Origin of the sequence: Streptomyces apocyni, from assembly GCF_009739465.1 — a bacterium.
In the GTDB taxonomy this organism is placed as follows: Bacteria; Actinomycetota; Actinomycetes; order Streptomycetales; family Streptomycetaceae; genus Streptomyces; species Streptomyces apocyni.
Window position 1 is genome coordinate 101639 of the sequence record NZ_WHOM01000046.1, and the last position, 55508, is coordinate 157146.

The following is a 55508-nucleotide window of genomic DNA, read 5'->3' on the forward strand; positions in this document are numbered from 1 at the left end:
CCCGCGCCGCTGTCCGTCGCCAGGGACCGATGGGTCTCTTTGGTCTCGTTGTTCTCGCTACTGGGCGGGCGCGCCCGTCGGCTGCGGGGCGATGCCCAGCGCCGTCATGTACTGCGACAGCGCCAGCCTGCCGATCGCCGGGTAGGCGCCCAGGGCCTCGGCGGAGGCGCAGCCCGCGTCCTTCGCGGCCACTTCGAGCAGGCCTTCGTCGACCTCAGGGCCGATCACATGCGGCGCGAGTGCGAGCTGGGTCGAGCCCGAGCCGCGCAGCTGCTCCGCGGTCGCCGCGACCGCTCCCTCCTGGTCGAGGGCGGCGGCCATCACCGGCACCGCGAGGCGCGCGGCCAGCAGCATGCCGGAGATCCCGGCCGCCTGTACGGCCTCCTCGCCACCGACCGTGGCGAGGATGATGCCATCGGCCGCCGTCGCGACGGTGAACAGCCTGGCGCGGTCGGCGCGGGCCAGACCGGCCTCGGACAGCCGTACGTGCAGCGCCTCGGCGAGCAGCGGGTGCGGGCCCAGGACATCGGTCAGCTCGGCGGGGGCGCCACTGTCCACCACGGCCTGCCGGATCTGGCCCATCAGGGCGGCGTCCGGACCGGCCAGCAGCGGCACCACGACCGCGGCCGGGCCCTCGGGCTCGGCCACCTCGCGGCCAGCGGCAAGGGCCAGCTCGTAGCGGGCGGTGCGCTGCTCGGCGGTCTGCGCGAGCACCGACCGCAGACTGGGAAACTCCTCGTCGTCACCGTCGAGGTAGCCGATCCTGGCGTTCATGCCGGGCAGCTCGGAGCGGGCGATGCTCACGACCTCCTCGGCGAGACTCCGGGTGGCCGTGCTGGGTACGCCCGGCACGGCGAGGACGAGAGCGGGTGCTCCCTCGGGAGCCACCGCGGGTTCCGGACGGCGGTGCCGACCGGGCTGTCGGGGTCGCGGCATTCGTACAGGCAGGCCGGAAGCGGGCCCAGTGGGGGAGCTCATGGCGCCGCATGCTACTGGCTTCGTGGGTTCCCCCGTTTGGGGAGGGTCCAGGTGCGAGGTTTCCGTCCGGAAATTTCCGTTGTGTGTTGTAAGGGTCAACTGTCGGTTTCCTTTGGGATGTACAAGAGGTGTGGATCGGGCGGCAGCGCCGTTCCGCCGCCCGCGAGGTCGAGCGCGATGCGTACGGCTCCATCCAGCGGATCGCCCGCGGCGGGCACCAGCCGGGCGTGCGGCAGTTGCTCGGCGAGCTCGGCGCGCAGGGGTACGAGCAGGGGTTCGCCCAGGCGGAACAGGCCTCCGGTGAAGGCCACTTCAGGGGGCTCGTCGCTGCCGTCCGGAGCGGGATCCGGAGCGGGATCCGGAGCGAGGACGGGAGCGGGGGCGGGACATACGGCCGCTGCCGCCTCGGCGATGTGCCGGGCGGCGGCGGCCAGAATCCCGGCGGCGACCCGGTCGTGTGCCGCGCACTCGGCGACGCTGGGCGCGAAGGAGGCCAGTACGGCGGGCCGGTCGCCGCGCGGGTAGAGCTGCCCGGGCAGCTCGGACACCGGACCGAACGTCTCGCGGGCGCGGGCCAGCAGCGCCCGCGAACCCCCGCGCCGCCCGTCGTATGCCCGCAGCGCCGCCTCGAGTCCCGCCCGGCCGATCCAGGCACCGCTGCCGCAGTCGCCGAGCAGATGACCCCAGCCGTCGGCTCGCCGCCACCGGGTGAGATCGGTCCCCAGCGCGACCATGCCGGTGCCCGCGGCGACGACCGCGCCGGGGCGCTGCCCGAGCGCCCCCGCGTACGCGGTCACGGCGTCGGCGGCCAGCGCGAGGCGACGTACGCCAAGCGTGGCCGTCAGCGCCGACGGCAGTTTGGCGCGCAGCTCCCCGCCGAGCGTGGCCATCCCCGCGGCTCCGATGACGACGGCCTCAACCACCGTGCCTCCGCCGCCCCCGGCACTTTCGATCAGCCCGGCGGCCATCGGCGTCAGCTGCTCCAGCAGATGATCCGCGTCGATGCCACCGGAACCCGTGCGCACCGGCTCACGCGACATGACCGGCTCCACCTGCCGCAACCCGCCCCCGGTGACACCCAGCGCGACCCGCAGCCCCGAGCCCCCCGAATCCACCCCCAGCACGCAGGACGGTCCACCGTCGCCCTCGGGCGTGTGCCTGCGCGACCTCATGGAGCGGCTCCAGGGAGAGGAACGGAAAGCGGAGGTGTGACGACGGCGGGCAGCCTACCGACAGGCTCCCAGGTCCGCATGATTGTCGGAGCGGGTTCCTGGGCCGGTAGGGTGATGTGCCGTGGCAGCACGACCGTTGAATGAACTTGTAGAGCCCGGCTGGGCCCAGGCGTTGGGCCCGGTGGCGGGGCGGGTCGCCGCGATGGGCGACTTCCTGCGTGCGGAGATCGCGGCTGGACGCACCTACCTTCCTGCCGGGGCGCACGTTCTGCGCGCCTTCCAGCAACCTTTTGACGAGGTACGCGTCCTGATCGTGGGTCAGGACCCCTACCCCACCCCGGGAATGGCCATCGGGCTCAGCTTTGCGGTCGCGCCTGAGGTGCGGTCCCTGCCGGGGAGCCTGGAGAACATCTTCCGGGAGATGCACACCGACCTGGGCCACCCACGCCCCTCCAACGGCGACTTGACGCCCTGGACCCAGCAGGGCGTGCTCCTGCTGAACAGGGCCCTGACCACGGCGCCTCGCAAGCCCGCCGCACACCGAGGCAAGGGCTGGGAGGAAGTGACCGAGCAGGCCATCCGCGCTCTGGCCACCCGGGGCAAGCCGCTGGTGTCGGTGCTGTGGGGACGGGACGCCCGCAACCTGAGGCCTCTTCTGGGTGACTTGCCGGCGATCGAGTCGGCCCATCCCTCCCCGATGTCGGCAGACCGCGGTTTCTTCGGCTCGCGGCCCTTCAGCCGCGCCAATGAGCTCCTGGTCAGCCAGGGAGCCCAGCCGGTGAACTGGCAGCTGCCCTAAGCGCCTGTCCAAGCCACTTCAGGCCAGCACCGCCGCCCGTACGCACAGCACATCCGGCAGATGGGAGGCGAGCTGCTGCCAGCTGTCGCCGTCGTCCGCGCTGGCGTACAGCTCGCCGTTGCGGTTGCCGAAGTAGACGCCCGCCGGGTCCGCGTCGTCGGTGCACAGGGCGTCGCGCAGCACGGTGCCGTAGTGGTCGCCGTCGGGCAGGCCCGTGGAGAGCGGCTCCCAGCTCTTGCCCGCGTCCGCTGTGCGGTACACCCGGCAGCGCCGCCCCGCGGGGACCCGGTCCGCGTCCGCGTTGATGGGGAAGACGTAGGCGGTGTCCGCACGGTGCGGATGGGCGGCCGCGGCGAAGCCGAAGTCGGAGGGGAGCCCCTGGCCGATGTCGGTCCAGCGCGCGCCCGCGTCGTCGCTGCGGTAGACACCCCAGTGGTTCTGCAGATAGAGGCGGTCCGGGTCGACCGCGTCACGCGTGACCTTGTGTACGCACTGACCGAACTCGGGGTGCGGGTCGGGCAGGAAGACCGCCGAGACACCGGAGTTGGACGGAGCCCAGCTCGCTCCGCCGTCCAGCGTGCGGAACACCCCGGCCGTGGAGACGGCCACCGTCACCGCGGCGGGGTCACGCGCGTCGGTGAGGATGGTGTGCAGGCCCTCCCCGCCGCCGCCCGGCTCCCAGCGGGAACGGGTCGGATGCTCCCACAGCGGGCGCACCAGCTCGAAGCTCTCGCCCCGGTCCTCGGAGCGGTACAGCGCGGCGGGCTCGGTGCCCGCGTACACCACATCGGGCTCGGCCGCCGATGGGTGGAGCTGCCACACCCGCTCTAGTGAGGCGTTCGTGTCCGGGGGAAACTTGACCGCGGCCTTGGCCGGCTCCTTCCAACTCGCCCCCAGGTCGTCGGAGTGGAACACGGACGGACCCCAGTGCGCGCTGTCCCCGCCGACCAGCAGCCGGGGTGCCGAATTCCGGGTGTCGATCGCGATCGAGTAAATGGCCTGCGCGTTGAAGTGCGGTCCTTCGAGCTCCCAGGATCCGCCTCCCCGCCGCCGCCCCAGGAAGAGTCCCTTGCGGGTGCCCACGGTCAGTAGTACGTCGGTCATGCCGACCACCTCCGAGATGTCAGTCGACCTCGCTGTCCACGACACGACTCAGTCTGCACCCCACCACTGACAATCGCCGTGAAAGCCTCTCGGACCTGCGGTTTTCCAGCAAAGACAGGCTAAGGCAGGATCTGTTCCGCCAGCCGCGCGATGGTGTCCGGCCCCACCCGGCAGCACCCGCCGACCAGCCGGGCCCCGTCCCGTACCCACCCCTCGACCCGCTGCTCCGCGAACGTCGGCCGACCGCGCCAGGCGCGAGCGGTCGCGTCCCATGTCTCCCCGCTGTTGGGGTACACCACGACCGGCTTTCCGGTTCTGTGCGCGGCGAGCGCCACCGCGGCGTCCGCGTCGTCAGGCGTACAGCAGTTCACCCCGACCGCGAACACTTCCTCGCTCTCCGCGGCCAGCCCGAACGCCTCGTCCAGCGGCTGCCCGGCCCGCGTCCGGCCCCCGGCCACGCTGTACGACAGCCACACCGGAACGCCCAGGCCGCGCACCGCCCGCAGCAGTGCTCGGGCTTCGACGACATCGGGGACCGTCTCCAGCGCCAGGGCGTCGGGACTCGCCGCGGCGAGCGCCTCAAGGCGCGGCCGGTGGAACCGCTCCAGCGCGTCCACGCTCAGCCCGTACCGCCCGCGGTACTCCGACCCGTCGGCGAGCATCGCCCCGTAGGGACCGGCCGACGCCGCGACCCAGAGCGGCCGCCGCACGCCCCGGGCGCGCGCCTGCCGGGCCGCCTCGCGGGCCAGCCGGACGCTCAGGCCGAGCAGTTCGGTGGCGTGCCCGGCGTCGATGCCGCGCTGGGCGAAGCCCTCGTACGTCGCCTGATAGCTCGCAGTGATCGCGACGCTGGCGCCCGCCTCGAAGTAGGCGCGGTGGGCCGCCGTGATCGCCTCGGGCTGGTCGCTGAGCAGGCGCGCCGACCACAGGGCGTCGCTCAGGTCATGTCCCGCGGACTCCAGCTGGTTGGACATCCCGCCGTCGAGTACGACCGGCCCCGCCGCGACCGTCTCGGGCAGGCTCGGCTCGGTGGCGGGACGCGTCGGCTGGGGCGTGCGGCTGCGGCTCATAGCTCGACGCTAACCGCCGCGGCCGACGCGCTCCGTCGCCGTAGGCTGTGACCATGGCATCCGTACTGATCCTCAACGGCCCCAATCTCAACCTCCTGGGCACCCGCGAGCCCGGCATCTACGGGGCGCAGACCCTGAAGGACGTCGAGGCGCTGTGTCACGAGACGGCGGCGGGACTGGGGCTGACCGCGGACTGCCGGCAGTCCAACCACGAGGGGGAACTGCTCGACTGGATTCACCAGGCGGGCGCCGACCAGGCCGCGGGTCACCTGATCGGCGCGGTCCTGAACGCGGGGGCGTACACCCATACCTCCATCGCGCTGCATGACGCGATCAAGGGCTCCGGCCTGCGCGTCATCGAGGTGCATATTTCCAACGTCCACGCGCGCGAGCCGTTCCGGCACCACTCCTACCTGTCCCCGGCCGCTGCCGGGATCGTCGTCGGCTTCGGTACCGAGGGCTACCCGCTGGCCATCCAGGGGCTGCACCGCCTCGCGTCCGCCGCCCAGAGCTGATCCGGCCGGTGGAACCGGACGGTGCGGGCGGGGCGTTGTAGTCCCGTAGGGGGATGTCACCAGCATGTCCTGGCGGACGCCACGAGCAGGGAGCGGGCCAGTGATCAACGACAGCGTACGGATCGATGGGGACAGCCTGGTGCTGCCGGGCGGGGTGCGCGTGCAGTTCGTACGGACCCTGCGGCTGCCGGAGCGAGGGACGCACGCTCTGCCGCCGGGGCTCGGGAACTTCCCGCTGCGCAGGGTCGAGGACTATCCGGACACGGTGCCGGGCCCCTGGCGGGAGCGCGGCGGGGTGATGCTCCCCGTGTACTTGCGGGAGGCGATGTGGCTGAGCTTCCTCGGCACATCGGAGCCCGCCGCCCTCCAGGTGGGCGTGGGCAAGGTGTGCGCGGTGTCTGGTAAGCCCTGGAGCAGCCGACTGCGCCGCGAGCCGCAGAACTACCTGGTGCTGCCGCGCCAGCCGTGGCTGGACGGCATCAACTCCGGCAAGGGCACGGTGCGGCAGTTCGTCGCGGTGCCGTTGGGGCTGGGCGCCACGGTCGAGGGGCAGGTCACCGGCGAGGAGACCTGGGGCGGACTGCAGTTGCAGGCCTTCCCGCTGACCGATGAGGCCCGCGACCGGTGGCGCGAGGAGCGGAGGCGCGCCGCCGAGCGTACGGCCGCGCCTCCCGGCGCCTACGGTGACGCGTTCGGTACGGGCGTCGCGCTGGCGGCCTCGGCGGGACCGCCACCGGCACCGGGCGCCGCGGCACCCCGGGGGCGCCCCGGTGCACCCCGGTCTCAGGCGCCTGCGGCGATGGGTCTTGGCGCGGGCGGCTCGATGCGGCAGGAGGTGTACCGCGACGACCGGCCCGCGTCGGACTGGGCGGCCGAACCCGCCGGGCGGGTGTTCGTCCATCTGGTCACACCGCCGGACTGGCGGCGTATCACCGGCGAGGCACCCCCGCCGTCCCCCGTGGACCGCGCCGCCTACACCCGGGCCGGACTGCCGTGGTTCGACTACTACGACCAGGACGGCGAGGACCTGGCCCCCACGGACACCCTGGAGGGGGTGCGACCGGTGGGGGAGTGGCTGGGTGACGACCACGAGCCGTGGCAGGAGCCGTCACCTGGCCAGGTCAAGCCGCTCAAGGACACCCCGCGGCCGGGAAAGGAAGTGACGGACGGCGACTGGTGACCGGCCGGTCATGGCCATGTCCGGCTGCGACCGGCCGCCCGGTGCGTCATCGATCCGTCACCGCTCCGTCCCTCGCCGCCCGGCTCAGACGGAGCGGTGGTACGGGTCGGGGACATGGACCTCGCCGCCGAGCTCGCGGGCGGCGCGGCGGGCGAACGAGGGGTCGCGGAGTAGTTCGCGGCCCAGCAGTACGGCGTCCGCCTCGCCGTTGGCGACGATCTTCTCGGCCTGCGCGGCTTCGGTGATCAGTCCGACAGCGGCGACCGCCAGGTCGCTCTCCTTCCTGACGCGGGCGGCGAAGGGAACCTGATAGCCGGGTCCGGTGGGGATACGGACCTTGGGGGCGTTCCCGCCCGTGGACACGTCCAGCAGGTCGACGCCGTGCTCCTTGAGCAGAGTCGCGAAGCGGACGGTGTCGTCCACCGTCCAGCCCGCGTCGTCCAGCCAGTCCGTCGCCGAGATCCGGAAGAACAGCGGCTTGTCCTCGGGCCACACCGCCCGTACGGCGTCCACGACGCGCAGGGCGAAGCGGGTGCGGCCCGCGAAGGAGCCGCCGTACGCGTCGGTGCGGTGGTTGCTGTGCGGGGAGAGGAACTCACCGATCAGATAGCCGTGCGCGCCATGGATCTCGACGACCTCGAACCCGGCGTCCAGGGCCCGGCGGGTCGCGTCGGCGAACTGCTCCACGATCCCGTCTATCTGGTCGGTCGTCAGCTCGGTGGGCACCGGGTGGTCCTCGTCGAACGGCAGAGCGCTGGGTGCCAGCGGCTGCCAGCCGTGCGCCTCGGGGCCGACCGGGGCGCCGCCCTTCCACGGGCGGTCGGTCGAGGCCTTGCGCCCAGCGTGCGCTATCTGGATGCCGGGGACAGTGCCCTGGCTCTTCAGGAACCCGGTGATCCGTCGCAGCGCCGCCACCTGGGTGTCGTTCCAGATACCCAGGTCGGCCGGGCTGATCCGGCCTTCGGGGCTGACCGCGGTCGCCTCCTGGAGGATCAGACCCGTACCACCGGCGGCGCGTGCGGCGTAGTGCGCGAAGTGCCAGTCGGTCGCCACGCCCGCGTTCGGCCCGAAGACCTCCGCCGAGTACTGGCACATCGGTGCCATCCACACGCGGTTGGGGACGGTCAAGGACCGCAGGGTGACAGGCTCGAACAGTGCGCTCACAGCGGACTCCAGGTCTCGGCGGGGCCGGTTGATGCTCGTACGATACCCATCGTAGTACGGGGGATGTCAAACTACGATGAGTCTCGTACGATGGAACCCCAGACGATGTGGAGCCCTCATGACGACCCCCGTGAACACCGCGCGCGGCAGCGGCCGTCAGCTCGACCACCCCACGCCCGCGGAGATACGCCTGGAAGGCGTGCTGCACGCGCTGTCCGACCCGATGCGCCTGCGCATCGTGCGGGAGCTGGCGGAGGCCGACGCCGAGCTGCCGTGCTCGTCGTTCGACCTGCCCGTCACCAAGTCCACGCTGACCCACCACTTCCGGGTCCTGCGGGAGAGCGGGGTGGTCCAGCAGACGTACCGAGGCACCGCCAAGCTCAACGGGCTGCGCCGCGAGGAGCTGGCCGTGCTGTACCCCGGCGTCCTCGACAGCGTGCTCGCCGCGGCGGGCGACCGTACGACCGACAGCGCGGCGGGCAGCGCGACGGACAGGTCTTAGGGCCTGTCGTCGGTGCCTCGCGCGGCCTGAAGTAGTCCGTCCCAGTCGGGGATCTTCACTGATCCGCGCCCCTGTCCGGCGCCAAGCTCCGCCTCGGCGCGCTCGATCGCCTGCCATCCGGACCACTCGACAGGCCGCAGACCCGCGGCCCGCAGCACGCGCAGTGGGTCTTCGCCCCGCTCCTGCCGTACGAGGCCGGGGGCGTCCTCGAGAAGGGAGTTCACCGTCTCCTTGGCGCAGGGGCGGTTGGTGCCGATGACGCCGGTCGGCCCGCGCTTGATCCACCCCGCTACGTACTCGCCCGGCGACACCACGCCGTCCCGCAGCACCCGTCCCGCCTGGTGCGGCACCGTGCCGCGTGCCGCGTCGAACGGCAGCCCCTCAAGCGGCAGGCCGCGATAGCCCACCGACCGCAGCACCAGCTGCGCGTCGAGGTCTTCGTACTGCCCGGTGCCGCGCACCTGGCCCTGGTCGTCCGGCGCGGTGCGCTCGAAGCGCACGGCGGTCACCCGCCCCGCCGCCCCGACGATCTCCACGGGGCGCAGGAAGAACCGCAGGTGAATCCGCCGCGTCCGCCCCGTCCGGCGAGTCGGGCCCCGCGCCGCGCCGGGTTCCTGCGGCGCAGGGTCGGCCCAGCCCCGGAGCACCTCCAGATTGCGCCGGTTCGCCCCGGGCAGCGACGCGGGGTCGGCCCAGGCCGGGTCGAGTGCCAGCTCGGCGAGGTCCACCACCACCTCGGCGTCCGGCAGGGACCCCAGTTCGCGCAGCTCCTTGGTGCTGAACTTCGCCTGTGACGGGCCGCGCCGCCCCACCATGTGGATGTCCCGCACCTGACTGCGGGCCAGCACATCGAGCGCGGACTGCGGCATGTCGGTCACGCGGAGTTCATCGGCGCCGCGGGCCAGTATCCGGGCCACGTCCACCGCGACATTGCCCACGCCGATCACCACGGCGGAGCGGGCGCCGCTCAGGAAGCCGTTCTCCGAGGTGTCCGGGTGCGCGCTGTACCAGGAGACGAACTCGGTCGCGGAGTAGCTCCCGGCCAGCTCCTCGCCCGGGATGCCGAGCCTGCGGTCGGTGGCGGCCCCGACGCAGTACACGACGGCGTCGTAGAGCTCGCGGAGCCGCTCGGTGGCGAGGGGGCCCGACCCCACGTCGAGGCCGCCGAGGAACCGTACGCGGTCATCCGCCAGGACCGTGCGCAGGTTGTTCTGCAGTGACTTGATCTTCTCGTGGTCCGGTGCGACGCCGTAGCGGACCAGACCGTACGGGCACGGCAGGCGGTCGAGCACGTCGATCCGCACCTCCGGCACCCGGTCCTGCTGGAGGAGCGACTGGGCGGTGTAGACCCCACTCGGGCCAGATCCGACGATGGCGACCTGAAGCACGGTACGGCTCCTTCCGCGGGAAGCTTTGAAACCCTGCGGGTGATGTCCAGCATCGCACCGCTGCGCCGCGAGGGGGAGGTGCGCTCAGAGTGCGTGTCCGGGTGGGTCCGGTGGTTCCGTGTGGGTCTCCTACCCCTGAGTGGGGCCGCTCAGCGGCCCCGGCGCTCACTGCATGCCGCGCATCCGCCCGATCTCGGTCGTCTGCTGGGCGATGACGTCGTTCGCCATCTGCTCGATCCGGATGTTGTTGCCCTGGCCGAGTACGTCTGTCGCCATGGCCACGGCGCCGTCATGGTGGGTGATCATCAGCTTCAGGAACAGTGCGTCGAAGGCGTCGCCCTTCGCCGCGCGCAGCGCCTTGAGCTGGGCCTCGGTCGCCATGCCCCGCATGGGGACGTCCCCGTGGTCGTGACCGCCGCCGTCGCCGCCCTTGCCGTCCTTGCCGTCCTTGTCGCCCTGACCGCCCATCGGGCGCTCGCCGTGCTCCTTCAGCCAGCCCCGCATCGTACCGATCTCCGGGCCCTGACCGGCGGCGATGCGGGCGGCCAGCCGCTTCACCTTCGTGGACTCGGCCTGCTTCGGGGCCAGTTCGGTCATCACCAGCGCCTGCTGATGGTGCTCGATCATCATCCTGACGTAGTCGAAGTCCGCCGAGTTCGGTGGGGAGACATCGGATTTCTGCGCGGCTTCCTGGGGGGAGAGCGTCTGTGCGGGCTCGCCCGGCTTGCCGGGGGCGATCACGGAACGGCCGGTCGGTTCCGCGGCCTTGTCGCCACCGTCGGATTCGCAGCCGATGAGGAAGAGTCCCGCCGCGGCCAGGCAGGCCGTGACGGCGAGGGCGTGGTCGCGCGGGAATCTGCGGCGGTACGGCACAACATCCTCCTGTGGCAGACGAGTTGGTCAACGGCGAGGCCCACTGCGCCCCCGATCGTCAGTGACCTGAATCCCTCATGACAAGTAGTCCGCCCCCTGTTGATATGTGCATGGCTAGCACGATACTGCCGGTGTCTCTGAACCGTTCAACCATGAACGGCCGTTAGGGAGGATGCAGTGACCCTGTTGAAGGAATCCCGGACGCGACGCAGACGCCTGGGCGTCATGGTGGCCTCCGCCGGGCTTGTCGCCACGCTCTTCACGGCGGCCCCGGCGGGCGCGACCCCAGACCCCGGTGACGACGCGCCCGCGTCGAAGGGCGTCTCGCAAGGCACGGCCGCCGAAACCGAGGCAGCGATCAAGCGCGGTGATATCCCCGCGCCGGACGAGGTCGTGACCTCCCGTAACATGAAGCACGTCGCGAACATCCCCAAGGACGCGCTCCCGGGCACCAATTCGGACCTGGCCTTCCAGGGTAAGTACGCCTTCGCTGGCAACTACGACGGATTCCGGATCTTCGACATCAGGAACCCGAGGGCCCCGAAGACCGTCGCACAGGTGCTCTGCCCCGGCTCGCAGAACGACATCTCCGTCTCCGGAGACCTGCTCTTCCTGTCCACCGACTCCTCGCGCAGCGACAACTCCTGCGACAGCACGACGCAGCCCGCGACCGAGAAGGACTCGTGGGAGGGCATGAAGGTCTTCGACATCAGCGACAAGCGGAACCCGAAGTACGTGGCCGCCGTCGAGACCGCGTGCGGCTCGCACACGCACACGCTGGTGCCGCGCAAGAAGAACGTCTACGTCTACGTCTCCTCGTACTTCCCCCACGCGTCGTTCCCTGACTGTCAGCCGCCGCACGACGGCATCTCGATCGTCAAGGTCCCGCGCCACGCCCCGGAGGAGTCCGCGCTGGTGGACTTCGAGGTGCTCTTCCCCGGTGAGGGCCAAGACGGCGGCGGCAACCCCGGCCCACCCGCCAACCCGGGCGTCAGGCAGACCTCGGGCTGCCACGACATCACCGTACTGCCGTCCAAGGACCTCGCCGCCGGGGCCTGTATGGGCGACGGCATCCTGATGGACATCAAGAATCCGGAGAAACCGCGGGTCATCGACACGGTCCAGGACAACGTCAACTTCGCGTTCTGGCACTCCGCGACCTTCAACCAGAAGGCCAACAAGGTCGTCTTCACCGACGAGCTCGGTGGTGGCGGCGGCGCCACCTGCAACGAGGAGATCGGCCCTGACCGCGGCGCCAACGGCATCTACGCCATCAAGGGCAGGGGCGACCACCGCAAGCTGGTCTTCCAGAGCTACTTCAAGATCCCGCGGCACCAGGCGGACACCGAGAACTGCGTGGCCCACAACGGCTCGCTGATCCCGGTCAGGGGCCGGGACATCATGGTCCAGGCCTGGTACCAGGGCGGTGTCTCCGTCTGGGACTTCACCAACTCCAAGAAGCCCAAGGAGATCGGCTACTTCGAGCGCGGCCCGCTCAGCACTGACGCCCTCCAGGTAGGCGGCTCGTGGTCGGCGTACTACTACAACGGCTACATCTACTCCAACGACATGGCCAAGGGCTTCGACGTCCTGAAGATCGACGACCACCGCACCAACCGGGCGAAGTGGGTCCGGATGCACGAGCTCAACGCGCAGACCCAGCCGGACTACTTCAACCGATTCCGCGGCTGAACGGACCGGGCCGACTGGTCCGGCAGCACTCCGCGCGCTCCGCCGGGCGGCTCATCGCCCGGCGGAACGCCGAGCTCCCAGCGGAGCCCGAACCGCTGGAACAGCTCCGCCCGGAGCGTCGCCACGGGCATCGGCGCCCCCGGCAGCAGTACCGCGAACACCGCGCCCATCAGCAGGGCGCGCAGCAACGGATACGCGGTGTCCACATCCCGCACGCCACGGCGTACGACGGTGTCCCGCAGCAGCGCCGCGAGCCGCTGCTGCTCCTGGCACTGGACGAACCCCTCAGCCTGCAGAATCCCCGCCATATGGGCCCGCATCAGCACCGGATGGTCACGGGCGAGCCCCAGCACCGCGTCGATGGCCCGGGCCAGCCGCTCCGCCCCGTCATCGGTGTGCGGCGGGCGCTCCAGGGCGGACGCCAGGGTCTGGTGCATCAGCCGGTGTACCGCGGACTGCAGGAGCTGACGCTTGCCGGGGAAGTAGTACGACACCAGTCCGCGCGCGGACCCGGCCCGATCCGCGATGTCACCGAGTGTGGTCGCCTCGTACCCGCGCTCATCCACGAGCTCGACCGTCGCCCGCAGCAACCGCTCACGGGAACGTCGGCGCAACTCTTCATTGACCGATGCGCTGCGTGGGGACATCCTGTAACTCCTGCGTTGACTGGCTCCAGGCCAATATACTCAGTGCGTCCTGTGAGGGGCCCTTGGTCCGGGCTCTGAGCGGGGCTGTTGTCCGCTTTGGGCGGCACGGGGGATCGTCCAAAGCGGGCAACGCTTCCGCGCCCAGCGGGCTGCGAAGGCATCTCCGTACTCCACGCGGCGGTCAGCAGCTGGGGCACGGGGGGGGTGAGCGGGGGTTATCCCAGGGCCGTGAGTCCCGGTACGAAGGTCACCAGGAGCGGGATCGCGGGGACCAGGGCCGCCGTCGCCGTCAGGCGTAGCCTGTGCCCGGCTGTCAGTCGTGGGGCGGCCGCCAGCAGGCGGTGTACCCGTTGCGGGACCTGTGCGTGTGAGGTCGGGCAGGGACCGAACACGCCGCGGTCCTCGTTGAGTTCCACCAGCGCCAGCGCGATCGTCAGGCGGCCGAAGCGGCGTGAAGCGACGTCGTCGGCGGCCAGCTCGACCAGCCGGTGCATCTCGGCCTGGAACGCGGCGAACACCGGCACCTGCGGGAAGCCGTTCGCCAGCGCGCCCGAGCAGTGCAGCAGCCAGTCATGCCGGGCCTCCGCGTGCCCCTGCTCATGGGCGAGCACCGCATCCAGCTGCCGCCCCTTCAGGCGGCGCAACGCGGCGGTGGTGATGACCAGTTGGGGGGTGCTGCCCGGCAGCCACCAGGCATCCGGACGCTCGCCCTCAAGGACGACCAGCCGGTCGGGACCCGGCTCCTCGCCAGGCAGCAGCGGGGAGCGCACCAGCAGTTCGGCCCGCCGCTGCCGACGCCTGGTGCGGGCCCGGGCGATCTCGCGGGTCAGCATCGCGGCGGTCCACACGCCGCCACCGGCCAGCGTCAGCGCGGTCGCCGCGGCCCAGGGCCCCGTGGTCCCCAGCGCGTACGCCTCGACCACACCCTGCGGGGCCGGTGCGAACACCCTGCCACGTACCGCGTGCCAGGCAGCGGCGGCGCTCAACGTCATCGACAGGGCGCAGCACAGCAGGACGGCGGCCACAACGCACTGCCACACCCACAGGGCGACCACGGGCTCGCGCTCCGGCCAATCGGCCCGGGCGAGCAGACGAGGAGCAAAGGCGGCGGTCAGAACGCCGAGCAGCAGCAGGGCGGCAGGGACCAACATGGGTCCAGACTATGAGGGTCGGGCTACCGGGCGGTATGGCCTGCGCGGTCAAGTGACGCATGCCACGGTGGCGGGCCGTGCGCCGCGTGCCGACCACACCCGCGCCGGGATGCCCTTCCGGCCGGATCGCCGACGCTGGGACTGGATGCCTCGCACGCCGTCGGGGCCTCCCAGCACGTGTCGGAGCCGCCCCGCACGCGACTAACCGGAGGACCTCATTCCCCGTAAGACCAGGCCGACACCCTCCCCGACCGGCTGGCGGCGCCTGCTCGCCCGCGCGCCCATCCTGCTGTACCGCTGGCACGTGGGCGCCCTGCTGGGCCGTCGCGTGCTGCTGCTCACCCACACCGGACGCAGTAGCGGCAAGCCCGCCAGGTCGCCCTGGAGGTCACAGGACGGGTCCCGGCCACCGGCGCCTACCACCTGGCCTCCGGCTTCGGTCCCGGCTCGCAGTGGTACCGCAATGTTCAGCACAGCCCGCGGGAGGCAGGCCGCGCCATGGCCGCCTACGCGCTGCGCCATCCCCGGGCTGCCCGCGCCCTGATCCCCTCACATGGTCAGGAGCATCGCGACCATCGCGATCCCCATCGACAGCCTGCACGCGGTCGCCAGCTCAACGCGGTCGCCCCAGGCCGCCGCCGGGGGAGCGCCACCACCCTCGGTCACGGAGGCCGCGGCCGGCATCAGCCGTGCCCCCGACCGCAGCACATAGCCGCCGAAGTACAGCAGCAGGACGCCCGTGAGCAGCGGCACCCCGGCGCTGGTGTGCCCGGCGTGCGCGCCCGGTGTCACGGCCATCGCCACGGCCATGTAGACCATGGCGAGCGTGCCGACCAGGTGGTGCAGGTGGTGCAGGTGGTGCGGGTGGTGGAGGTGGTGGTGTGGGTGGCGCGCGGAGCCATGTGCCGCTGACCACAGCGCGCGCAGCGCGGCGCCGCCGAAGACGATCGCGTATCCGGCCCAGGCCCACCGAGGAGGTCCGAGCACCGCGGCTGGTACGGCCATCACCGCCATGCCGAACCCCATCAGCGCCTCACCGCCCGCCGATTCACGCTGCTGAGCGACCGAACTACGCATCCGCAGCAGGCAGTACGCCCCGGTGGCCGCGCAGAGCGCGACCATCAACCAGCCGGCGAGCGCCGGTCCGTGCATCGCGGGCCTCCCCGATCGACGGTGTCGACGGATCGACGGTGTCGACAGGTCGATTCCCGTCCTCATCGAGGCGTACGCGGCGCATCGATGTACGCGGGGAGCGCGAGGGGGCGTCGTCAGATGCCCGGCCGGTACCGCAGCGGATGGTCCGCGGGGACCTCCACCAGCACGATCTCGCAGCCGTCGGGATCGGCGATCCACATCTCCACCAGACCCCACGGCTCGCGCAGCGGAGGCCGCAGCACCCGCACCCCACGCGCCTGGAGCTCCTCGTGCGCGGCGGTGACGTCCGCGACCTGGAGCCACAGTCTGGTGTCCGGCGACAGCGGGGTGTCGGCACGCCCCGACACCTCCAGGAATCCCCCGCCGAGGAAGTACACGGTGCCGCGCTCAGGGCCGGTTCCGAACTCCCGGTACACGGGGAGTCCCAGGGCCTCGCCGTAGAAGGCCCGGCTGCGCTCGGGATCGGTGGGCCGCAGGAGCACGCGGCTGCTCAGTACATGGACCATGATCTCGACTTTATCGGGGTCGCGTTACGCTCGGGGCGCCCGAGCCGCAGGAACCAGGGACCGAAAGGGCGTGCCGCATGGACACCGCCGCACACGCCGCAGCCGACGCAAGCGCCACAGACGCCGCAGGCGCCGCAGGCGCCGTACGCGCCGGGGGAGAGCTCAGCTTCCGATCCGCCCGCGAGACCGACGCCGCCGCGCTCGTCGCCCTCGTCGAGTCGGCCTACCGCGGTGACGCCAGCAAGGTGGGCTGGACCACGGAGGCGGACATCCTCCAGGGCCAGCGCACCGACGCCGAAGGCGTCCTGAAGCTGATCCGCGCGCCGGACAGCCGCCTGCTGACCGTCGAGCGCGACGGCCAGATCGTCGCCTGCTGCCATCTCCAGCACCGTGGCACGGCCGCCTACTTCGGGATGTTCGCGGTACGCCCCGAACTGCAGGGCGCCGGTCTCGGCAAGGTGATCCTGGCGGCGGCGGAGCGCACGGTCCGCGAGGAGTGGGGCGTCAGCGAGATGCAGATGACGGTGATCTCCGTACGCCATGAGCTGGTGGCCTGGTACGAGCGGCGAGGCTACCGCCGTACGGGACAGCTGACCCCCTTCCCGTACGGCGACGAGCGCTTCGGCGTTCCGCAGCGGCCGGACCTGGAGTTCGAGCTCCTGATCAAGCCCCTGGACCAGGAGTCCACACGTCAGTAGCGGCCGACTGCGGTCAGTAGCGATCAGTAGCGGTCAGGCGGTGAAGCGGCCGGTGCGTTTGATCTCCGGGTAGTCGGTCGTCGCTCCGTCGAGCTCGAGGGCGCGCGCCAGCCGCAGCTGGTCCTGGGTGTTGACCACCCAGCCGATCATCCGCAGGTCCGCCTTGCGGGCGAGTTCCGCGGTCTCCAGGGTGAGCCGCCGGATGTTCAGCACCAGGGTGGCGGCGCCGACCGCCGTGGCGCGCTCCACCACCTCGTTCCCGTACCGGCTGGCGACCAGCGCGGTGCGTACGTCCGGCACCAGGCGGGAGATCTCGGCGAGCGCTTCGTCATGGAACGACAGCACCTCGACCCGTGACACGAGGTCCCGCTCACGCATCACCTCGGCGAGCGCGCGGGCGGCCGCGATGTCCTTGATCTCCGCCTGGAGCGGGGCCCTTACGGCGTCGAGTACCTCATCGAAGGTGGGGATACGCTCGCCGCGCCCCGCGTCGAGCGCGCGGAGTTCGGCGAGCGACTTCTCGGCGATCGGGCCGCTGCCGTTGGTCGTACGGTCCACCTCGGTGTCGTGCATGACGACGAGCGCGCCGTCCTTGCTCAGGTGCAGATCCAGTTCGATGAGGTCGAGACCCGCCCGCTCCGCGCGGATAAACGAGCGGAGCGTGTTCTCGGGCTCGACGCCCATGACTCCGCGATGACCGATGGTGAGGAAGTTCAAGGTTCACTCGCTTCCGTCGACGCCAGTTGTGTCCCCGCCCGAGCCGCTGCGCAAGCAGCTTGGCGAGGGACGCGGGAGAAGGCAAGACAACGCTCACGTACGTATGAAGCGGTTCGCCGAACCAGTGCCCGCGCGGTACCGAAGGCCCGCGCCCGTCGTTGTACTCACCCGTCCCCGCCCCGTCCCCGTCCCCGCCCCGCCCCCGGCCGGGTTCCCCGTCCTAGGCCGCCCCCTTGCCCAGCCCGACCAGCCGCATGCCACCCATGAGCTCCCGCAGACAGCGCACCGCCAGCGCGGCGGGCGAGTCCGGGCCCTCGACATCGGCGTCCGTCGTGGCCCAGGCTTCCAGCGCGATACGGATCGCGTCTGTCGCGGCGGCCGCCGCGAGGCGCACCTCCAGCGGGTCCGCGTCCGTACCGGCGATCTCGGCCACCACGGGCACGAGCTTGTCCTCGGACTCCTGGTTGACGCGGTACCAGACCGCCCGCAGCGCCGGGTCATGCTCGGCCGCGCGCAGCAGACCACGGGTCCTGCGCAGCCCGTCGGCGGCCTGCTCGTCCGGCACCGACAGGGCCTGCGCGATGGCCCGCTCCAGGGCCTCGGGCGCGGACGTGCCCGGCTCGGTCGCGGCGAGCAGGGCACGCCAGCGGTCGGCGCCGCCCGCGAGGAGCGGGCCGACGGCGTCCTGCTTGCTGCGGAAGTACCGGTAGAAGGTGCGCAGCGCGACCCCCGCCCGCCGCGCGATCTCCTCGGTGGTGGTGCCGTCAGGGCCGCGCTCGACGAACAGCTCGGCGGCGGCGTGCGCGATGTCGAGCTGGGTGGCCGCCTTGCGGCGCTCGGTCAGGGTGCTCACCAGAGAAAGCCTACGCCTGCGCATGCCGCGAGTGCATGTTTGGACACCATGGCAAACCGTGCCACCTAGGCGTACTGTGTGCGAAGCGTAGGCCGCGTCGGCACCCCGGCGCCCAGAGGGCTCAACGAACTCAGAGAGCTCAGACGTTCAGACAGTGGGAGACAGCACATGAACCGCTATGCGGGCCGCCGCGTACTGATCACCGGCGCGGGCTCGGGCATCGGTCAGGCCACCGTCCACCGGATACTCGCCGAGGGCGGTGACGTCGTCGGCGTGGACGTCAACGAGGCGGGGCTGAAGGCCACCTTCGACACGGCCGTCGGTGACGGCACCGCCGAGCGGCTGAGCACCGCACGGCTCGACATCTCCGACGAGGCGTCCGTCGCCGCCGGTGTGCCGGCCGCCGTGGACACCCTGGGTGGCCTGGACGTCCTGGTGAACGCCGCCGGAATCCTGCGCTCCGAGCACACCCACAAGACGACGCTCGATCTCTTCAACAAGATCATCGCCGTGAACCTCACCGGTACTTTCCTGATGATCCGTGAGGCGATTCCGGCACTGCTCGAAGGCAACGAGCCGGTGGTCGTCAACTTCTCCTCCACCTCGGCGTCCTTCGCGCACCCGTATATGTCGGCGTACGCGGCCTCCAAGGGCGGCATCCAGTCGATGACCCACGCCATCGCCAGCGAGTACAGCAAGCAGGGGCTCCGGGCGGTGTCCGTCGCGCCGGGGTCGATCGCCTCCGACATGACGACGGGCAAGGGGCCGGGCCTGCCCGAGGACACCGACTGGTCGCTGTTCGCCAAGCTGGTCCCCGCCATCGGTGGGGGCATGGCGGGCCCGGAGACGGTCGCGGGTGTGGTCGCCATGCTCGGTTCCGAGGACGGCAGGTTCATCACCGGCACTGAGGTCCGCGTGGACGGTGGCACCCACTTCTGACGGTTCAGACACCACTTCTGACGGTCCAGGCTCCCGCTTCTGACGGTTCAGGCTCCCGCCGCTGACCAGCTCAGGCGCCCGGCGGAATCCGCTGGGCGCGGGAGCGGACCTGGAACGCGGTGACGATCTCGATGACGCCGAGGGCTACCAGCCACCAGCCGCAGAGCAGCGTGAGAACGGCGACCGAGTCCAGCGGCGAGGTGATCAGTACGACACCCGCCAGTGCGCTGATGACTCCGAGCGCCACCTGCCAGCCGCGCGCGGGCATCGCGGGATCGGAGGCCGCCGCGACGGTCTGGGTGATCCCGCGGAACAGCCAGCCGATACCGATCCACAGGGCCAGCAGCAGGATGGACTGCATCGCGCCCCGGAAGCAGAACAGCCCCAGCAGGATCGATAGCGCGCCGCTGATGAACGCCATCACCCGCAGCGCGGTCGACACATGCGTGCCGAACGCGGCGACCACCTGCAAGATGCCGCTGACCAGGAGATAGAGCCCGAACAGCACGCCCGCCACGACCAGTGACGCCCCGGGCCAGACCAGGATCAGCACGCCCAGCACCAGCGTCGCCAGTCCGGCGAACAGGACGGCCTGCCAGGCGCTGTGGGCCAGCTGCCCGAGCGGTCCGGTGGGCGGGCTTTCCGGGGGCGCGGCGGTATGGCTCATGGTCGGACCTCTGTTCTGTACGCGGATCACAGCCGGTATCTCAGGTCGCTGTCAGGTCACTGCCTCACTGCCACGTCACTGTAAGAATCCCGCGCGCACCCCGCAGAAGTCGTCGCCGCGCGGCAGCCCTATCGGCTGCGGTCGGCGACGGGTTCCGGCTTCCGCGGCAGCGCGGAGTGCTCCGCTCTGGCCCCGGCGATCCCGAGGATCAGCCCGGTGATGACGGCGGCGACGAGGACGGCGCGAGTGCTCACGGGGCATTACTCCAAACGGTGGACGGCGGCTGACCAGGCCCGTACTACCGGCCCTGGCCGCCCGCGCGCCGCTCCGTCACCCGTCCGTGGGCGAGCCCTGGCAAGGCGTGACAACCCTCTGTTGTCCGCGAGTCCTTCTCCGTACCCTGTGCGACGGCGCGCCGTCCGACGTCGCCCCGCACCTCCGCACGGCCGAGGAGGAAGTCCGATGAGTCTGGCCGACGACCGGCTGGCCCCCGATGTCCGGGGTCTGGTCGACCTGATCAGTTCCGTCTTCCCTGACGTAGGGAACACCGTCACGGACGCGGCCGAGGCCCGCCGGGTCCTGGCCGCCGCTCCCGAGCCGCCCTGGCGGCCGCCGGAGGTCGGCTCGGTCGAGGACCGGACCATCCCCGGGCCCGAGGGGGCTCCGGCGATCCCCGTACGGATCTATCTGCCGGACCGCGCCGAGGCGCTGAACCCCGCCGACGCGCTGGACCGCACCGACGCGCCGCGCTCGCGGCCGACCGTGGTCTTCTTCCATGGCGGCGGCTGGGTCCTGTGCGGCCTCGACAGCCATGACGGCACCGCCCGTAGGCTCTGCCGGGACGCGGGCGCCGCCGTGGTGTCGGTGGGCTACCGGCTGGCTCCCGAGCATCCGTTCCCGGCCGCGGTGCAGGATGCCCTAGCCGCCGTCCGCTGGGCGGCCTCGCATACGGCGGAGCTCGGCGGCGACCCCGACGCGCTGGCTGTCGCGGGGGACAGTGCGGGCGGCAACCTCGCGGCCGTCGTCGCGCAGCTCGCCCGGGACGGCGGCGGCCCGTCGATCGGCCTGCAGATCCTCGTCTACCCGTCCACCGACATGACGTACGCCGGGCTCTCGCGCACTCGCAACGCCAGCGGCTACTTCCTGACCTCCACGCAGATGGAATGGTTCGCCCAGCAGTACCTCGGCGCCCAGGGCGACCCCGCCCACCCGCACGTCTCACCGCTGCGTGCCGACCTCACCGGGCTGCCGCCCGCCCATATCGTCACCGCGGGCTGCGATCCGCTCTGCGACGAGGGCCGGGCCTACGCGGCGAAGCTGCGCGCGGCGGGTGTGCCGGTCACCGAGGGGCACTTCCCGCGGATGTTCCACGGCTTCTTCGAGTTCCCCGAGCTGCTGGAGGATGCCCGTACCGCGCTGGTGGGCGTGGTCACGGCGGTAGAGGACACCTTGGCCCCCCGCGATGACAGGAAAAACTCCCGTCGCGGAGGGGGTGGCGCAGGATAATTTCCACAGGCCCCACTTGTGGGGAAGAACCTCACGCGCATACGGTGTGGTTACGTGAGGTTCTCTCGTGGAGGAAGTGTTATGACGGAAATTCTTGTGCAGGCCACTACGGGGGAGACCGTTCCTCCCGCGGCGAGGGTGGTGGAGCATCCTGCCTGGCCCGTGCTCAAGGATGCCGTGGAGCAGATCCGGCCGTGGCAGTCCAAGGACGGCTCGATCGACTTCGACGCGGAGGGCGCGCCCGAGCGGTCCGCCGCCGAAGCCGCCGTCGAGCGCGTCATAGCCGCCGTACGGGAACTCGCCCCGCTGCTTCCGCACAACGACGCCTACCACCAGGCGCTCATCGGCGACCTGCGTCGCTGGGCGGACGACGGCTTCCAGATCCCCGACTTCCTGGACTCGCTGCTCGCCTTCCAGCCCGCCGCCCAGCGCGCGGACGGACGGCAGCACCTGGTCGTCTTCCCCATGTACACGCAGAACGGCAACCCGGACCGCAACCTCGAAGCCGTCGTCCTGCGCATGGTGTGGCCCGACTGGCTGGCGGAGCTGGAGCGTACGCGCTACGACAACCCGCTGTTCTGCGGCATCACCTTCGAGGACTTCACCGCCGGGTACGACACCCACTCCGCGGTGCTCTTCCCCGAGACGATCGCCGTGCGCGAAGCGCCCGAGCGGTTCACCTGGGGTGGGATCTTCTGTGACCGTGAAGCCGCCCGCTTCCGCAAGGTCACCGAGGCCTCCGTGGACATCCTGGGCCTCGAACTGCCCGACGACATCCGCGAGATGGTCGGCGACCAGCGGCGCTGCCAGGAGGCCTTCGTCCTGTGGGACATGGTCCACGACCGCACCCACAGCCACGGCGACCTGCCCTTCGACCCCTTCATGATCAAGCAGCGGCAGCCGTTCTGGATGTACGGCCTGGAGGAGCTGCGCTGCGACCTCACCGCCTTCAAGGAGGCCGTGAAGCTGGAGGCCGACGGCGTCCCGCAGGCCCGCGACGTGCAGTACGCGGTGCTGTTCGACCGGATGTTCCGCTTCCCCGTCTCCGGCGAGCGCAACCGCAACTACGACGGACTCGGCGGCCAGCTGCTCTTCGCCTACCTCCACAAGCACGACGTGGTTCGCTGGACCGACAACACTCTGAAGATCGACTGGGAGCGGGCGCCGCAGGTCACCAACCAGCTCTGCGCCGACATCGAGGACCTCTACCGGGCGGGTATCGACCGCCCCAAGCTGGTCCACTGGTTCGCCGCCTACGACCTGGTCTCGCAGTACCTCGCCCCGCACCCCGGATCGCGCTGGGCCAAGGGCCCGGACGCCCTGGATCTGACCCTGCCGCCGCGCAAGCTGGTCGACGACGTGCTTCCGGACGAGTTTCCGTTGAGCATGTTCTATGAGGCGCTCGCCAAGAAACTCAAGGCCGTGATCGCTGCCACCAAGGGGATCACCGCGGACGACGCCCAGCGAGTAGCCGCATGACCGCCCGCGGCCCGGAGGTGAGGACGACCATGAACGGCAACGGCAATGGCGCGCTGAACGGCGCGGTGATCGCGGTGGCGGGAGCAGCGGGCGCGGCGGGACGTGCCACGCTGCTCCAGCTCGCGGAGGCGGGGGCCACCGTGGTGGCGTCCGACGCGCACGCCGAGCGGCTCGCGGAGGCCGTGGACGCGGCCCGCTACGCGCACGGCGGCGCTACGGTCACGGGTGAAACCGTCGACCTGATGGACCTGGCCGCGGCGCGGGACTGGGCCATGCGCACCGAGAAGGAGTTCGGCCGCGTCGATGGCCTGGTGCACCTGGTCGGCGGCTGGCGCGGCAGCGCCACCTTCGGCGAGACGGACCTCGCCGACTGGGACTTCCTCGAGAACCTCCTGATCCGTACCGTCCAGAACACCTCGCTGGCCTTCCACGAGGGGCTCAAGCGCAGCGACCGCGGCCGGTACGTGCTGGTCAGCGCGGCCGGTGCGAGCAAGCCCACCGCGGGCAACGCGGCCTACGCCGCGGCCAAGGCGGCCGCCGAGGCGTGGACGCTGGCGATGGGCGACGCGTTCCGCAAGGCGGGGGGCGAGGACGGGCCGGTCGCCGCGGCTACCATCCTGGTGGTCAAGGCGCTGGTCCACGACGCCATGCGCGCCGAGCGACCCAACGCGAAGTTCGCGGGCTTCACCGACGTCAAGGAGCTGGCCCAGGCCATCGCCGGAGTCTGGGAGCGGCCCGCCGGGGAAGTGAACGGAAACCGCCTGTGGCTGACCGAGAAGCCGTGAATCCGCCGAAGACCGACGCGAGACGGCATCACGATCCGGACATCCGGGGCTTCGCCAGCGACAACTACGCTGGCGCGCACCCCGAGGTGCTGGCCGCGCTCGCCCTCGCTAACGGCGGCCATCAGATCGCCTACGGTGAGGACGACTACACCGCGCATTTGCAGCAGATCATCCGCGGGCACTTCGGCGGTACGGCCGAGGCGTTCCCGGTCTTCAACGGCACCGGCTCCAACGTCACCGCCCTGCAAGCGCTCACCGACCGCTGGGGCGCCGTCATCTGCGCCGACAGCGCCCACATCAACGTGGACGAGTGCGGTGCGCCCGAGCGGGTCGGCGGACTGAAGCTGCTCACCGTACCCACGCCGGGCGGCAAGCTCACCCCCGAGCTGATCGACCGTCAGGCGTTCGGCTGGGACGACGAACACCGCGCCATGCCGCAGGTCGTCTCGCTCGCGCAGAACACCGAACTCGGGACCGTGTACACCCCCGAGGAGATCCGAGCGATCTGCGACCACGCCCACGAGCGCGGGATGAAGGTGCACCTCGACGGTGCCCGGATAGCCAACGCCGCGGCCTCACTCGACGTCCCGATGCGCACCTTCACCAACCGGGCCGGGGTGGACATCGTCTCCTTCGGTGGCACCAAGAACGGCATGGTCTTCGGCGAGGCCGTCGTGGTCCTCAACCCGGACGCCGTGCGGCATATGAAGCACCTGCGCAAGCTGTCGATGCAGCTCGCCTCCAAGATGCGCTTCGTCTCCGTACAGCTGGAGGCGCTGCTCGCCAAGGACCTGTGGCTGCGCAACGCCCGCCACGCCAACGAGATGGCCCAGCGCCTGGCCGACGGGGTGCGCGCGGTCGACGGCGTCGAGATCCTCTACCCCGTGCAGGCCAACGCGGTCTTCGCCCGGCTCCCACACGACGTGAGTGAGCGGCTGCAGAAGCGCTACCGCTTCTACTTCTGGGACGAGGCCGCCGGGGACGTGCGGTGGATGTGCTCGTTCGACACCACCGCGGACGACGTGGACGGCTTCCTTGCCGCGCTCAAGGAGGAGCTGGCCAGGTAGGAATGTATGAGTATGCGGTCGACCGAAAAGCTATTGCTTTCCGGTCGGCCGCATCTCTATGCTCACGCGGCATGGAGATGATCCAGAACAACCCGGAACTGTCCGCTTATCTGGCCTCCGATGAGGTCATCGACCATGAGCACCCGCTGGTTGCCGAGACCGCCGCCCGGCTGCGTGCGGGCGCCACCGATGCATACATATACGCCAAGGCTGCCTTCGAGTACATCCGCGACACCATTCCGCACTGCGCCGACGTCGGGGACATGCGCGTCACCTGGCGAGCCTCGGACGTGCTCGCCCAGCGCACCGGAATCTGCTCCGCCAAGGCCCACGCCCTCGCGGCCCTATTGCGCGCGGGGTCGATCCCGGCCGCCCTGTGCTACCAGCGCCTGACGCTCGGCGACTCACCCGCGAGCGGGTTCATGGTGCATGGTCTGGTGGCCGCGCGGCTGGGTGGCGCCTGGCATCGGCAGGACCCCCGTGGCAACATCCCGGGGATCGACGCGCAGTTCTCGGTCGCAGGCGAGCGGCTGGCGTGGATTCCACGAGCAGAGTGCAACGAGATGGACTATCCAGTACTCTACGATGTACCGCACCCGGCCGTGCTGGAGGCGCTGCGGGCCGCCCCGGACCGGCCGTACCTGTGGCGGACCCTTCCCACCGCGCTCTGACGACCCAGGATCAAGGCAGCCATGACGCTCACGCTCACCGTGTCCGACGAGGTACGCGACCTCGCCCCCGGCTTCACCCAATTCGCCATCGAGGCTCACGGGCTCGTCAACGGCCCCAGCAGCGAGGCGAGTTCGGCGCTCCTGGATGACGCGGCGCGGCGGCTGGCCGAACGCCTCGGCGGCCGCGCCCCGCACGAGGACCCGCACATGGCCGCCTGGCGGCAGACGTACACGGCGTTCGGCGCCAAGCCCTCCCGAACCCGCAACTCCGCCGAGGCGCTGGCCAAGCGCGCCCTGTCGGATGGGGGGCTGCCCCGGATCAACCTGCTGGTCGACCTCTACAACGCGATCAGCGTGGCCTATCTGATCCCGGTCGGCGGCGAGGACGCCGACCACATCCAGGGCGGCATGCGACTGGTGCGCGCCACAGGTGACGAGGAGTTCGTCACCACCGCGGCGGGGGAGCGGGCGATCGAGCACCCCGACGCGGGCGAGGTCGTCTGGCGCGACGACGCGGGCGTCACCTGCCGCCGCTGGAACTGGCGGCAGGGCCCGCGCACCCGGTTGACCGAGGACACCGTGAACGCCGTCTTCCTGCTGGAGTCCCTGGCGCCGATGCCGGTCGCGGACCTGGAGCGGGCCGGTGCCGAACTCGTCGAGCTGCTGGAGAAGTTCAGCCCCGGGGCCAGGATCTCCCCACGCGACCCGCAGTAGCGGTGGCGGCAGCGGTAGCGGCAGCGGGGGGAGTGGTCGACGCGGCGGGTGTCAGCCCGCCTCCGCCTCGCGTACCTGCGCCGGGGTCGGCGCCGTTCCGCCGAGATGGGCGGGCACCCACCAGGTGTCGTTCGACCCCACCGGGCGTACGGGGTAGGCGCGCTGCGCGGCCTCCAGGAGCTCCTGCATCCGCTCCCGCAGCCGCCGGGTGATCGCCCCCGCGTACTGGTCGCGGGGCGCCTCCAGCGGCTCGCCGACCCGGATCGTGACCGGGATGTGGCTGCGCTTGAAGTGGCGCGGACGGCCCTTGGTCCACAGCCGCTGGGTGCCCCACAGGGCCACCGGGATCAGCGGGACCCCGGCCTCCTGGGCCATCCGGGCCGCGCCCGACTTGAAGCTCTTGAGGGTGAAGGACTGGGAGATCGTGGCCTCGGGGAAGACGCCGATGATCTCCCCCTTACGCAGAGACTCCAGCGCGTGTGCGTAGGCCGCCTCACCCTGCTTGCGGTCGACCGGAATGTGCTTCATCCCGCGCATCAGCGGACCGGAGATCTTGTTGCGGAAGACCGACTCCTTGGCCATGAAGCGCACCAGGCGCTTCTGTGGCCGGGCCGCGAGCCCCGCGAAGATGAAGTCCATGTAGCCGATGTGGTTACTGACGAGTACGGCCCCGCCCGTCCGTGGGAAGTTCTCCGCGCCCTTGCAGTCGATCTTCAGGTCCAGTGCCTTGAACAGGGTGAGCGCAGCACCGATGACCGGCCGGTAGACGAGTTCTGCCATGGGCGGGTGAAACCCTTCTGTGAGCCAGGGAACGGTTATCCCGAGCCGGAAGTTACGGGCCCGTAGGTTACGGGCAATGGGCAGATCGTGCCCCATCCCGGGCTCAGGGGCCACCCCCGACAGTCTTGAGCAGGGAGATTCTCGTCACGCCGGGCCCTGAGACAGGGGAATCTCCGGTGTTCGTTGAACGCTGCAGAATACGACGAGAGTTCCTGGCGGCAGGTGTCCGGGGCACGGCGAAGGGTGGCGGGGTGTACGGCGGGGTGTACGACGACGGCAGGGTGCTCGGTGTTGACGAGCTCGGGATCGAGCCGGGGGAGCGGGCCACCCTCGTACAGTTCTCGACCGCGTTCTGCCAGCCCTGCCGGGCGACCCGGCGCGTGCTCGCCGAGGTCGCGGACCTCGTACCCGGTGTGGCCCACATCGAGGTGGACGCCGAGCAGCGGCTGGAGCTGGTCCGCGACCTGGAGATCCACCGCACCCCGACCGTCCTGGTCCTGAACGCCGAGGGCCGCGTCGTCCGCCGCGCGACGGGCCAGCCCCGCAAGGCCGACGTGATCGCCGCCCTGGGTGCTGCGGTATGACCCCGCCTCCGCCGCACACCCCTGCCGCCGAGCGGCTGGCCGTGATCTTGCGCGCATCTGACCGGGCTCACTTGACCGTGGCCACCCGCCCTGGCGAGGCTGGCGGGATGCCGACACCGCCCCTGCTCCGCGCGTACGGCCCCGTGGACCCGGTACCCGACGGCGCCGCGCGGCCCGGCTCCGCCGAGCTGTTGCGCTCCGTCTTCCGGCAGCACGCCGCGGGCGTCGCCGTGATCACCGCACAGGGTGCCGAGCCGGTCGGCTTCACCGCCACGTCGCTGACCTCGGTCGCCGCCGAGCCGCCGCTCATCTCCTTCGGTATCGGGACAGGATCCTCCAGCTGGCCGGTGGTCGAGAAGGCCGAGCATGTCGGCGTCCACCTGCTCGGCGAGCACCAGCGCGAACTCGCCGCCACCTTCGCCCGTAGCGGAGCCGACCGCTTCGCCGCGCCCACCCGCTACCGCACGGGCCCCGAAGGCGTGCCGATCCTCGACGACGTGCTGGCCTGGCTCGTCTGCCGGGTGGTGGCCCGGGTGCCCGCGGGCGATCATCGCCTGGTGCTCGCCGAGGTGGTGGCGGGTGACCCCACGGGAGCGGGTCGTCCACTCCTGTATCACCAGGGCGGTTTCACCGCGCTGCGCGACTGACTGCCAGGATTACCGCCAGGATTTGGGCGTTGGGAAGGTCACAGTCCAAAGCGCTTGCTTACTGGGAAAGACCTGGGTGTACTGGCGAGTAATATTTCGACCGGAGCGTGGCCCGCCCCGATCGGGATTGGCCGCTTCAGGCGCCTATGCTGCCTGTAAGAGGGGCAGCCCGAAATGACGATGCAGTAGGAGAGCCGGCGTGAGCTTGAGGATCGTTGTCTGTGTGAAGTACGTGCCCGACGCCACCGGCGACCGGCACTTCGCCGATGACCTGACCGTCGACCGCGAGGACGTGGACGGCCTGCTGTCGGAGCTCGACGAGTACGCGGTCGAGCAGGCACTGCAGATCGCCGACGAGGCGGACGACGCGGAGATCACCGTGCTGACCGTCGGTCCCGAGGACGCCAAGGACGCGCTGCGCAAGGCGCTGTCGATGGGCGCCGACAAGGCCGTCCACGTCGAGGACGACGACCTGCACGGCACCGACGTCATGGGCACCTCGCTGGTGCTGGCCAAGGCCATCGAGAAGACCGGCTACGACCTGGTCATCTGCGGTATGGCCTCGACCGACGGCGTCATGGGTGTCCTCCCGGCGCTGCTCTCCGAGCGGCTCGGTGTTCCGCAGGTCACCCTGCTCTCCGAGGTCTCCGTCGCGGACGGCACGGTCAAGGGCCGCCGGGACGGCGACACCGCCACCGAGCAGCTCGAGGCGTCGCTCCCGGCCGTCGTGTCGGTCACCGACCAGTCGGGCGAAGCCCGCTACCCGTCCTTCAAGGGCATCATGGCCGCCAAGAAGAAGCCGGTCGAGGCGCTGGACCTGGACGACCTGGACCTGGAGGCCGAGCAGGTCGGCCTCGAGGGCGCCTGGACCGCGGTCGACTCCGCGGACGAGCGTCCGGCCCGCACCGCGGGAACGATCGTCAAGGACGAGGGCGAGGGCGGCAAGCAGCTGGCCGAGTTCCTCGCGAGCCAGAAGTTCATCTAAGGCTCGCTGAGCCCCCCAACTGCCCTCAGATTCTTCGCATTCGCAGGAGATTGAAGTCCCATGGCTGAAGTTCTCGTCTATGTCGACCACCTGGACGGTGCCGTCCGCAAGCCCACCCTGGAGCTGCTGACGCTGGCCCGCCGTGTCGGCGAGCCCGTCGCCGTCGCGCTGGGCTCCGGCGCCGAGGCCACCGCCCCAGCGCTCGCCGAGCACGGCGCGGTCAAGGTCCTCACCGCCGACGCACCCGAGTTCGCCGACTACCTCGTCGTACCGAAGGTGGACGCGCTGCAGGCCGCCTACGACGCGGTCTCCCCGGTCGCCGTACTGGTCCCGTCCTCCGCCGAGGGCAAGGAGATCGCGGCCCGCCTCGCGGTCCGTATCGGCTCCGGCATCATCACCGACGCCATCGACCTCGAGGTCGGCGACGAGGGTCCGGTCGCGACCCAGTCGGTGTTCGCCGCCGCCTACACCACCAAGTCCCGTGTCTCCAAGGGCACCCCGGTCATCACCGTGAAGCCGAACTCGGCCGCCGTCGAGGCCGCTCCGGCCGCGGGCGCCGTCGAGGCGCTGGCCGTGTCCTTCTCCGAGAAGGCCACCGGCACCAGGGTCACCTCCCGCACCCCGCGCGAGTCGACCGGCCGCCCCGAGCTCACCGAGGCCGCGATCGTGGTCTCCGGTGGCCGTGGCGTCAACGGCGCCGAGAACTTCGCGCTCATCGAGGCGCTGGCCGACTCGCTCGGCGCGGCCGTCGGCGCCTCGCGTGCCGCGGTCGACGCGGGCTGGTACCCGCACGCCAGCCAGGTCGGCCAGACCGGCAAGTCGGTCTCGCCGCAGCTGTACATCGCCTCCGGCATCTCCGGCGCGATCCAGCACCGCGCCGGTATGCAGACCTCGAAGACCATCGTGGCCATCAACAAGGACGCCGAGGCCCCGATCTTCGACCTGGTCGACTACGGCGTGGTCGGCGACCTCTTCGAGGTCGTCCCGCAGCTGACCGAAGAGGTCACCACCCGCAAGGGCTGACCTGCGAGATGTTCACGGCCCGGGGCCGCGTGGTGATCCTCACCGCGCGGCCCCGAGCCGTTGTGGGTGACCATTGACGCAGATCAGTCGCCCAGATAAATTCGCCATACGGATTAGTCATTCCGTAAAGCGGAAATGTGGAGGGTGTAGGGATGGGTCAGGGTCAGCAGGATCAGGTGGCGACGAGCCTCGCAGGAGCGGTCAGCGAGGGCATCAGCGCCTCCCTCGCCCCGGTGGACGCGGAACTCGCGCGCCGCTACCCCGGCGACCCCGGCACCCGCCAGCCGGTCCACACCGTCTACGTACCCGGCGACGCCTTCGCGGCCGACACCGTACGCACCTGGGGCGAGCGGGCCCTGACCGCCCTCGACGAGCACGCCCCGGACGCCGCCACCTTCGCCAAGGCCGTCGGGCTGAGCGACGAGCTGGCCGGGCCCGTCTACGACCGGGTGCGCGCCAAACTGGAGCGCGAGCCGATCGAAGACCTCCGGGTCGACTTCGAGGACGGCTACCAGGGCGCCGACGAGGACGCCGACGCCGCCCGGGCGGCCCGCCTCATCGCCGAGGCGTACCAGAACGGCACCGCCGCCCCGTACATGGGCATCCGGATGAAGTGCATGGAGGCCCCGGTCCGCGACCGCGGCATCCGCACCCTCGACATCTTCCTCACCGGCCTGATGGAGGCCGGGGGACTGCCCGACGGCCTGGTGCTGACCCTGCCCAAGGTCACCTACCCCGAGCAGGTCACCGCGATGGTGCGCCTCGTCGAGGCGTTCGAGAAGGCGCGCGGCCTCGCGCCCGGCCGGATCGGCTTCGAGATCCAGATCGAGACCAGCCAGTCCATCCTGGCCGCCGACGGCACCGCCGCCGTCGCCCGCATGATCGACGCCGCCGAGGGCCGCGCCACCGGACTGCACTACGGCACCTTCGACTACAGCGCCTGCCTCGGCGTCAGCGCCGCCTACCAGGCGAGCGACCACCCGGCCGCCGACCACGCCAAGGCGGTCATGCAGGTCGCCGCCGCGGGCACCGGCGTACGCGTGTCCGACGGCTCCACCAACGTCCTGCCGGTCGGCACCACCGAGCATGTCCACGAGGCCTGGAAGCTGCACTACGACCTCACCCGCCGCGCCCTGGCCCGCGCCTACTACCAGGGCTGGGACATGCACCCGGCGCACATCCCCACCCGGTACGCCGCCGTCTTCGCCTTCTACCGTGAGGGCTTCGAGACGGCAGCGGCCCGGCTCGCCGCGTACGTCAACCACGTCGACGGCGATGTGATGGACGAGCCCGCCACCGCCAAGGCGCTCAGCGGCTACCTGCTGCGCGGCCTGGACTGCGGCGCGCTGGACGTCGCCGAGGTCGCCCGGCTCAGCGGCCTCACCCGCGCCGACCTGGAGGGCTTCTCGGCTCCGCGCCGCGCTGACCTCACGGCATCGCGGTAGCCGCTAGCGCCTCGAGCTCAGGCTGGCGGGCGACCCACCCCTCGGCCGCGAAGATCCGTCGGGCTGCCTCCCGTACGGTCGCGTCGGCCGCTGCCCGCGCCACCGCGGCCTCGGGAGTGCGGCCGAGCAGCATCCGTAGCGCGGCGGAGCGCTCCAGCAGGAGGCGCAAAAGCTCGCGTTGCGGCAGCAGGGCTTGCGGGGCGCTGTCGTCTGCCAGGAGGCAGCCGTACTTGCCCACGTAGACCTGGCATCCGCCGAGCCGTTCCCCCGACGGCAGCTCCACCGGGAACCGCGCTCCGGGCAGCACCACCCGGTCGTAGTGCCGCTCGGTGCTGTCGAGCGCGGCGAGCTGGGCGCCGGTGAGCCAGGAGACGACCAACGTCGTCGCGTCGCCGGTGGTCAGGACCGGCGCGGCCGGGACGTACCCCGCCCTGCCGATGTGCGCGGACACGCCCGGGCCGATGCCGGTGACGGCGGCCCTGATCATGGGCACCGCTCCCAGCACCCCCAGCCGCGTGAACTTGTGGTGCAGCTGCGCCGGAGAGGCGTTGGAGCCGACCGCCAGCACCGGGACGCGGGCATCGGCAACGCACCGGTCGTGGCGCAGCAGTACGTGGTCCAGGGGCACCCGGCGTGGTCCGTCAGCGGCGGACTGCTCCACCCACCACTGGCCCAGGGGCTGGCCGCGTACTGGAACGACCCGCGCGTAGTGGTCCCGCACCAGCAGCCCGCAGTTGCCAGGCGCGGTACCGGGGTACGCCAACGGGTCGCTGAGCGGGGCGGTGTGCAGCCCCAGGGCGATGAGTGAGCGGTCGCTGTCCACGGCGGTCCTCCGGTCGGGCGCCGCACGCGCATGGGGCGCCTGAGACCGACGATACGAGGTGGATCGGCGTGGATCAGGGCGTCGTGGGTGGCAGTTCGCCCGAGCCGCGGGCGATGAGCCGGGTCGGGAGGACGGTGTGCTCGGGTGCGCCCGCGTCGCCGTCCAGGCGGGCGAAGAGGCGCCCGGCGGCGGCGCGGCCGAGCCGGGCCGCGTCCTGGGCGATCACCGTCACGCCGGGGCGTAGCAGGTCAGCGAGCTCGAAGTCGTCGAAGCCGACCAGCGCGACCGGACGCGCCGGGGACGCCAGGGACGCCGGGGACGCCAGGACACGGACGACCGTCACGGTCACCCGGTTGTTGCCCGCGAACACCGCGGTCACCGGCTCCGCCCCGCCGAGCATCGTCTCGGCCGCGGCTCGTACCCGGGTGGGGGCGGTGGAGCCGAGCGACACCCAGGCGTCGTGGACCGGCAGGCCCGCGTCCGCCATGGCGGCGCGGTAGCCGCGCAACCGCTCGGTGGCCGTGTGGATGCGCGGCTGGTCGCCGATGAAGCCGATACGGCGGTGACCGTGGGCGATCAGATGGGCGACACCGTCCCGGGCACCCCCGAAGCTGTCGGACAGCACCACGTCCGCGTCGATCTGACCGGGGGGGCGGTCCACGAAGACGGTGGCGATCCCGGCCGCCATCTCGGGCGCCAGATAGCGGTGGTCACCGCTGGCCGGAATGACCACCAGACCGTCCACCCGGCGCGCGCACAGAGCGAGCACCAACTCCCGCTCACGGTCGGGGTCCTCGGCGCTGGAGCCGTTGATGAGGAGGGCGCCGTGGGCGCGGGCCACCTCCTCCACCGCACGGCTCAGCGGGCCGTAGAACGGGTCGGCGAGATCCTCCAGGACCAGCCCGATGCTCGCCGTACGGCCCTTGCGCAGCACCCGGGCGCTGTCGTTGCGGCGGAACCCGAGTGCGTCGATCGCCTCCTGGACGCGACGCTCGGTGTCCGGGGTGACGCCGGGCTCGCCGTTCACCACCCGCGAGACCGTCTTCAGGCCGACGCCCGCGCGTCCGGCGACGTCCTTCATGGTGGGACGGCTGCCGTAGCGGTGCGGCGTGAGGCGGCTGGCGGTCTCGGCCACAGTGCGTATTTCCTCTCCCAGTGACGCGTCTCGAGCGTGACGCGTCGAGCATAGGGCCTGGACAACGTTGTCAGAACGGGAAAGACTGTTCCTCGCGCTGTCCCGCTGGCCTTCCGGCCGACCCTCTTACCTTGGGATCTGACCCTTGACGCGGACCGACCTCGTTGCCGCCCTCGACATCGGCGGAACCAAGATCGCCGGAGCTCTGGTCGACGCCCAGGGCCGCATCCGGGTGCGTACGCAGCGGCCGACGCCCGCGCGCGAGAACGCCGAGGCGGTGCACAAGACGGTCGAAGAGGTACTCGGTGAGCTCACGCGCTCGCCGCTGTGGGCCGGTGCGCGGGCGCTCGGCATCGGCAGTGCCGGTCCCGTCGACGCCGCCGCGGGGACGGTGAGCCCGGTGAACGTACCCGGCTGGCGCGACTTCCCCCTCGTGGAGCGGGTCCAGGCCGTGTCCGGCGGTCTGCCGGTCACGCTGATCGGCGACGGACCGGCGATCGCCGCCGCCGAGCACTGGCAGGGCGCCGCCCAAGGCTACGACCATGCCCTGTGCATGGTCGTCTCCACCGGAGTCGGCGGCGGTCTGGTGCTCGGCGGCAGTCTCTACCCGGGCCCCACCGGCAACGCCGGCCACATCGGGCACATCAGCGTCGACCTCGACGGCGCCCCCTGCCCGTGCGGCGCCCGCGGCTGTGTCGAGGGCATCGCCAGCGGGCCGAGCATCGCGCGCCGGGCCCTGGACGACGGCTGGCGCCCAGCACCGGACGGTGACACCTCCGCCGTGGCGGTGGCCGCCGCCGCGCGAGACGGCGACCCCGTCGCCCGCGCCGCCTTCGCGCGGGCCGCGCGCGCCCTCGCCGCCGGGATCGCGGCCACCGCCACGCTCGTCGAGATCGAGATCGCGGTGGTGGGCGGCGGAGTGGCGAAGTCCGGCGAGGTGCTCTTCGCCCCGCTGCGGCGGGCCCTGCGCGACTACGCCACGCTGTCCTTCGTACGTGACCTGACGGTGGTGCCCGCCAGGATGGGCACGGACGCGGGCCTGGTAGGCGCCGCGGCCGCCGCACTCAACGCGCCGTGCGGCGTTCTGCCTCCTGTTTGAGCGACGTGAGGGCGGTCGCGACCGTCTCCTCCCAGTGCCGCGCCACCAACCGCCCCCAGCACTGTCCGAGCGCCCACAGGTCGGTGGCCAGCTCTCCCTCGTACACCAGGTGCGTCTCTGACGCGTGTTCGGTGAGGACGAAGGACTCCACGACGAACGGCACCGGGCCCCGTACCAGCCGGAAGTCCACCCGCTCGGGCGCGGTGAACCGCACCGTCTCCACCGTCACGGCCTTCAGCCTCCCGTCCGCCAGAGGGGTGAAGTGGGTAGCGAGGACCATGTCGCTGCCGCGCTCCAGTACCCGCACCTTCTGCCGCATGGCCCGGGTGGTCTGCCCGAGGTACGGCTGCGCGATCACCTCGAACACCACGTCCCTGGGCGCGCTGATGCCGATGATCTGCGGTCCCAGCGGCCGGGTGCGCCTGCCGATGCCCACGTCCAGGGGCAGCGCGGCGCTGACCAGGCCCAGATATCCGGCCGCGGCGCCGCCGCCCACCGCGGCCGCCATCGCCAGCTTGGTCAGCCATGCCATACCCGAAACCTCTCTGTGGTGCGGTCCGTCCAGGCGTTCAGCGGTCCGTCCAGGCGCTCAGGGGGCGGTGGCGTCGTTGGTGTCGGGCTGGGCCTCCGTCGTGGCGTCGTCTGGCGGCGGGCCGGTCCCGTCCGTCGGGGGAGTGGCGGTCGGTGACGTGTCGGTCGGAGAGGGCGAGTCGGGCGACGGGGAGACCGGCACACAGGTGGGTGCGGCGTCGGCTTCCGTCGCGGTGGGCGACGGGGTCGTACCCGACGGGCACCGCGTCGGCGACGGCGACTGGGTCGTGGTCGTCGGCGAGGGTTCCGATGTGGGCGCCGTGGTCGGCTCGTCGTTCTCGCCCGTGTCGCCCTTCTCCCGCTCGAACCACCCGCCATCCTCGAGGTCCAGGATCACGAACACGTTCACCACCGTCGGCGCGGGAGTGACGGCGACCACGTTCGAGGGCCGGTAGTCAGGCCAAGAGTCACCCTTGCGCTGCGCGTCGCCGCGCAGCGCCACCGGCGGGGTCAGCGGATTGCCGCAGGCGCACCGCACGCGCGGCACGCCGCGCTCGTCGACGAGTACGGCCGTGCCCGCCTGCAACACCGCCTGGTAGCTGGTGGCCGCGCCGTCCTGGTAGCCGTGGTTGGTGACCCGGGTGTCCGTGCGCAGCCGCACGGGCGTCAGCGCCCGCAGATACGACGGGACGTCGGACGGCTCGATCTCCAGCACCGAGGCGAACGCCCGGTTCTTGTCCTGCTCGGCTGTGAGCAGCTTGATCTGCTGCTCCACATCACAGCTCGCGACGTTCTGCGTCCCGCCGTACAGACCGGGGGCCGAACCCTCCACACCGCGCGTGACGTTGGCGTCGGTCTCCGGCGCGCTGGGCAACGTCGGCGGTGGCGCGGACGGCGGCTGACTCTCCGGGTCCGAGGACTCGGTGAACGGGTCGATGCCGTCGGCGCTCGCGGCCTGGAGGAAGACCTCCCCCGACGACCCTGACGCGTCACCACCGTTGCCGTCGTCCGGACGGGTGAGGACGACGATCAGCACGGTGGCCGCCACGATCGCCGCGGCGATCGTGGCCACTTTGGGTACCGAGCGCCACCACGGGACTCCCGGACCCTCGCCCGGGCCCTGAGCGGGACCTTCAGGACCGCCTCCGCTCCCTCCGCCGCCTTCGTCACCCCCGCCTCCGCCTCCGCCTCCGCCGCTCGGCGGCTCCGGCGGAACGGAGCCAGGGGGCGGGGTCGGGCTCACCTCGGTGGGCGCCTCCGGCGCTGGGCTCGGACGGCCGCCCGACAGCGGACCGGAGGGCGGACCGGTGGGGCGGTCTGACGACGGCGGCTGGGAACTCACGGGCCCTCTTCTCCCCGGCTTCTGCCTGGCAGAGCGATGTCGTTGAATGCGAGCTAGCGGCACTATGCCCCGCTTTGCTACGTACGGCACCTATTGTGTGCCTCGCTGTCACCCCGCCCGCAAGCTGACGCGGTCGGCCCATCCCAGCGAGCACCCCCACCCAGGGCTGCTTAGCGTGGCGGCGTGAGCGCGCAGCAGAGCAGCGAACGAGGCCGAGGCCAGGGGCGGGGCCGAGGGCGGGGGCGGGGCGACGCGCGCCCCGCCGCCCACGGGTGGACGCAGGCCGTCGCTGCGGTGGTCGCCGCAGTGGCCGTCATGGCCGTCACGGCGACGCTCGGCCTGTGGGCGGCGGGAGCGGCGGACCTGCCGGGCGGCGCACTGTGGCGCGTGGCCGTGGCAGTCGTCCTGATGGCCGTCGGTGGCTCCCTCTCGCTCTCCGGCGATGCCAGCGCGCTCATCGGTACGGAAGCGGATCTGGCCGTACTGCCGCTCTCGGTCTCCCTCGTCGGGGCCCTGACCCTCGCGGCGGGCTTTCTGCGGCCGCTGCGCCATCGGGCCGTCGCGGGCGTCGGCGAACTCGCGGTCTGGGCGATGCGGGTGGGCGTGGTCTGGGTCGCCGCACTCGTCGTGCTGTGCGCTACCGCCCGGCACACCTTCGAGATCCCCGTCGATGACCCCACGGGCGGCATCCTCCCCGACGTTCTCGGAACCTCCGCACCCAGCGTCGGCTTCCACGCCGACTACGAGCTCAGCCTCGTCTTCGGCCTGCTGTGGCTCGCGGGTGTGCTCATCCTGGCGCTGCTCGTCTCGCGCGGCGCCCCGCTCCCGGCCCGCCTGCTGCGCTTCCAGGCGACGGTGCGGCCCGCCGCGTACGCCGTGGTCGTCCTGCTCCTGGCCTACGTCGCCTTGGGACTGGTCGTCGGGCTGGTCGTCGCCGCGACCCGGGGGCACGCGGTGGAGACGTTCGCCGTCATGCTGCTGGGGCTGCCCAACCTCGTCTGGCTTGCCCTCACCCTCGGCCTCGGCGCGTCCTGGGAGGGCCGGGTGGAGGGTCCCTTCGGCCTGCCGATGCCCCAGGTGCTGGATCAGGTGCTGCGCGGCCCGGTCGACTCCACCCTCAACCTGCGCACGCTGTCCGAGCATGACGGGCGGGTGTGGTGGCTGGCGGTCGTCGCGGCGGTACTGCTCCTCGGGACGGCCTTCCTGATGGCGGTCCGTTCACCCGCACACGTACGGCTCTGGCAGCACGCCGTCCACATGGCGGCGGCGCTCGCGTGCACCGTGCTGGCCATCTGCCTGGTCGCCGCGACCTCCGCGCACCTCGGCCTCTCGCTGCTGGGCATCGGCGACCTCGGCGGCGCGCTCTCGGCCAGGGTGGTCCTGCGTCCCCATCTCTGGACGGCGGTCGGTATCGCGGCGGGATGGGGCCTGGTCGCGGGCTTCCTCGGCGGACTGCTGGCGCTGCCGGTTCACCGCCGGGGCGAGGTACGGCCCGACTCCGAGACGACGCCACCCGCACCCGAGTGACGTACCACCACACCCGAGTGACGTACCGCGGCTCGCGCTGAGACGTGCCGCCGCTCCGCCTCAGCGAACGCGACCCGGGAAGACCGGCATCGCCCAGCGGGGCGGCTCGGGCGGTGGAGCCGGTGGGGTGGCACGGTCGCCGATACGGGCGTCGACGCGGGTCGGCGCGTGGCCGCCGCCCGCACGGTCGGCCAAGGCCCGCCGCGCCACGGCCACGCGCAGATCGGACACGAACTCCAGACACGACCCGTACCGCTCGTCCGGGGTCTTGGCGAGGGCCTTCGCCAGTACGTCGTCGAGCGCGGCGGGCAGATCGGGACGGTGCCCGGTCAGCGGCGGCGGCGCGTCGTACTGGTGGGCCCACAGCAGCGCCAGATCGTCGTCCCGCTGAAACGGCGGCGTCCCGGCCAGCGTCTCGTAGACGACGCAGCCCAGGCTGTAGACGTCGCAGCGGCCGTCCACCGGGCGTCCGGAGATCTGCTCCGGCGCGACGTAGTCGAGCGTGCCGACGAACTGGCCCACCGTGGTCAGCCCGGAGAGTGACAGGGACTTCTTCGTCAGACCGAAGTCGGTGAGGTAGACGTGCTCCGGATGTTCGCTGTCCGTGCCCGCCGCGATCAGGATGTTGCCCGGCTTCACATCGCGGTGCACCAGCTCGTGCGCGTGCGCGGCGTCCAGCGCGGACGCCACCTGCGTGGCGATCCGCCGCGCCGTCTCGGCCGACAGCGGCCCCTGGCGGTCGAGCAGCGCGCGCAGGTCCTGCCCTGGCACATAGCGCATGGCGATGTAGAGGATGCCGTTGGTCTCGCCCGCCGCGAACACTGGCACGATGTGCGGATGGTCGATGGCGGCGGCCACCTGGGACTCATGCGTGAACCGCTTACGGAAGGTGTCGTTGCGGGCGAGCTCGGGAGCGAGCAGCTTGAGCGCGACGGTCCGCTCCAGGCGCAGGTCACGGGCGCGATAGACGACCGCCATGCCGCCACGGCCGATCTCGCGCTCCACGAGGTACCCCGCGATCTCCTGCCCGATCAGCTCCGATGGCCGCCCGTACGTGACGCTCGGGTCCCGTGCCGCGCCGCCCGCCGTCACGCTTCACCGCGCAGGGTGGGGCCGCTGGGCGGGCGCTTCGCCTCGCCCTCGTCCAGGTGCGAGGCGTCCACGATCCGTGTCGGATCATGCTCGGCCCCGACGGCGGGAGCGGTGGACGACGCGAAGGCCGTCACGCCGGTGCCGTCGCCGTAGACCCAGCGCTCGTGCTCCGCGTCGTACAGCCACACCGACTCGCCGTCCACGACCATCCCCACCCGCAACCCCTGCGTTCTGCGCCGGAACGTCTCTCCGTCCGTCTCTCCCCGCGTCAGCGCCTCCACCGCGGCGCGGTACTGGCGCAGCGCCTCCTCGGCCCGCGTGATCAGCGGCCGTGGGTCGGCTGTGCGCGTCAGGGGCCGACCGGCGTCCGGGGGCTGCTGCGGTACGGCCACCAGCAGCCGCGCGTCCACCCAGGTCGACCAGCCGTTGGCGCACTCCACCTGCCCCCAGTCGCCGCTGCGCTCCACCAGCCGTACCGGCAGCAGCGCGTCGAGGGACTCGGACGGGTGCGAGGCGTCCGGCGCCTCCCAGGAGGGCAGCCCGGCCGGGGGAATGACATGCGTCGGGCGGAAGTCCCATGTCGTCATGGCCAGGCGCCTACTTCCGCTACTTCCGCATGATGGCGGGCTCATGACGCCGCAGCAGCCGTGCGACGGCGAGACAGAACAGGACCGAAAGCGCGGCCAGCATCCCCATGTTGAGCAGCCACACCCCCGTGGAGTGCGCGAACAGGGGGTCCTCCGTCAGCGCGCCCGGAACGATCTGGGAAAGGTCGATCGTGCCAGCCATCGCGCCGAGTGCCCAGCGCGCGGGCACCAGCCACGCCAGTTGCTCAAGCACCGGTGTGCCGTCCAGTTGCAGCAGCGCTCCGCAGAACACCACCTGAACGATGGCGAGGAGCACCAGCAGCGGCATGGTGACCTCTTCCTTGCGGACGAGCGCCGAGACCAGCAGACCGAGCGTCATCGCCGTGAACGACAGCAGCGCCACCGCCAACGTGATCTCCAGGAGCGGCGACATCAGCACGCCCTCGCCCCCGGGTGCGTTCAGATCGACGCCGACCAGCGCGACCAGGGTCAACACCGCGGCCTGCACGACGGTCACCGCGCCGAGGACCGCCACCTTCGACATCAGATACGCGGATCGGGACAGCCCGACCGCGCGTTCCCGCTGATAGATCACCCGCTCCTTGACCAGCTCACGTACCGCGTTGGCGGCCCCGGTGAGCACACCGCCCACGCACAGGATGAGCAGGGCGTTCATCGCCGTCTCCTGGGTGAGGCTGCTGCCCGCCAGCGCGCGGGCCATCGCGCCCATCACGAAGGGCAGCGCGATCATGATCGCCAGGAAGGTGCGGTCGGCGCTGAGCGCGGCCGCGTAGCGTCGTACGAGCGTGCTGAACTGCGCGCCCCAACTGCGGGTCCGCGGCGGCGGAGCGACCTGGGCCGGGGTCGTGGAGGGGAGCGCGCCACGCGGCTGAGCGGTGGAGCCGGTGATGTACTGGCGGTGCAACGCCGAGGCCTGGTACTCACCCGCCCAGTCGCGGACCTGGTCGTTCTCGAACGCCTCGAAGGCTTCGGGCCACTGGGCGTAGCCGAAGAACGGGAGGGTGTCGGCTGGTGGCCCGTAGTACGCGATCCGGCCGCCAGGGGCCAGCACCAGCAGCCGGTCGCAAACATCGAGACTGAGCACGCTGTGCGTGACGACGATGACGGTCCGTCCGTCGTCGGCGAGGTCCCGGAGCATCCGCATGACCGAACGGTCCATGCCGGGGTCGAGTCCGGACGTCGGCTCGTCGAGGAAGAGCAACGAGGGCTTGGTCAGCAGCTCGAGCGCCACACTCACCCGCTTGCGCTGGCCGCCCGACAGCCGGTGGATCGGCAGGCTCTCGCGTTGTTCCAGACCCAGCTCCCGGACGACCTCGCTCACTCGGGCGCGCCGTTCCGCGCGCGCGGTGTCCTGGGGGAAGCGCAGCTCGGCGGCGTACTCCAGCGCGCGGCGCACGGTGAGCTGGGAGTGCAGGATGTCGTCCTGCGGTACGAGGCCGATGCGCTGGCGCAGCTCGGAGAAGTCGCGGTAGAGGTCACGGCCGTCGTAGAGGACGGTGCCCTGGTCCGCGGGGCGCAGGCCGGTCAGCGCGTTGAGCAGCGTGGACTTACCGGCGCCGCTGGGGCCCACCACGGCCAGCAGGCATTTCTGCCCGACGGGGAACGAGACATGGTCGAGCAGCACCTTGCGGCCGTTGTTGACGGCGACCGCGAGACCCTGCACGTCGAGGGAGACCTCACCGCTGTCGACGTACTCCTGGAGCTGGTTGCCGACCAGGCAGAACGCAGAGTGGCCGATGCCGACGATGTCACCGGGGGAGACCTGGGCGCGGCTGACCGGCTGGCCGTTGAGGAAGGTGCCGTTGTGGCTGCCGAGGTCGACGATCTCGTAGCTGCCGTCGGGGTGGGCCTCGAGCTCGGCGTGCCGACGTGAGACGACGAGATCGTCGACGACCAGGTCGTTGTCGAGTGCCCGGCCGATCCGCAGGGTACGGGTGGGCAGCGGCCGCACCGTGGTGGGCTGGCTGAAGGTGCCGGTCGCCGACGGTACGGAGACGGCGGACGGCCGCTCGGGCGTCGCGGGCCGTGCGGGCGAGGGCGCGTCGGGTGCCGAAGGCCACACGGGCGAGGGTGCGTCAGGCGGCGAGGGCCATTCAGGCGCGGCGGGTGGCTGGGGCCGCGCGGATGGCTGCGGACGCGCGGGCCGCTGGGGCCGCGCGGGTGGTGGCGGCTCGCGGCTCACCAGCACCGCGCGCGGCCCGTCGAGCGGGCTCCCGAAGCGGATCTCACTTCCCGGGCCGACGCCTGACGCCTGGACGCGTCTGCCCTCGGCGTAGGTGCCGTTGGTACTGCCCTCGTCCTCCAGCGTCCAGTGGTCAGCGACGGGCCGCAGCACCGCGTGGTGCCACGAGACCCGGGCATCGTCGAGGACGATGTCGCACAACGGGTCACGCCCGACGTGATAGTCCCGACCGGGGACCATCACTGTGGCGCCCCCGTCGGTTTCGAGGACGAGTTCGGGCGCTGAGGGCATGCCAGACCTCTCTCCCATGTCCGAATTCTAGCTATTGATCCAGTGATGCGCCCTCGGGCGGCTGGGGCACCCGGCTCTCGGTGACGCGTTCACGGCCGAGCAGCGGGAGGCGGGCCCCCGGCCTGAACCGCCGGGGCCTGGTTTCCGGAGCAGGGTGCGGCGGGCAAGCCACATGGGTCCGACTCAGGAGGGGTAACCGTGATCGTTTGGATCAATGGCGCGTTCGGTGCGGGCAAGTCCACCACTGCACGAGAACTGATCGAGCTGATCCCGAACAGCACGCTCTTCGACCCCGAGGTCATCGGCGCGGGCCTGTCACACCTGCTGCCGCCCAAATACCTCGACGAGGTCAACGACTACCAGGACCTGGCCATCTGGCGCCGCCTGGTCGTCGACACGGCCGCCGCGCTGCTCGCTGAGGTGAGCGGCGTACTGGTCGTCCCCATGACCCTGCTGCGGCAGGACTACCGCGACGAGATCTTCGGGGCGCTCGCCGCTCGCAGAATCGAGGTACGGCATGTGCTGCTCGCCCCCGCCGAAACGATCCTGCGCGCCCGAATAGCCGGGCGCGAGGCCGCACCCGACGAGGGGGGTGAACTCCAGACGCGGCAGGGGGCGTACGACCACATCGAGCCATACCGCGCCGCGCTCGGCGACTGGCTCGCCGCCGACGCCCATGTCCTGGACACCAGCACGCTCACCCCACAGGGCGCCGCCGAGCGCATCGCCGACGCCGTACGCACCGGCGCCGCGGGGGTCTGCGACATCGTGCAGACCCCCGAACCCACGGCCGAGACCGTCGCCGCCGGCGTGCTCCTCTTCGACGAGCGGGACCGCTTCCTGCTCGTCGATCCCACCTACAAGGCGGGCTGGGAGTTCCCGGGCGGGGTCGTCGAACCCGGCGAGGCCCCCGCACGCGCCGGTGTACGCGAGGTCGCCGAGGAGACCGGCATCCGGCTCGACCGAGTGCCCGGGCTGCTCGTGGTCGACTGGGAGCCGCCCAGGCCGCCCGGCTACGGCGGGCTGCGGATGCTCTTCGACGGCGGACGGCTCGACAGCCGCGCCGCCGAACGGCTCCTGCTGCCCGGGCCCGAACTACGCGGGTGCCGCTTCACCACCGAGGAGGAGGCGGCGCGGATGCTGCCTCCGGTGCGCTACGAGCGGCTGCGCTGGGCCCTGCGCGCACGGGAACGGGGGTCAGCGCTCTACCTCGAGGCGGGGATACCTGTTGGCTGAGGCGCACAGCGCGGCGGAGGCGTGCTCGGTGACGGGGGCGCCGTGACCGAAGCAGGCCACGTCCGACTCCAGGGCCGCCAACTCCCTGAACGACGCCAGTGCTTGCTTCCCGTCCACGTTGAACACACCCAGCATGACCCGCCCGTCCACCGGTGACGCCGCGACGGCGTCACCGGTGAACAGCACGCCGTGGTACGGCAGATGGAGCGCGATACTGCCGTCCGTGTGTCCAGGTGCCCGGATCACCCGGGCGCCGTCGCCGAAATCGAGCACCTCGCCGCCGTCCAGCTCGTGTACCTCGCCGGGATACCCCGGATGGGCGGGGCGAGGTGGCAGCACCGTGGCGACCTCGGCGAAGATCGGCAGCTCCCAGTCCTCGAAGACCGGTGGCGGACCCGGCGCCTCACCCCGCACGAAGGGCGCGTCCGCGCGGTGGGCGAGCACCGGCGCGCCGCTCAGCGCGGCGAACTCGACCGCGCCGTCCAGGTGATCCTCGTGGAAGTGGGTGAGCACGATGCGGCGTACGTCGCTGGGGCGCAGCCCCAGCGCGGTGACGGCCTCCGCGATCCGCGGGCCCGAGCCCGCCGTACCACCGTCGATGAGGGTCAACGCGTCGCCGTCGCGCCAGAGATAGGCCTGGCCGACCGGGAAACGCAGCATATGCAGCTGGGGCAGAACCTCGATGACATCCATGCGCCGACCGTAAGGAAGGGCCCCTCCGCGACGGAGGGGCCTTCACCGTGAGCGTACGGGTTCAGCCCGCCGCGTACTGTCTCAAGAGGTCTTGCCTACCGCGTACTTCCGCAGGAACAGCGCCTCCGTGACCGACAGCCGCTCCAGCTCGTCCGGCGACACGCTCTCGTTCACCGCGTGGATCTGCGCCTCCGGTTCGCTCAGCCCGATCAGCAGGATCTCCGCCTGCGGGTAGAGCGCGGCCAGGGTGTTGCACAGCGGAATGGAGCCGCCCTGACCCGCGTACTGCATCTCCTCGCCCGGGTAGGCGACCCGCATGGCCTCGGCCATCGCCGCGTAGGCCGGGCTGGCGGTGTCCGCGCGGAACGGCTGGCCCTGCCCGATCTGGTCGACCCGCAGCCGCGCACCCCACGGAATGTGCGCCTCCAGGTGGGCGCTCAGCAGCTTGGTCGCCTCGGCGGCGTCCACGCCCGGCGGCACCCGCAGGCTGATCAGCGCACGGGCACCGGCCTGCACCGAAGGCGTCGCGCCGAGCACGGGCGGGCAGTCGATGCCGAGCACGGTGACCGCGGGACGGGCCCAGATGCGGTCGGCGACCGTGCCCGAACCGATCAGCTCCACCCCGTCCAGCACCTTGGCGTCGCCGCGGAAGGCGTCCTCCGGGTACTGCAGGCCGTCCCAGGTCTGCTCGCCGTCGAGCCCGTCCACCGTGGTTGAGCCGTCCTCGCCGCGCAGTGAGTCCAGGACCCGGATCAGCGCACCGAGCGCGTCGGGCGCCGCGCCACCGAACTGCCCCGAGTGGAGATTGCCCTCCAGGGTGTCCACCTGGACCCGCAGCATGGTCATCCCGCGCAGCGTGGAGGTCACCGTCGGCATCCCCACCCGGAAGTTGCCGCTGTCGCCGATGACGATCGAGTCGGCCCGCAGCAGCTCGGGGTGCGCCTCGGCGTACCGCTCGAGACCGCCGGTGCCCTGCTCCTCGGAGCCCTCCGCGATGAACTTCACGCTCACCGGAACCCCGCCGTCCGCCTTGAGGGCGCGCAGCGCGAGCAGATGCATCAGCACACCGCCCTTGCAGTCGGCGGCTCCCCGCCCGTACCAGCGCCCGTCGCGCTCGACCAGTTCGAAGGGCGGGCTCACCCAGGCCGCCTCGTCGAGCGGAGGCTGCACGTCGTAGTGCGCGTACAGCAGTACCGTCGGCGCGCCCTCGGGGCCCGGCAGGAAACCGTAGACGGACTGCGTACCGTCCGGGGTGTCGAGCAGCGCCACATCCGTGAAGCCCTCGGCGCGCAGCGCGTCGGCCACCCACCGCGCGGCGGCCTCGCTCTCGCTCTTCGGGTACTGAGCGAAGTCCGCCACCGACTGGAACGCCACCAGTTCGGCCAGTTCCGACTGGGCGCGCGGCATGAGCGCGGCGACGGTTTCCCTTATCTGACGGGACGGCATGGGCACGCTCCTTGTGGGTGCGACGTTGTACGTGTGGGGTGCCGGGTAGGCACCGCGGATACGGCGCCGATCCTCCCACAGCGGGGGTGTGGCAGGCCTCCGCCGTAGGATGCCGTCGACAGCAGCGGCAGCGATCTTGACCGGGAGCGGCAGACGACGTGAGCAGCGAGAACCCCACCGAACACCCCACCGAGCAGCCTACTGAGCAGCCAGACGAGCAGCCGGATGAGCGCGCGGCGGACGACCAGCAGCGGGTATGGGACGTCGTGGTGGTCGGCGCCGGTCCCGCGGGAGCCAGCGCCGCCTACGCGGCAGCGGTCGCGGGCCGCCGCGTCCTTCTGCTGGAGAAGGCCGAACTGCCCCGGTACAAGACGTGCGGTGGCGGAATCATCGGCCCCTCGCGTGACGCGCTGCCGCCCGGCTTCGAACTGCCGCTGCGCGACCGGGTGCACGCGGTGACGTTCTCGCTGGACGGCCGATTCGCCCGCACCCGCCGGTCCCGCCACATGCTCTTCGGGCTCATCAACCGCCCCGAGTTCGACCAGCGGTTGGTCGAAGCCGCTCAGAAGGCGGGCGCCGAACTGCGCACCGGCGCCGCGGTCGCGCGTGTGGAGCAGCACGGCGCGGCGGTACCCGACCGGCGCACGGTCGCCGTCTTCCTGAACGACGGCGAGACCGTACTCGCCCGTGCGGTCGTCGGCGCGGACGGCAGCGCGAGCCGGATCGGAGCCCATGTCGGGGTGCGTCTTGACCAGGTGGACCTGGGCCTGGAGGCCGAGATCCCGGTGCCCGACTCGGTCGCCGAGGACTGGGCGGGCCGGGTGCTCATCGACTGGGGGCCGCTGCCGGGCAGCTACGGCTGGGTGTTCCCCAAGGGCGAGACGCTGACCGTCGGGGTGATCTCGGCGCGCGGCGACGGCTCGGCCACCAAGCGCTATCTGGAGGACTTCATCGGACGGCTTGGCCTGGCCGGTTTCGAGCCGAGCATCTCCTCCGGGCACCTGACGCGCTGCCGCGCCGACGACTCCCCGCTCTCCCGAGGCCGGGTCCTGGTGTGCGGGGACGCGGCGGGGCTGCTGGAGCCGTGGACCCGCGAGGGCATCTCGTACGCCCTCAGGTCGGGGCGGCTCGCGGGGGAGTGGGCGGTCAGGATCGCCGAGTCCCACGACGCGGTGGACGCGCGTCGGCAGGCGCAGAACTACACCTTCGCGATCAAGGCCGGGCTCGGTGTGGAGATGAGCATGGGGCGGCGGCTGCTCGCGGCCTTTGAGCGTCGGCCGGGCATGGTGCACGCGGCGGTCACGGGGTTCCGGCCCGCGTGGACGGCGTTCGCGAGAATCGTGCGTGGGTCCACCTCGCTCGCCGAGATCGTCCGGGACCATCCGATGGCCAGGCGCGCGATGACGGCGCTGGACCGGTCGCGGCCGGAGGCGGGGGTTGGTGCCGGGGCCGGAGCCGGGGCCGGTGCCGAGGCCGGTGCCGAGGCAGAGGGCGGGGCGGGCGGCGGGGCCGGGGTCACTTCTGGACGGTGATCTGGAAGACCGGGTGGTCGGGGGCCGCCGCGAGGAGCTCGTCATCGGTCGAGGTGGCCGTGGCGCCCTTGAAGTAGCCGTTGACCTCCCAGCCCCAGCGCTCCAGGTAGGTGCGCAGGACCCGCACCTTCTCCAGGTCGTCGGGGATCTCGGCAGCCGTGAAGGTGCGGACCTCGCGGCCGACCCGGAGCTCGCCGCCGCCCGCGGCACGCATGTTGCGCACCCATTGGGAGTGGCCACGGGCGGAGACCAGGTACTGGGTGTCCTGGTGGGTGTGCGGGTTGACGGGGACGCGCTGGAGCTGGCCGGACTTGCGGCCGACGACGGAGAGTTCGGCGGAGCCCTGGAGGCTGACCCCACGGCGGGCGAGCCAGCCGATGAAGCTGTTGAGCCGCGTGGCGACGGGTCCGGCCTTGAGGTAGTACGGCTGGGAGTTCGGGTGGGGCGACATGGCGGCCTCCGAAAAGAAAGTGTGAGCACTGCTCTCGCTTGAGAGCAGTGTTCCACGGTGCGCCGATCCAAAGCAAGAGCGGTGCTCTTGAATTGGTGCAGTGCTCTTGTTTTGGTGCGGTGCTCTGGCAAACTGGGCTCCATGAGCAGCACGCAAGGCGCCAGGGAACGCGCCCGCATCGAAGTCACTGCCGCCATCAAGGACGAGGCCCGCAGACAGCTCGCCGCGGAGGGCGCGGCCAGGCTGTCACTCCGCGCCGTGGCCCGTGAGCTCGGCATGGTCTCCTCGGCGCTGTACCGCTACTTCCCCAGCCGTGACGCCCTCCTCACGGCCCTCATCGTCGACGCCTACGACGCCGTGGGTGAGGCCGCCGAAGCTGCCCGCGCGGCGACGCGAGGCGCCGCACCGGCGCAGCGGTGGGTCGCGGTCTGCGAGGCCACCCGCGGGTGGGCCCTCGCCCATCCGCACGAGTACGCCCTCATCTACGGCTCACCCGTCCCCGGCTACACCGCGCCGCGGGACACGGTGGGCCCGGCGTCCCGGGTGGGGCTCGTCCTGATCTCCCTGGTCCGGGACGCCCACCTCGGACCGGGGCTCGCCACCGCTCGGCTACCCGAAGCGGTGCGCCCCGAGGCCGAACGCGCGGCGGCGGATCTCGCGCCCGATCTGCCTCCGGCGGCGGTGGTCGCCATGATCGCCGCCTGGTCGCAGCTGTTCGGCCTCATCTCCTTCGAAGTCTTCGGACAGTTCAACCGTGTGGTGGAGGATCGGGCTGTGTTCTTCGCGCACTCCGCCACCCAACTCGCCCACAGTGTGGGCCTGGTAAGCCCGCCGCGCCCGTGAGGGGGCGTCAGGCGGCGGGCGCCGCGCCCGGAAGCAGGGCCGGGTCCTGCCGCAGCACCCGCTGGTGCAGAGCTCGCAGGGCAGGCCCCGGGTCAGCGCCCATCGCCTCGGCGATCCGCGCCTGGGCCTCCGCGTAGGCGAGCAACGCGTCCGACGAGCGTCCACTGCGGTACAGCGCGAGCATCAGCAGATACACAAACCGCTCCCGCAGCGGATGGGCCGCCACCTGGTGGACGAGCTGATGGACACACTCGTGGTAGCGGCCCAGTTCGATATCGGCCGCGAGCCGGGCCTCCAGGATCATCAGCCGCTTCTCCGCGAACCGCCGTCGCTCCGCCGCCAGATACGGCCCGGCGAGCCCCTCGGCGAACTCGCCCCGCCACATCGCCTCAGCCCGCTCCGCCAGCGTTCCGGCGCCGCGCAGATCCCCGCCGTCCCGCGCGGCGAGCGCCTCACGCAGCAGCGCCCGCCGCTCCCGCAGATCGTCGGCCGCCGCCCCGGCGAGCCGGTATCCGCTGCCGGTCCAGGACAGTTCGGACCCCGTGCCCGTGCCCGTGCCCGTGCCTGTGCCCGTGCCCGAGTCCGTGTCCGCGAACGCGCGCCGCAGCCCGGAGACGTACTTCTGGACCAGGTTCCGTACGTGCGCGGGTGGCTCATCGCCCCACACGGCCGCCACCAGCGCCTCGTACGACATCGCCCGCTCGTCCTGCAGCAGCAGTATGGCGAGCACGGCCCGCTGCTTCGGCGGTCCGAGCGGCACCTCAATACCCTGACTCAACCCCCGCAACGGGCCGAGTAGTTCGAACCGCATCCCGTCAGCCATAAGGCGAGCGTATCCCGGCGCCCAGCGGCCGAGGGTGTCAAGGCGTTTCGCCCTCAGTTGTCCGAGGTTCCCCCTGGCTCACCCGCCGGGGATGCTGGCCTGGACCGCACATCCCGACCAGGGGGTCCACATCATGCGCAAGCGCACCGTCGGCATGCTCGCAGCCACCGGCGCACTGGCCGCGACGATCAGCTTCTCCGGCACCGCCGCCGCAGGGGAGACCGGCACCACCGCCGCGTGCCCCAAGGGCGCGTTCTGTATGTACACGGGGCAGAACCAGACCGGCACGATGTACGCGAGGTACAGCAACTGGTCCGGCACCCTCTACAACATCAAGTCCGTCTACAACAACGGCCATCCTCAGCCGGGCTACGACCACGTCAACTTCACCTGGAAGTACCAGGGCCGCACCTACACCAAGTGCTTCCACTACCCGTTCGACACCCCGTACAAGCTGAACTACGTCGGGGTGACCGCGAAGAAGGTGGTGTGGCGCGGCGAGTGCTGAGCCGCTAGCTGAGGCGCTGAACCAACCGGCCCGCTCAACTCTCCTTGAGCGGGCCGGTTCGCGTCGTCACAGCGTCTTCCAGCGGGCCTTCCAGTGGACCTTCCAGCGGATGGTCAGCGGCCGCCGCGACCCTGGCAGCACATGTCCCCGAAGGAAGGGCGCAGCACCATGCTGACCCGGCTCGGCCGCCGACTGACGCGGCACAGCGCCGCCGTACTGATCTCCGCACTCCTGGCCCTGCTCGGCCTCGGCGCCTACGGGGCGGGTGCCCAGAACGACCTCGACCTGTCGCGCTGGGACGCGCCCGGAACCGAGTCAGTGGCCGCCGCCGAGGTGCTCCGCGAGGAGTTCGGAACCGGAAACCCGAACCTGGCGCTGCTCGTCACCGCACGCGGCGGCGATGTCGACGCACCCGCCACGGTCGCCGCGGCACGGGCCCTCGCTACGGAGGTCGGCGCTCTCCCGATGGTCACCGATGTGACGTCGTACTGGAGCGGCGGCAGCCAGGCCCTGCGCAGCGCGGACGGCTCCCGCGCGCTGATCCTGGCCCGGCTGGAGGGCAATGCCACCGACACCCGCGACGAACTCGCCGACCTGTCGCCCCACCTGACCCGCGACACCCCAGAGCTGACCGTCCAGGTCGGCGGCCAGGAGGAGATCTCCCGCCAGGTCGGTGAGCAGGCCCGCGCGGACTTCCTGCGCGCCGAGGCGCTCGTCCTGCCCGGGGTCATCCTGCTGCTCATCCTGCTCTACCGGCGTACGGTCGCCGCGCTGCTCACCGTCGCCGTCGGCGTCTTCGCGGTACTCGGCACGCTCGCCGGGCTGCGGGCGCTGGCGCAGTTCACCGAGGTGTCGACCTTCGCCGCGAACCTCGCGCTGGTCCTGGGGCTCGGCCTGGGGATCGACTACAGCCTGTTCATGATCAGCCGCTACCGGGAGGAACGGCACGCGGGCCACCCACAGCGCGACGCCGCCATCCTCGCCACCTCAGCCGCCGGACGCACCGTCCTGTTCAGCGGGATCACGGTCGCCGTCTCGCTCACCGCGCTGCTCGTCTTCCCGTTCTTCTTCCTCAGCTCCTTCGCCTACGCGGGCGTGCTGGTGGTCGCGACGTCCGTCGCCGGAGCCCTGCTCTTCCTGCCCGCGGCCCTGGCTCGCTGGGGGCGCCGGGTGGAACGCACCGGGCCCACGGCGGACCGAGGCCTGTGGGGCCGCGCGGCGCGGACCGCGATGCGCCGCCCGGTCCTCACGGGCGCGGCCGTGCTCGGTGTGCTGCTGCTCGCCGCGTCTCCGCTGCTCGGCGTGACGTTCGGCCTGCCGGATGAACGCACCCTGCCCGAGGGCACCTCATCGCGCACCACGTCGGAGATCGTCCACGCCGAGTTCCCCGCGGAACCGACGGACACCATCCAGGTCGTCCTGCGCGAAGCCCCAGACACCCAAGACACCCCAGACGCCTCAGACGCCTCAGACACCAGCGCGTACGCGGCCGAACTCTCCCGCGTGTCAGGGATCTTCCAGGTTCACGCGCCCACCGGTACGTACCGCGACGGCAGTCGCACCGGCGAGCCGGAGCAGAGCGGCCTGACCTCCCCCAAGGGCGGTATCCGGCTGGCCGTCGTCCCGACCCAGGAGGTCATGTACGGCGATGTCCCCGCACTCGTCGAGGAGATCAGGTCCATCGACGCGCCCGCCCCGGCTCTGGTCGGTGGCTACCCGGCCGAGACCAGCGACTTCCGCACCGTACTCCTGGACCGACTGCCATACGCCGTGGCCATCATCATCGTGGCGACCTATCTGATCCTCTTCCTGATGACCGGTTCGCTGCTGCTGCCCGCCAAGGCCACGGTGCTGAACCTGCTCAGCCTGTCGGTGATGTTCGGCTGCCTGGTGTGGATCTTCCAGGACGGGCATCTGTCGGGCCTGCTCGGCTTCACCCCGACCGGCTCCATCGAGCCGAGCATTCCGGTGCTGATGTTCTGCGTCGCCTACGGACTCTCGATGGACTACGAGGTGTTCATGCTCTCCCGTATCAAGGAGGAGTACGAGCGCACCGGCGACACCGAAGGCGCGGTCGCGGCCGGAATCCGGCGCAGCGCGCCCCTGATCACGGCGGCGGCCGCCATCCTGGCGCTGTCCTTCCTGGCGTACGCCACCGGGGGCGTCGTCTTCCTGAAGGAACTCGGCGTCGGCACCGCCGTGACCATCCTGGTGGACGCGACCCTGATCAGGGTGGTCCTGCTGCCGGTGAGCATGCGGCTGGCTGGCCGCGCCAACTGGTGGGCGCCGGGCCCGCTCAGGCGCCTGCACCGCAGGATCGGCCTCAGCGAGGCACCGGCGCCAGCTCGGGCTTCACAGCCCGAGATACTCCCACGGGAGTACGTGTGATCCGCCCGGCGCCGACCTCGCCGCCTTCCGCATCATTCAGGAGGCGCTCGCCCCCGGCTGGCTCGGCTGACCACCGCCGTCGTCCTGGTCCTCCTCTGGGGCGTCCTCAGCGGCGTCCTGGAACCGCCAGAGCACCCCGACCACCCGGGCCACGAAGATCACCGGCACCAGCACCGCGGCCACGACCAACAGGGCGATCTCCGCCCACCTCGGCAGCGTGAAGAGCACCGTCGGCCCGGCGACCGCGCCGAGCGTGAGCGCGGCGGCGAGGGTCGCGGAGAGCAGGGCGTACCCGATCTCCACGGTCATCGCGTCTCGCGCGGCCTGCGTACGGCGCCCCGATTCCCCGCGCATCAGCCCCACACCACAGCCGAGTTCTCGCGCCAGAGCCGGGCCAGCTCCGGGTCGCCGGTGAGGCGCGGCGCCGGAAGACGGTTCCACAGCGCCAGATAGAGCCGTGCGGCGGGCCCGCTCAGCTCACAGTCGGCCTCGCCCGCGTCGCCCCGCTCGGCCGACGGCGGCGCGTCGGAGATACGTACCGTCCACACCGCGTCGGTGTCCGTGGCCCGCACCCGCAGCACGCCGGGCTTGGCCGACCGTACCCGGCTCTTCTCCCGGGCATGCATGCCGACCAGCAGCTCCTCAATCCCGTCCACCGCGAAGGCGGCGTCGATGGTGTCGCGGTCGGTCCCGCGCAGCGCGGACTCCGAATCCACCCGGTGCACGGTCGTCTCATGGGCCTGCCGCCGCGCCCAGAACGCGAGCGGCGACGGCGCGGGCAGAAATGTCCAGCACTCCAGATCAGCGGGCGCGCCCTCAAGCCCGGCCACCAGCCGAGCGTGCCCCGCACGGAACCAGTCCAGCAACTCGGCGCCGTCCAGCGCGGGTTCCCCACCGTCGGGATGATACGAACGGTGTCCTTCGACGACGAACGCGGTGGCCCAGCGGTGCACCATCCCTGTGTGCCGGAGCAGATCACGCACCTGCCAGCCGGGACAGGTGGACACGGTGGCATCCGGCCCCGCCAGCTCGGCGTTGCTGGCCAGCAGCTGGCCTTCCTTCTCCAGCACGCGAATGTATTGAGCGATGTTCATACGGGAAGTGTGCCTGACGCCACAGCGACAGCAACGAGTCCGGCGACTGCGTCGAAGTCGCCGCCACCCCCTCAGAGGCGGGTCGCGGTGCCGCACTCACCCTCGATCTCCCTGCTGCGGTCGTAGGGATCGACCACTTCACCGCTGCTGGCCGAGGGGCGTGCCGACTGATCAGCTGCGAACTGCGGGTGAATGAACCCGTCGCCCGCTTCGCAACGGTCATTGCCGAGGTTGCTGTCCACCCTGGCCAGCCAGATCCGCCCCTCGGTGCCCTGGTACCGGGCAAGGTCCGAGACCTCCACGTTGACGACGCGCCGGACGATGGCGCGGGTCACCTCATCGCCACCGCCTGCCCTGGCAACGGGGTACACGAAGGTGTAGTCGGCCCGGATCAGCGCCCTGCCTGGTGCCGAGTCATCCGCCTTGACCGTCATCCGGCCACGCACCCGGACCTCGCTGCCCACCAACTCGACCTCCGTGGGGTCGAAACGGGCGAACGTCCACTTGGGGTCGTTCTCCTCGGTGGGCTGGCGCAGCCCTGCGCGCAGACGCTCAAGTTCCTCCCGCTCCAACGGGTCGATCAGGGCCAGAGCCTTCTCCGGCCGTGCTCCTGCCAGCACGTCCCGATCAAGATGCGAGGCGACCAGGAACTCCTTGGTCAGCCGCAGAGCCGATTCCATCCGCTCCACCGGCACCCCGCCGACCGACTTCGCCTTTGGCACCTTGATGGCCGCCGCCCCGACGGCCCACCGCTCGGCCGGAGAACCGGCGAACGGCCGTTCCCGCGTGGGCGTATTGGCAGCCTCGTCGGGCGGGGCAGTACTGGGGCGCGCGGTCTCCGGAGCCAGCGGAGTCGCAGGGGAGGCATCATGGCCTCCGAACTGGCCCCCCAGCCCACCGGGCAGCCGGGACAGCATGTTGGCCGGATTGAGTACGAGCACCCCCACCACCCCGACGCCCACCAGGACACCCAGCACACCCCGGACCCGACGCCGACGCACAGCACGCCCGTCCATCTCCCGCCAGGCGGGCCCGGTCCGCCACCCCTCGGGCTGCCAGAGTTCATCCCCCGCGGTCTCGGCGTCCAGCTTCCGCAGCCGCTCCGTCACCATCCGCGCCCGCGCGGACGGCTCCTTCGGCGCGGAGGACCCACGCCCGTCCTCGCTCTCGCGCACGAACCGCGCCCACTCCTCATCGGATATGGACGACGACTCCCCGCCCGCGGGCTTCCCCTCGCGTTCGGAGCCTTCGGAACCTGACGGCGGCGTTACCGACACGCTTCAATCCCCCTTGTTCTTGTTGTTCTTGTTGTTCTTGTTCTCAGTGCCCGAGTCAGCGGTAGTCGTCCGGGTGGTCCTGCATCCAGGTGTTGATCTTGTCGCGGGTGCCGATCAGCAGCGTCTGGTGCTTCTTGAGGTTCTCGAAGGTGCGGTCTCCGCCGAGGGTCCGCCGTAGTTCGGCGATCCAGTCGATCGGCTCGGGGAAGTGGCCGGGGCCCTTGGGGTCCGCCTTCATCGCCGCATCGAGGCCCTCGAGTTCGTCGTAGACCCGGCCGAGGAAGTACGCGCAGTTCCCGGGGGTGCAGGAGTCGTTCAGGGTGGCCTGGAGCGTGGCGAACGCGTCGCGTACCAGGGCTACGGGTTGCGTGGGGGCTTCTTCCGGTTCCGTGGTCGGCGGCGCCTCACTCTCGGCGTCGGCGTCGGCGTCAGTGTCGGCTTCGGCGGTCGGTGTGGCGCTCTGGGTGCGCCGGTCGGCTGCCGCGTCACCGGGCTTCGCGGTCGGTTCGCTGCCGGATGAGCAGGAGACGGCGAGCACCGCGAGGAGCAGGGCGAATACGGGGGCGCGGCGCGCCGAGGATATGGGCATGGATTTCCCGTCGTTGAGGAGGAGGCCAGCTGACTTTACGGGCTGGTCTGGACCAGCTTGTCAGGTCCTGCTAGTTCTGTTGGTCCTGCTCCTCGGGCATCCGGAAGCCGTCCTTCACGTCGTCGAAGACGTGCTTGTGCTGACGCCACTGGGCCCTCGGCGCCGAGAGGTAGATCGCGTACTCGTTCCCGCCAGAGCGGCCGAACGCGAGGTCGTAGCCGCGGAACTCGCGCGCCCTGCCCTGCCAGGCGAACTCCCAGATCGCGGCGGGGAGGCCACGGAAGGTGGTCCGCTGCATCCGCAGCTGGCGGTAGCCGGGCATCTTGCCTTCCTTGAGGGACTTGGCCTCGTCGTCCTTCCAGCGCTGGAGTGGGTCCGAGCTGGCGAAGTCGAGCACCGAGACCCGGATGCCGACCAGCCCGTCGGGGGAGACGTAGGCGATCTCGTTCCGTTCCTCCGAGCCCTTCGGCCTCGCGCGGGTCCAGTCGTCGGGTACAGGGAAGGAGACGCCGAGCTCTTCCTGTTCGTTGGCCAGGCGGTAG

The 55508-nt window shown here is 71.4% G+C and carries 57 protein-coding genes (1 of these 57 cut by a window edge); 25 read left to right on the forward strand and 32 right to left on the reverse strand.

The genetic code is table 11. From position 1 onward, the window contains the following. Nucleotides 1-57 precede the first annotated feature (57 nt). Both GCN81_RS12155 and GCN81_RS12160 read right to left on the reverse strand, forming a co-directional pair. The gene (locus GCN81_RS12155; RefSeq protein ID WP_156724560.1) at nt 58-978 is read right to left on the reverse strand and encodes a hypothetical protein; all 921 of its coding nucleotides are present in this window, start codon (nt 976-978) and stop codon (nt 58-60) included. Nucleotides 979-1073: 95 nt separating this feature from the next. After that, nucleotides 1074-2150, reverse strand: coding sequence for an N-acetylglucosamine kinase (locus tag GCN81_RS12160; protein ID WP_156724561.1), 1077 nt, complete (start codon nt 2148-2150; stop codon nt 1074-1076). Nucleotides 2151-2271: 121 nt separating this feature from the next. Between GCN81_RS12160 and GCN81_RS12165 the strand changes: the two genes are divergently transcribed. Further along, nucleotides 2272-2949, forward strand: coding sequence for a uracil-DNA glycosylase (locus tag GCN81_RS12165; RefSeq protein ID WP_156724562.1), 678 nt, complete (start codon nt 2272-2274; stop codon nt 2947-2949). A gap of 18 nt (nt 2950-2967) precedes the next feature. Here the strand turns inward: GCN81_RS12165 and GCN81_RS12170 are convergent, their stop codons facing one another. Further along, complete coding sequence (locus tag GCN81_RS12170; RefSeq protein WP_231626660.1) at nt 2968-4053, reverse strand: WD40/YVTN/BNR-like repeat-containing protein; 1086 nt, start codon at nt 4051-4053, stop codon at nt 2968-2970. A gap of 119 nt (nt 4054-4172) precedes the next feature. Beyond that, nucleotides 4173-5123 (reverse strand): homocysteine S-methyltransferase, encoded by a 951-nt coding sequence (mmuM, locus tag GCN81_RS12175; RefSeq protein ID WP_156724564.1) that lies wholly within the window; start codon nt 5121-5123, stop codon nt 4173-4175. A 53-nt stretch (nt 5124-5176) separates the two neighbouring features. On the opposite strand from mmuM, the gene aroQ reads away from it, so the two are divergent. Both aroQ and GCN81_RS12185 read left to right on the forward strand, forming a co-directional pair. Next, complete coding sequence (gene aroQ / locus GCN81_RS12180; RefSeq protein WP_156724565.1) at nt 5177-5638, forward strand: type II 3-dehydroquinate dehydratase; 462 nt, start codon at nt 5177-5179, stop codon at nt 5636-5638. Nucleotides 5639-5738: 100 nt separating this feature from the next. Continuing rightward, nucleotides 5739-6818 carry a hypothetical protein gene (locus GCN81_RS12185; protein WP_156724566.1) on the forward strand — a complete coding sequence of 360 codons (1080 nt, stop codon included), beginning with the start codon at nt 5739-5741 and terminating at the stop codon, nt 6816-6818. A gap of 84 nt (nt 6819-6902) precedes the next feature. Here GCN81_RS12185 and GCN81_RS12190 read toward each other — a convergent pair whose 3' ends face one another. After that, nucleotides 6903-7982 carry an NADH:flavin oxidoreductase/NADH oxidase gene (locus GCN81_RS12190; RefSeq protein ID WP_156724567.1) on the reverse strand — a complete coding sequence of 360 codons (1080 nt, stop codon included), beginning with the start codon at nt 7980-7982 and terminating at the stop codon, nt 6903-6905. Between the two features lie 118 nt (nt 7983-8100). Here GCN81_RS12190 and GCN81_RS12195 point away from each other — a divergent pair, with 118 nt between their 5' ends. Then, complete coding sequence (locus GCN81_RS12195; protein WP_156724568.1) at nt 8101-8484, forward strand: ArsR/SmtB family transcription factor; 384 nt, start codon at nt 8101-8103, stop codon at nt 8482-8484. On the opposite strand, the gene GCN81_RS12200 is transcribed toward GCN81_RS12195, so the two are convergent. Further along, nucleotides 8481-9872 (reverse strand): FAD-dependent oxidoreductase, encoded by a 1392-nt coding sequence (locus tag GCN81_RS12200; protein WP_156724569.1) that lies wholly within the window; start codon nt 9870-9872, stop codon nt 8481-8483. The two genes, GCN81_RS12195 and GCN81_RS12200, sit on opposite strands and share 4 nt — an antisense overlap. A 165-nt stretch (nt 9873-10037) precedes the next feature. Next, a complete protein-coding gene (locus GCN81_RS12205) occupies nt 10038-10745 on the reverse strand; it encodes a DUF305 domain-containing protein (protein WP_156724570.1) in 708 nt (235 codons plus the stop codon). A 177-nt stretch (nt 10746-10922) separates the two neighbouring features. Between GCN81_RS12205 and GCN81_RS12210 the strand changes: the two genes are divergently transcribed. Then, nucleotides 10923-12437: an LVIVD repeat-containing protein gene (locus GCN81_RS12210; protein ID WP_156724571.1), complete on the forward strand. Its 1515-nt coding sequence runs from the start codon at nt 10923-10925 to the stop codon at nt 12435-12437. Here the strand turns inward: GCN81_RS12210 and GCN81_RS12215 are convergent. From GCN81_RS12215 to GCN81_RS12230, 4 genes are all read right to left on the reverse strand, one after another. Next, a complete protein-coding gene (locus tag GCN81_RS12215) occupies nt 12413-13084 on the reverse strand; it encodes a TetR/AcrR family transcriptional regulator (protein WP_156724572.1) in 672 nt (223 codons plus the stop codon). The two genes, GCN81_RS12210 and GCN81_RS12215, sit on opposite strands and share 25 nt — an antisense overlap. 215 nt (nt 13085-13299) lie before the next feature. Beyond that, complete coding sequence (locus tag GCN81_RS12220; RefSeq protein WP_156724573.1) at nt 13300-14235, reverse strand: M56 family metallopeptidase; 936 nt, start codon at nt 14233-14235, stop codon at nt 13300-13302. Between the two features lie 549 nt (nt 14236-14784). Next, the gene (locus tag GCN81_RS12225; RefSeq protein WP_156724574.1) at nt 14785-15387 is read right to left on the reverse strand and encodes a DUF5134 domain-containing protein; all 603 of its coding nucleotides are present in this window, start codon (nt 15385-15387) and stop codon (nt 14785-14787) included. Between the two features lie 116 nt (nt 15388-15503). After that, a complete protein-coding gene (locus tag GCN81_RS12230; protein WP_156724575.1) occupies nt 15504-15896 on the reverse strand; it encodes a VOC family protein in 393 nt (130 codons plus the stop codon). Nucleotides 15897-15973: 77 nt separating this feature from the next. Between GCN81_RS12230 and GCN81_RS12235 the strand changes: the two genes are divergently transcribed. Continuing rightward, entirely contained in the window at nt 15974-16594 is a 621-nt protein-coding gene (locus GCN81_RS12235; RefSeq protein ID WP_156724576.1) for a GNAT family N-acetyltransferase, read from the forward strand. A gap of 33 nt (nt 16595-16627) precedes the next feature. Here the strand turns inward: GCN81_RS12235 and GCN81_RS12240 are convergent, their stop codons facing one another. Together GCN81_RS12240 and GCN81_RS12245 are read right to left on the reverse strand one after the other, a co-directional pair. Next, nucleotides 16628-17311, reverse strand: a complete 684-nt coding sequence (locus tag GCN81_RS12240; RefSeq protein WP_156724577.1) for a glycerophosphodiester phosphodiesterase — start codon at nt 17309-17311, stop codon at nt 16628-16630. A gap of 220 nt (nt 17312-17531) precedes the next feature. Beyond that, nucleotides 17532-18188 carry a TetR family transcriptional regulator gene (locus GCN81_RS12245; RefSeq protein WP_156724578.1) on the reverse strand — a complete coding sequence of 219 codons (657 nt, stop codon included), beginning with the start codon at nt 18186-18188 and terminating at the stop codon, nt 17532-17534. Nucleotides 18189-18332: 144 nt separating this feature from the next. Here GCN81_RS12245 and GCN81_RS12250 point away from each other — a divergent pair, with 144 nt between their 5' ends. Continuing rightward, the gene (locus GCN81_RS12250; RefSeq protein WP_156724579.1) at nt 18333-19103 is read left to right on the forward strand and encodes an SDR family NAD(P)-dependent oxidoreductase; all 771 of its coding nucleotides are present in this window, start codon (nt 18333-18335) and stop codon (nt 19101-19103) included. A gap of 70 nt (nt 19104-19173) precedes the next feature. On the opposite strand, the gene GCN81_RS12255 is transcribed toward GCN81_RS12250, so the two are convergent. Beyond that, a complete protein-coding gene (locus GCN81_RS12255) occupies nt 19174-19770 on the reverse strand; it encodes an HdeD family acid-resistance protein (RefSeq protein WP_156724580.1) in 597 nt (198 codons plus the stop codon). 128 nt (nt 19771-19898) lie between these two features. Beyond that, entirely contained in the window at nt 19899-20024 is a 126-nt protein-coding gene (locus GCN81_RS32715; protein ID WP_267904576.1) for a hypothetical protein, read from the reverse strand. 208 nt (nt 20025-20232) lie between these two features. Between GCN81_RS32715 and GCN81_RS12260 the strand changes: the two genes are divergently transcribed. The 6 genes from GCN81_RS12260 to GCN81_RS12285 all read left to right on the forward strand — a co-directional run bounded on the left by GCN81_RS12260 (nt 20233) and on the right by GCN81_RS12285 (nt 25992). Next, nucleotides 20233-21276: an alpha/beta hydrolase gene (locus GCN81_RS12260; RefSeq protein ID WP_156724581.1), complete on the forward strand. Its 1044-nt coding sequence runs from the start codon at nt 20233-20235 to the stop codon at nt 21274-21276. A gap of 81 nt (nt 21277-21357) precedes the next feature. Beyond that, on the forward strand, nt 21358-22755 hold the full coding sequence (locus GCN81_RS12265) for a DUF6421 family protein (protein ID WP_156724582.1): 1398 nt from the start codon (nt 21358-21360) through the stop codon (nt 22753-22755). A 29-nt stretch (nt 22756-22784) separates the two neighbouring features. Then, complete coding sequence (locus GCN81_RS12270; RefSeq protein WP_156724629.1) at nt 22785-23540, forward strand: SDR family NAD(P)-dependent oxidoreductase; 756 nt, start codon at nt 22785-22787, stop codon at nt 23538-23540. Next, a complete protein-coding gene (locus GCN81_RS12275; RefSeq protein WP_156724630.1) occupies nt 23537-24607 on the forward strand; it encodes a threonine aldolase family protein in 1071 nt (356 codons plus the stop codon). The genes GCN81_RS12270 and GCN81_RS12275 overlap by 4 nt, the downstream gene beginning before the upstream one ends. A 71-nt stretch (nt 24608-24678) precedes the next feature. After that, entirely contained in the window at nt 24679-25278 is a 600-nt protein-coding gene (locus tag GCN81_RS12280) for a transglutaminase-like domain-containing protein (RefSeq protein ID WP_156724583.1), read from the forward strand. Nucleotides 25279-25299: 21 nt separating this feature from the next. Then, a complete protein-coding gene (locus tag GCN81_RS12285) occupies nt 25300-25992 on the forward strand; it encodes a B3/B4 domain-containing protein (protein WP_156724584.1) in 693 nt (230 codons plus the stop codon). A gap of 51 nt (nt 25993-26043) precedes the next feature. Here the strand turns inward: GCN81_RS12285 and GCN81_RS12290 are convergent, their stop codons facing one another. Further along, the gene (locus tag GCN81_RS12290) at nt 26044-26772 is read right to left on the reverse strand and encodes a lysophospholipid acyltransferase family protein (protein ID WP_156724585.1); all 729 of its coding nucleotides are present in this window, start codon (nt 26770-26772) and stop codon (nt 26044-26046) included. A 251-nt stretch (nt 26773-27023) separates the two neighbouring features. Here GCN81_RS12290 and GCN81_RS12295 point away from each other — a divergent pair, with 251 nt between their 5' ends. The 5 genes from GCN81_RS12295 (at nt 27024) to GCN81_RS12315 (ending at nt 31456) form a co-directional block, all read left to right on the forward strand. Then, a complete protein-coding gene (locus GCN81_RS12295; RefSeq protein WP_407697962.1) occupies nt 27024-27356 on the forward strand; it encodes a TlpA family protein disulfide reductase in 333 nt (110 codons plus the stop codon). A gap of 107 nt (nt 27357-27463) precedes the next feature. Next, nucleotides 27464-28003 carry a flavin reductase family protein gene (locus GCN81_RS12300; RefSeq protein ID WP_156724586.1) on the forward strand — a complete coding sequence of 180 codons (540 nt, stop codon included), beginning with the start codon at nt 27464-27466 and terminating at the stop codon, nt 28001-28003. A gap of 199 nt (nt 28004-28202) precedes the next feature. Continuing rightward, entirely contained in the window at nt 28203-28988 is a 786-nt protein-coding gene (locus tag GCN81_RS12305; protein ID WP_156724587.1) for an electron transfer flavoprotein subunit beta/FixA family protein, read from the forward strand. A gap of 60 nt (nt 28989-29048) precedes the next feature. Beyond that, the gene (locus tag GCN81_RS12310) at nt 29049-30011 is read left to right on the forward strand and encodes an electron transfer flavoprotein subunit alpha/FixB family protein (protein ID WP_156724588.1); all 963 of its coding nucleotides are present in this window, start codon (nt 29049-29051) and stop codon (nt 30009-30011) included. Between the two features lie 152 nt (nt 30012-30163). Next, nucleotides 30164-31456, forward strand: coding sequence for a DUF6986 family protein (locus GCN81_RS12315; RefSeq protein WP_156724589.1), 1293 nt, complete (start codon nt 30164-30166; stop codon nt 31454-31456). Here GCN81_RS12315 and GCN81_RS12320 read toward each other — a convergent pair. Both GCN81_RS12320 and GCN81_RS12325 read right to left on the reverse strand, forming a co-directional pair. Continuing rightward, nucleotides 31440-32279: a hypothetical protein gene (locus tag GCN81_RS12320; protein ID WP_156724590.1), complete on the reverse strand. Its 840-nt coding sequence runs from the start codon at nt 32277-32279 to the stop codon at nt 31440-31442. The genes GCN81_RS12315 and GCN81_RS12320 overlap by 17 nt on opposite strands. Nucleotides 32280-32352: 73 nt before the next feature. Further along, a complete protein-coding gene (locus tag GCN81_RS12325; protein WP_156724632.1) occupies nt 32353-33360 on the reverse strand; it encodes a LacI family DNA-binding transcriptional regulator in 1008 nt (335 codons plus the stop codon). A gap of 199 nt (nt 33361-33559) precedes the next feature. Between GCN81_RS12325 and GCN81_RS12330 the strand changes: the two genes are divergently transcribed. Continuing rightward, a complete protein-coding gene (locus GCN81_RS12330; protein ID WP_156724591.1) occupies nt 33560-34513 on the forward strand; it encodes an ROK family protein in 954 nt (317 codons plus the stop codon). Here GCN81_RS12330 and GCN81_RS12335 read toward each other — a convergent pair. Together GCN81_RS12335 and GCN81_RS12340 are read right to left on the reverse strand one after the other, a co-directional pair. After that, on the reverse strand, nt 34479-35045 hold the full coding sequence (locus GCN81_RS12335) for an SRPBCC family protein (protein WP_156724592.1): 567 nt from the start codon (nt 35043-35045) through the stop codon (nt 34479-34481). The two genes, GCN81_RS12330 and GCN81_RS12335, sit on opposite strands and share 35 nt — an antisense overlap. A 57-nt stretch (nt 35046-35102) precedes the next feature. Then, entirely contained in the window at nt 35103-36386 is a 1284-nt protein-coding gene (locus GCN81_RS12340; RefSeq protein WP_156724593.1) for a DUF6777 domain-containing protein, read from the reverse strand. A gap of 183 nt (nt 36387-36569) precedes the next feature. Between GCN81_RS12340 and GCN81_RS12345 the strand changes: the two genes are divergently transcribed. Continuing rightward, nucleotides 36570-37913, forward strand: a complete 1344-nt coding sequence (locus GCN81_RS12345; RefSeq protein ID WP_267904577.1) for a streptophobe family protein — start codon at nt 36570-36572, stop codon at nt 37911-37913. 60 nt (nt 37914-37973) lie between these two features. On the opposite strand, the gene GCN81_RS12350 is transcribed toward GCN81_RS12345, so the two are convergent. Genes GCN81_RS12350 through GCN81_RS12360 form a run of 3 tightly spaced genes read right to left on the reverse strand, consistent with a single transcriptional unit; the run spans nt 37974 to nt 42104 of the window. Next, nucleotides 37974-39005, reverse strand: coding sequence for a serine/threonine-protein kinase (locus GCN81_RS12350; RefSeq protein WP_156724594.1), 1032 nt, complete (start codon nt 39003-39005; stop codon nt 37974-37976). Continuing rightward, on the reverse strand, nt 39002-39592 hold the full coding sequence (locus GCN81_RS12355) for an SH3 domain-containing protein (RefSeq protein ID WP_156724595.1): 591 nt from the start codon (nt 39590-39592) through the stop codon (nt 39002-39004). Before GCN81_RS12355 ends, GCN81_RS12350 begins: the two co-directional genes overlap by 4 nt. Before the next feature lie 19 nt (nt 39593-39611). Further along, the gene (locus tag GCN81_RS12360; protein WP_156724596.1) at nt 39612-42104 is read right to left on the reverse strand and encodes an ABC transporter ATP-binding protein/permease; all 2493 of its coding nucleotides are present in this window, start codon (nt 42102-42104) and stop codon (nt 39612-39614) included. Nucleotides 42105-42284: 180 nt separating this feature from the next. Between GCN81_RS12360 and GCN81_RS12365 the strand changes: the two genes are divergently transcribed. Beyond that, complete coding sequence (locus GCN81_RS12365) at nt 42285-43322, forward strand: NUDIX hydrolase (protein ID WP_156724597.1); 1038 nt, start codon at nt 42285-42287, stop codon at nt 43320-43322. Here GCN81_RS12365 and GCN81_RS12370 read toward each other — a convergent pair. Next, on the reverse strand, nt 43284-44015 hold the full coding sequence (locus tag GCN81_RS12370; RefSeq protein ID WP_156724598.1) for an MBL fold metallo-hydrolase: 732 nt from the start codon (nt 44013-44015) through the stop codon (nt 43284-43286). The two genes, GCN81_RS12365 and GCN81_RS12370, sit on opposite strands and share 39 nt — an antisense overlap. An 81-nt stretch (nt 44016-44096) precedes the next feature. Next, complete coding sequence (locus GCN81_RS12375) at nt 44097-45461, reverse strand: dipeptidase (protein WP_156724599.1); 1365 nt, start codon at nt 45459-45461, stop codon at nt 44097-44099. 266 nt (nt 45462-45727) lie between these two features. Here GCN81_RS12375 and GCN81_RS12380 point away from each other — a divergent pair, with 266 nt between their 5' ends. Beyond that, nucleotides 45728-46993: a geranylgeranyl reductase family protein gene (locus tag GCN81_RS12380; protein WP_231626668.1), complete on the forward strand. Its 1266-nt coding sequence runs from the start codon at nt 45728-45730 to the stop codon at nt 46991-46993. Here the strand turns inward: GCN81_RS12380 and GCN81_RS12385 are convergent. Next, nucleotides 46977-47444 carry a nitroreductase family deazaflavin-dependent oxidoreductase gene (locus GCN81_RS12385; protein WP_156724601.1) on the reverse strand — a complete coding sequence of 156 codons (468 nt, stop codon included), beginning with the start codon at nt 47442-47444 and terminating at the stop codon, nt 46977-46979. The genes GCN81_RS12380 and GCN81_RS12385 overlap by 17 nt on opposite strands. A gap of 141 nt (nt 47445-47585) precedes the next feature. Here GCN81_RS12385 and GCN81_RS12390 point away from each other — a divergent pair, with 141 nt between their 5' ends. Beyond that, on the forward strand, nt 47586-48287 hold the full coding sequence (locus GCN81_RS12390) for a TetR/AcrR family transcriptional regulator (protein WP_156724602.1): 702 nt from the start codon (nt 47586-47588) through the stop codon (nt 48285-48287). A 7-nt stretch (nt 48288-48294) separates the two neighbouring features. On the opposite strand, the gene GCN81_RS12395 is transcribed toward GCN81_RS12390, so the two are convergent. Further along, nucleotides 48295-49110, reverse strand: coding sequence for an AfsR/SARP family transcriptional regulator (locus tag GCN81_RS12395; RefSeq protein WP_156724603.1), 816 nt, complete (start codon nt 49108-49110; stop codon nt 48295-48297). A 133-nt stretch (nt 49111-49243) separates the two neighbouring features. Between GCN81_RS12395 and GCN81_RS12400 the strand changes: the two genes are divergently transcribed. Together GCN81_RS12400 and GCN81_RS12405 are read left to right on the forward strand one after the other, a co-directional pair. After that, nucleotides 49244-49618 (forward strand): peptidase inhibitor family I36 protein, encoded by a 375-nt coding sequence (locus GCN81_RS12400; protein ID WP_156724604.1) that lies wholly within the window; start codon nt 49244-49246, stop codon nt 49616-49618. Nucleotides 49619-49759: 141 nt separating this feature from the next. Next, nucleotides 49760-52006 carry an MMPL family transporter gene (locus GCN81_RS12405; RefSeq protein WP_231626661.1) on the forward strand — a complete coding sequence of 749 codons (2247 nt, stop codon included), beginning with the start codon at nt 49760-49762 and terminating at the stop codon, nt 52004-52006. Nucleotides 52007-52042: 36 nt separating this feature from the next. On the opposite strand, the gene GCN81_RS12410 is transcribed toward GCN81_RS12405, so the two are convergent. From GCN81_RS12410 to GCN81_RS12430, 5 genes are all read right to left on the reverse strand, one after another. Beyond that, complete coding sequence (locus GCN81_RS12410; RefSeq protein WP_156724605.1) at nt 52043-52360, reverse strand: DUF6332 family protein; 318 nt, start codon at nt 52358-52360, stop codon at nt 52043-52045. Next, nucleotides 52360-53100, reverse strand: coding sequence for a maleylpyruvate isomerase family mycothiol-dependent enzyme (locus GCN81_RS12415; protein WP_156724606.1), 741 nt, complete (start codon nt 53098-53100; stop codon nt 52360-52362). The genes GCN81_RS12410 and GCN81_RS12415 overlap by 1 nt, the downstream gene beginning before the upstream one ends. 71 nt (nt 53101-53171) lie before the next feature. Then, nucleotides 53172-54377, reverse strand: a complete 1206-nt coding sequence (locus tag GCN81_RS12420) for a hypothetical protein (protein WP_156724607.1) — start codon at nt 54375-54377, stop codon at nt 53172-53174. 55 nt (nt 54378-54432) lie between these two features. After that, entirely contained in the window at nt 54433-54966 is a 534-nt protein-coding gene (locus GCN81_RS12425; RefSeq protein WP_156724608.1) for a hypothetical protein, read from the reverse strand. 70 nt (nt 54967-55036) lie between these two features. Beyond that, nucleotides 55037-55508, reverse strand: partial view of a serine/threonine-protein kinase gene (locus GCN81_RS12430; protein WP_156724609.1) — the 3' portion only. Its footprint extends 1217 nt past the window's final position; the window shows 472 of its 1689 coding nt (coding positions 1218-1689); the start codon falls outside the window, past its right edge — the gene reads right to left on this strand; its stop codon occupies nt 55037-55039.

What these genes read in the sequence shown, in the direction of transcription:
- GCN81_RS12155 (WP_156724560.1), bottom strand. Translation starts at nt 978, where the DNA reads ATGAGCTCCCCCACTGGGCCCGCTTCCGGCCTGCCTGTACGAATGCCG.
- GCN81_RS12160 (WP_156724561.1), bottom strand. Translation starts at nt 2,150, where the DNA reads ATGAGGTCGCGCAGGCACACGCCCGAGGGCGACGGTGGACCGTCCTGC.
- GCN81_RS12170 (WP_231626660.1), bottom strand. Translation starts at nt 4,053, where the DNA reads ATGACCGACGTACTACTGACCGTGGGCACCCGCAAGGGACTCTTCCTG.
- mmuM (WP_156724564.1), bottom strand. Translation starts at nt 5,123, where the DNA reads ATGAGCCGCAGCCGCACGCCCCAGCCGACGCGTCCCGCCACCGAGCCG.
- aroQ (WP_156724565.1), top strand. Translation starts at nt 5,177, where the DNA reads ATGGCATCCGTACTGATCCTCAACGGCCCCAATCTCAACCTCCTGGGC.
- GCN81_RS12195 (WP_156724568.1), top strand. Translation starts at nt 8,101, where the DNA reads ATGACGACCCCCGTGAACACCGCGCGCGGCAGCGGCCGTCAGCTCGAC.
- GCN81_RS12215 (WP_156724572.1), bottom strand. Translation starts at nt 13,084, where the DNA reads ATGTCCCCACGCAGCGCATCGGTCAATGAAGAGTTGCGCCGACGTTCC.
- GCN81_RS12220 (WP_156724573.1), bottom strand. Translation starts at nt 14,235, where the DNA reads ATGTTGGTCCCTGCCGCCCTGCTGCTGCTCGGCGTTCTGACCGCCGCC.
- GCN81_RS12225 (WP_156724574.1), bottom strand. Translation starts at nt 15,387, where the DNA reads ATGCACGGACCGGCGCTCGCCGGCTGGTTGATGGTCGCGCTCTGCGCG.
- GCN81_RS12230 (WP_156724575.1), bottom strand. Translation starts at nt 15,896, where the DNA reads ATGGTCCATGTACTGAGCAGCCGCGTGCTCCTGCGGCCCACCGATCCC.
- GCN81_RS12235 (WP_156724576.1), top strand. Translation starts at nt 15,974, where the DNA reads ATGGACACCGCCGCACACGCCGCAGCCGACGCAAGCGCCACAGACGCC.
- GCN81_RS12245 (WP_156724578.1), bottom strand. Translation starts at nt 18,188, where the DNA reads ATGCGCAGGCGTAGGCTTTCTCTGGTGAGCACCCTGACCGAGCGCCGC.
- GCN81_RS12250 (WP_156724579.1), top strand. Translation starts at nt 18,333, where the DNA reads ATGAACCGCTATGCGGGCCGCCGCGTACTGATCACCGGCGCGGGCTCG.
- GCN81_RS12255 (WP_156724580.1), bottom strand. Translation starts at nt 19,770, where the DNA reads ATGAGCCATACCGCCGCGCCCCCGGAAAGCCCGCCCACCGGACCGCTC.
- GCN81_RS12260 (WP_156724581.1), top strand. Translation starts at nt 20,233, where the DNA reads ATGAGTCTGGCCGACGACCGGCTGGCCCCCGATGTCCGGGGTCTGGTC.
- GCN81_RS12265 (WP_156724582.1), top strand. Translation starts at nt 21,358, where the DNA reads ATGACGGAAATTCTTGTGCAGGCCACTACGGGGGAGACCGTTCCTCCC.
- GCN81_RS12270 (WP_156724629.1), top strand. Translation starts at nt 22,785, where the DNA reads ATGAACGGCAACGGCAATGGCGCGCTGAACGGCGCGGTGATCGCGGTG.
- GCN81_RS12280 (WP_156724583.1), top strand. Translation starts at nt 24,679, where the DNA reads ATGGAGATGATCCAGAACAACCCGGAACTGTCCGCTTATCTGGCCTCC.
- GCN81_RS12285 (WP_156724584.1), top strand. Translation starts at nt 25,300, where the DNA reads ATGACGCTCACGCTCACCGTGTCCGACGAGGTACGCGACCTCGCCCCC.
- GCN81_RS12290 (WP_156724585.1), bottom strand. Translation starts at nt 26,772, where the DNA reads ATGGCAGAACTCGTCTACCGGCCGGTCATCGGTGCTGCGCTCACCCTG.
- GCN81_RS12300 (WP_156724586.1), top strand. Translation starts at nt 27,464, where the DNA reads ATGCCGACACCGCCCCTGCTCCGCGCGTACGGCCCCGTGGACCCGGTA.
- GCN81_RS12310 (WP_156724588.1), top strand. Translation starts at nt 29,049, where the DNA reads ATGGCTGAAGTTCTCGTCTATGTCGACCACCTGGACGGTGCCGTCCGC.
- GCN81_RS12315 (WP_156724589.1), top strand. Translation starts at nt 30,164, where the DNA reads ATGGGTCAGGGTCAGCAGGATCAGGTGGCGACGAGCCTCGCAGGAGCG.
- GCN81_RS12325 (WP_156724632.1), bottom strand. Translation starts at nt 33,360, where the DNA reads ATGAAGGACGTCGCCGGACGCGCGGGCGTCGGCCTGAAGACGGTCTCG.
- GCN81_RS12335 (WP_156724592.1), bottom strand. Translation starts at nt 35,045, where the DNA reads ATGGCATGGCTGACCAAGCTGGCGATGGCGGCCGCGGTGGGCGGCGGC.
- GCN81_RS12355 (WP_156724595.1), bottom strand. Translation starts at nt 39,592, where the DNA reads ATGACGACATGGGACTTCCGCCCGACGCATGTCATTCCCCCGGCCGGG.
- GCN81_RS12360 (WP_156724596.1), bottom strand. Translation starts at nt 42,104, where the DNA reads ATGGGAGAGAGGTCTGGCATGCCCTCAGCGCCCGAACTCGTCCTCGAA.
- GCN81_RS12370 (WP_156724598.1), bottom strand. Translation starts at nt 44,015, where the DNA reads ATGGATGTCATCGAGGTTCTGCCCCAGCTGCATATGCTGCGTTTCCCG.
- GCN81_RS12375 (WP_156724599.1), bottom strand. Translation starts at nt 45,461, where the DNA reads ATGCCGTCCCGTCAGATAAGGGAAACCGTCGCCGCGCTCATGCCGCGC.
- GCN81_RS12385 (WP_156724601.1), bottom strand. Translation starts at nt 47,444, where the DNA reads ATGTCGCCCCACCCGAACTCCCAGCCGTACTACCTCAAGGCCGGACCC.
- GCN81_RS12390 (WP_156724602.1), top strand. Translation starts at nt 47,586, where the DNA reads ATGAGCAGCACGCAAGGCGCCAGGGAACGCGCCCGCATCGAAGTCACT.
- GCN81_RS12395 (WP_156724603.1), bottom strand. Translation starts at nt 49,110, where the DNA reads ATGGCTGACGGGATGCGGTTCGAACTACTCGGCCCGTTGCGGGGGTTG.
- GCN81_RS12400 (WP_156724604.1), top strand. Translation starts at nt 49,244, where the DNA reads ATGCGCAAGCGCACCGTCGGCATGCTCGCAGCCACCGGCGCACTGGCC.
- GCN81_RS12405 (WP_231626661.1), top strand. Translation starts at nt 49,760, where the DNA reads ATGTCCCCGAAGGAAGGGCGCAGCACCATGCTGACCCGGCTCGGCCGC.
- GCN81_RS12410 (WP_156724605.1), bottom strand. Translation starts at nt 52,360, where the DNA reads ATGCGCGGGGAATCGGGGCGCCGTACGCAGGCCGCGCGAGACGCGATG.
- GCN81_RS12415 (WP_156724606.1), bottom strand. Translation starts at nt 53,100, where the DNA reads ATGAACATCGCTCAATACATTCGCGTGCTGGAGAAGGAAGGCCAGCTG.
- GCN81_RS12425 (WP_156724608.1), bottom strand. Translation starts at nt 54,966, where the DNA reads ATGCCCATATCCTCGGCGCGCCGCGCCCCCGTATTCGCCCTGCTCCTC.